We start from the raw sequence: 57,289 nt of genomic DNA, 5'->3' as shown, positions 1-57,289 counted from the left end.
GTACAATGTTGTGATTATGGAGGAATCCCAGACGATTCTCGCCTGCGGCGCGGGCGCCGCGAGCAAAATCAAAGACCCGTACTCGGGCGGACTTACCCGCATTTTTAACTTTAAATATCCCTATGAATATATCAATCGCTTTGAGGAAATGATTATTAGAAAAGATCAGGTGAAAACTGTTTATGAGCAATTTTGTGGAGTATCAGAACGAGCTCAGTAAGATCAACGCCGCGGCGTCCACGCAGCCGGAAGCTTTTGTTATGCGGACGGAAGAGGCCTATCACCAGAGCATCCGAAATATAGCCAGAAGCATTGCCGGGCAAAAACGGAACTGCCGGCTGATTATGCTTTCCGGCCCGTCCAGCAGCGGAAAAACAACCACCTCAAATCTTTTGAAAAACGCGTTTCAGTCGGTCGGAATCGGCTCCACCATCATCTCTCTGGATGATTTCTACCGCGGGGAGCGGCAGGCTCCGGTGCTTGAAAACGGGCAGCACGATTATGAATCCGTGGACGCGCTGGATGTTCCCGACATTGAAAGATGCCTTCTTTCCCTGATCGAGAACCGTCACTGCACGATGCCGGTTTTCAATTTTGAAATCCATATGCCGTATCCGCACAGGCGCCAGGTGTCTCTGCGGGAGCACGACATTGCCATTGTGGAAGGAATCCACGCGCTGAATCCGGTTTTTATCGACAAGCTGCCCCAGGAGGGCGTATGCAAAATCTATATCAGTGTGAAGCAGGGAATTCACGAAGGAAGCAAGCAGTTGTTTGACGCGAATGAAATGAGGCTGGTGCGAAGGATCGTAAGGGATTACAATTTCCGGGGCGCTAAGCCGGTGCGGACGTTGGAAATGTGGCCGACGGTGATGGATGGGGAGAGGAAATACATTAAACCCTACCGCAGCGACGCCGATTATACCATCAATTCGCTGCACACCTATGAAACCTGTGTGCTGGCCAATCAGGCCGTCCCCCTTCTGAAGACCGTTCCCGCCGATTGCGGGCAGTACCCTTTGACGGAAAAACTCGTCGAAAGCCTTGAGAAGTTTACTCCGATCAACAGCGAATTCGTGCCCCGGGATTCCATTATCCGCGAGTTCATCGGCGGCGGGATCTATTGATGAATTTTATTGCATTTCCTCTTCCGTTGGAATATAATTTTAGTAAGAAAATCTAATTAAAGGAGTGTGCTATTATGGGACTGTTTGAAGATGTCGTTGTCAACGCGAAGTCCGCGGTGAATGTTGTCGGGAAAAAAGCGGGTCAGTTTGTCGATATCTCTAAGCTTAGAATAAACGCTGCCGATCTGAACAATGAAATTTCAAAGCACTTTGAATCGCTTGGCAGGACGGTTTATGAAGCCAAAAAGACCGATAACGACTCGTCTGACCTTGTCAGTGAATGCATTACCGCAATAGATGATTTATATGAGCAGCTTGACGCTGTCAATGAGCAGCTGGTCGCCATGCGCGCCAGAATGGTTTGCAAGAACTGCGGTGAGGAAAATCCGCAGAACGCGGATTACTGCAGTAAATGCGGCCATAAGCTTTCGGATGACTGAGATCGTTCGGCATTTATTAAAGAGAGGGGCGTAGTACCCCTCTTTTTCAATGTCTGGAATAATGTTCATAATATTTTAACTTATTTAGTATACTATTTACCATGAGAAGATGTGTGCAATGGTAATTCCTCTTTTCTTCTGCCCTGACCGTGGAAAGAGGCGTTTGCAGTTTATAGATAAAAAATTATGTGATTACTTTGGAATGGATGTGTCGCAATGGAAAACAAAAGGACCGCGGCCGTTGGCAAACAGAGCTTTTTACACGGCGCTTTAATCCTGATGGTAGCGATTGCTCTGGTAAAGATTATCGGAGCACTGTTTAAAATTCCGCTCGCCTGGATACTGACGCCCGTTGGAAACGGCTATTTTGGAAATGCGTATTCTCTGTATTTCCCGATTTTCAGCCTTGCCACGGCGGGTTTCCCAATCGCCATCTCCCGGCTTGTGTCGGAAAACTCCGCCCGAGGCCGGTACCGTGACATCCGACAGATCCATACAGTTTCCATAAAGATTTTCCTGTTTCTCGGCATTGTCGCTTTTTCCATTATGTTTTTCGGGGCAAAGCCCTATGTTTCCTACGCGGTCGGAAACAACCCGCAAAACGCTCTTCCCGCGATTTACGCCCTTGCTCCGGCGATCCTCTTCAACAGCCTGATGGCGATCTACCGGGGATACTATGAGGGCCTTCGCAACATGTATCCCACCGCGATCTCCGAAATCGTGGAAGCGCTTTGCAAGCTGATTTTCGGCCTTGCCATTGCGTCGATGATTATTCAGTCCGGATTGAAGGAATTCGCGGCGAGCGGCACGGTTTACGGCGTGAAAATGGCTTCGGCGGAATACGCGAAGATCGCCACGCTCCCTTACGCGGCCGCGGGGGCGATTTTCGGCGTTACCATCGGTTCCGTTTTCGGTTTTCTCTATCTTTTTCTTTACCATAAAAGGCACGGCGACGGGATCACAAAGGAGATGCTTCGCGCGTCCCCCCGTCCGCTGCCCATGAAACATACGACCGTCCGCCTGATTAAAACGGCCATTCCGATTGCGCTGGGTTCGCTTGCGGTCAATCTTTCCACTTTTATCGACAGCACGTTCCTGCAGAAGCGCATCAACGATATCATGTCGGAGCATTCCCAGGTGCTGATCGGCATGTACGCGAACGTGATGCCCGACTCCGTCGTCAAGCTCAACAATGTACCTACTTTTCTGTTTGGCTGCTTTTCCAACGCATCAACCCTGTTTATGTTGGTGCCCGCTATTACGCAGGCGTTCGGCGTCAGCGCTCTTCCGAACGTCACGGAAGCCTGGACGGGCGGAAATCCTAAAAAAATTAAGCGAAGCATTGAATCGGTTCTTCGAATTGTGGCAATGCTAACCATACCGGCGGGATTGGGGCTTTCCGTACTCTCCACGCCGATCGCGACCTTGCTGTACGGTTCTCAGAACGCACCCACGGTTATCGGCAGAATTCTGGTCCTGCTGGGTCTTGGCGCGATTTTCGCGGCGATGAGCACGCCGATCAACAGCATGCTTCAGGCGGTGGGCCGGGTGGATCTTCCCGTAAAGCTGTTGGCTGTCGGCCTGGCGATTAAGCTTGTTTTAAACTACACGCTGGTCGGAATTCCCGAAATCAACGTGATGGGCGCGGGGACCGGGACTCTGGTGTGCTATATTTTCATTATGGTTTTCGCCCTGTTCTTCCTTTGCCGGGAAGCAAGGATCACGATCAACTTTGTGAGCATATTCCTGAAGCCGCTGCTGGCTTCCGTCATCTGCGTATCGGCCGCGTTTTTTATTCAGAAGGCGGGCGCGATGCTCGGACTGGGAAAGATTGCGACCCTGCTGGCCATCGCCGCCGCGGGCGTGATTTATGTGATCTGCATGCTGTGGTTTAAGGCTCTGAATACGAACGATGTGCTTATGCTTCCAAAAGGACAAAAAATTGTGAAAATACTTGAAAAACATAATTGGATAAGGTAAAATGATAGCAGTTTATCCGATACTTTCTTTCACAGGAGATATTTGTTTTGGATTTTCAGTTCAAGGAAAAATACAGCATGCAGGATTTGCTGGAAATCATGGCGATTCTCCGTTCTCCGGAGGGCTGTCCATGGGACAGGGAACAGACACATCAAAGTATCAGGAATTGTTTTATTGAGGAGACTTATGAAGCTGTTGAGGCAATTGACAATGAGGATACGGAGCTTTTAAAGGAAGAACTGGGCGACGTCCTTCTTCAGGTGCTGTTTCATTCTCAGCTTGAAAAGGAAAGCGGCCGTTTTGACTTTTCTGATGTGGTGGACGGGATTGCCCAAAAGATGATTATTCGCCATCCCCATGTTTTTGGCAGCACGGTCATCAACAGTTCCGACGAGGTTCTTGTCAACTGGGACGCGATCAAAAAGGAAACCAAAAAACAGGCAACCCAGACGGAAGTTCTGCAAAGCGTTTCAAAAGCCTTGCCCGCTTTGATGCGAAGCGCCAAGGTGCAGCATAAGGCCGCAAAGGTCGGGTTTGACTGGCCCGATATTTCCGGCGCGCTTGATAAGGTTGCGGAAGAAACCTGTGAATTAAAGGAAGCGATAGACAATGGAAGCTGGGAAGACCGCATGGAAGAGTTGGGCGACCTTTTATTCTCTGTCGTGAATGTTTCGCGGTTTTTAAAAGTGGAGCCTGAGCAGGCCTTAAGCTTTTCCTGTGATAAATTCATCTCGCGCTTTCAGAAAATGGAACAGCTTGCAAAGGAACGCGGGGCCGATATGGCTTCTTTGTCGCTGGAACAGCTTGATTCTCTTTGGAATGAAGCTAAGACAAATTAATCATTCTCAGCTTTCTGCTGTTGAATAATAAAAAAACGGAGGTCAAATATTATGAACAAAACAGAATTAATTGCTGCTGTTGCTGAAAAGGCAGGTATGTCCAAAAAAGATGCCGATAATGCTGTCAATGCAATGATTGACACAATCGTTAAAGCTGTTTCCGAAGATGAAAAAGTCCAGATTGTTGGTTTTGGTACATTTGAAGTACGCAGCCGCAGTGAGAGACAGGGCCGTGACCCGAGAACAAATTCTCCCATCACCATTCCCGCTTCCAAAGTTCCTGCTTTCAAGGCAGGCAAAGCATTTAAGGACGCTACAGCTAAATAAAATAGAACGGTTCTCATAAAAGGCTGTAACAGACTATGACGTTACAGCCTTTTATTTATTCAGAAGGGGTTTATACTATGCGATTGGATAAATATCTGAAAATATCCCGTATCATTAAGCGCCGCACCATCGCGAACGAAGCCTGCGACGCCGGGCGGGTGCTTGTGAACGGAAAACCGGCCAGAGCCTCCTACGACGTGAAGGTAGACGATATTCTGGAGCTGCAGCTCGGTTCGCGCGGCGTAAAGGCGCAGGTGCTCAGCGTAAACGAATACGCGAAAAAGGAAGAGGCCGCGGAAATGTACCGCGTTCTGTCGGACGGACCCGCGAACCTTTAAGTATATGTCCCTCCGTTTATGCATACAAATTGGTATGAATGAATAGGAGGGTCTTGAAATGGCTGAAGAAAAAAAGTCTGTGAAGGTACCGCACAGCCTGATCCTTGAAAACCGTCGCGCATTGACCGCCACCGGCGTTTCCAATGTTGACAGCTTTGACGAACAGACCATTGTCGCCTACACCGACCTGGGCCAGCTGATTATTAAGGGGACAAAGCTGCAGATTAATAAATTGAATATTGAAACCGGCGAACTGACCTTGACCGGCGATATCAGCGCCATGTCCTATGTTGAAAATCAGCTTTCAGGCGGCTTTTTCTCGAGGCTGTTTAAATAGGGGAGTGAGGTTATTTGAATTTATCTCTCACTGCCCAGCTTCAGGGGTTTGTCATTGCCATTGCTGCCGGTGTATTCCTGGGCGCGTATTATGATATTTTCCGCATCTTTCGCACCGTATTTCAATCGGAACGCCGCGCCGTGTTTTTTCAGGATCTGTTCTATATGGTTACGGCGGCGTTTGTTACCTTCCTGCTTGCCCTGGGTGTCAATTACGGAGAAGTAAGGTTTTATATTCTGGCGGGGGAAGGAATCGGCTGGTGCCTGTATTATTTGACGGTAGGTACGGTAACCTACCGTGTGTTTCGTTTTATAGCGGGAATCGTCCGAAAATTCGTCATTGTTCCTGTTAAGAAATTACTTGCTAAAATATCTCATTTGCTTCTCTCTGTTCTGAAGAAAATTGGTAAGAATACAAAAATAGTCGCATCAAATCTGAAAAAACGCTTGAAACATCACCGTGAAATAGTGTATAATCATTTCAAAGCAAAGCCTGAGGGAAAAAAGAAAAAGAAGCGGAAAAAGACAGCAAAGCTTAGGAGGCGCCGCTGAGTTATGAAGGTTATCAAGAAAAAAAAGCAAAAGGGCAGTTTTTTGCTGCGTACGGCTATCTTTGCTTTTGCAATCTATACGATTGTTGCGCTTGTTAATCAACAGGTTCAGATCAGCCAGAAACGCCAGGAACTTGCGGCCGTTAAGCAGAAGATCGTTATCCAGCAGGTAGAAAACGAGGACATAAAACATGCCCTGGGTACAGGCGCAAACGGGAACAGCGATTATATTGAACGCGTTGCGCGTGAAAGCCTGAACTTTGCCAAGCCGGGAGAACGTGTTTTTGTTAATATTGCGGGGAATTAATCGCTCTATTATTAAGGAGGAAATCACTTACATATGCAGCTTGAGGTAGGAACGATCCTGGAAGGAAAAGTTACGGGCATTACAAAATTCGGCGCTTTTGTAGAATTGCCGGGCGGCAAAACCGGTATGGTGCATATTTCGGAAGTCGCACCCACCTTTGTTAAGGAAATACGCGACTTTGTGACTGAGAACCAAATGGTGAAGGTCAAGGTAATGAGCATCAGCGAGGACGGGAAAGTCAGCCTTTCCATGAAAAAGGCCATTCCGCCCGCACCGCGGAGCAATGCTCCCGCCCCCCGCGTATCCAGACCGGGAAACTACGAGTGGCAGGGCAGAAAAAGCGAAGCGACAAGCTTTGAGGATATGATGTCCAAGTTCAAGCAGACAAGTGATGAAAAGATGTCGGATCTGAAAAGATGTGTAGAGTCAAAGCGCGGTGGCTTTTCCAAACATGGCGGTTCCGGCCAGTCGAAATAATTTCAGCGGAGTGCACGCACTCCGCTTTTTTGTTGGAGGAAAAACAATGCTGATGATTCATGCAAAAATTTATACGATGGCGGGCAAAGTAATAGAGGACGGCTGGGTCCGTACAAAAGGCGATAAAATCGATTCTTTGGGCTCCGGTTCCGTACGGCCCGGACAGGATGAGCAGGTCCTCGACGTTCGGGGAGCCGGGGTTTATCCGGGCTTTGTGGACGCGCACACGCATGTCGGCATGTGGGAGGACGGCCTTACTTTTGAGGGGGACGACGGAAACGAGGAAACAGATCCCGTTACGCCGCAGCTGCGCGCCATTGACGCGGTGAATCCCATCGACCGCTGCTTCAGCGAAGGCCTTGCCGCCGGCGTTACGACGGTTGTGACCGGCCCCGGCAGCGCCAACCCGGTCGGCGGCCAGCTCGCCGCGATCAAGACCTGCGGGGGACGGATCGACGACATGCTTGTAAAAGCTCCTGTCGCCATTAAAATGGCGCTGGGGGAGAATCCGAAATCCGTGTATCACGGCAAAAATCTTGCCCCCTCCACAAGGATGGCGACAGCCGCCCTGATTCGCGAGGAGCTTTTCAAGGCGCAGCGGTATCAGAAGGATCTGGAGCGCTCGGAGACCGACGAGGACTTTGACGCGCCCGAGTTCGATATGAAGTCCGAGGCGCTGCTTCCCGCCCTCAGGGGCGAAATAGAGGTGCATTTCCACGCGCACCGCGCCGACGATATTTTTACCGCCATCCGCATTGCCAAAGAATTTCACCTGAATTACGTGATTGTCCACGGCACGGAGGGGCACCTGATTGCGGACGCGCTGGCAAAGGACGGCGTACGGGTGCTGGCCGGTCCCTTCCTTTGCGACCGCTCCAAGCCGGAGCTGAAAAATTTAACGCCGCAAAACCCGGGAATTCTCGCAAATGCGGGCATCCTTACCGCGATTATCAGCGATCATCCCGTCGTCCCGCTGCAGTATCTTCCGACCTGTGCGGCGCTTGCCGTGCGCGAGGGAATGCGCTATGAGGACGCTTTGAAGGCGATTACCATCAACCCGGCGAAAATCTGCGGAATCGACGGCAGGGTGGGTTCGATTGAACCCGGAAAAGACGCGGATATGGTCGTCTTTGACGGGAATCCGCTCGAAATGACCTCCAAACCGAAATATGTGATTGCCAACGGAAAAATCATTCAATGAGGGAACGCGTATGAGAGAGATTGATGTTTCACAGATCACCGAAGCGATTAAAAAGCTTTTTATTGACGCGAACCGCGTTTTGCCGGAGGACCTTGAAAACTGTATCTCCGCCGCTTCGGAGAAGGAGACGTCCCCGATCGGCAAGGCCGTTCTGTGCGATCTGTGCGAAAATATGAATGCCGCGCGGGAGCTCGAAATCCCCATCTGTCAGGACACGGGCATGGCTGTGGTTTTTGTTGAAATCGGGCAGGAGGTTCACCTGACCGGCGGTTCGTTTGAGGACGCCGTCAACGAAGGGGTGCGCCAGGGATATCTCGAAGGCCGGCTGCGCTGTTCGGTGTCTGCGGACCCTATCCGCAGGGGGAATACGGGGGACAATACGCCCGCCGTCATCCATCTGCGCCTGGTTCCCGGGGACAAGCTTGCGATTACCGCGGCTCCGAAAGGGTTCGGCAGCGAAAATATGAGCCGGATCAAAATGTTTACCCCGTCCGCAAGCACAGACGATATCGTCGGATTTGTCGCGGAAACGGTTCGGATTGCGGGCGGGAACCCGTGCCCGCCGGTTGTTTTGGGAGTGGGCATCGGCGGCGATTTTGAAAAATGCGCGCTGTTGGCAAAACAGGCGCTCTGCCGCCCGGTTTCGCAGCGGAATTCCGACCCGTTTTACGCCGGGCTGGAGCAGCGGATGCTTGAAAGAGTCAATGAGTTGAACGTCGGCCCGCAGGGCTTTGGCGGGCTTACGACGGCTCTTGCGGTGAATATCGAGCAGTTTCCCACTCACATTGCCGGGCTGCCGGTAGCGGTCAACGTAGGCTGCCATGTGACCCGCCACAAGAAAATTACCATTTAAATTTTCTGACGCTTTTATTTGCCGTATGATTATGGTATATTATAGGTAGTCGATATTCTTTTTTAAGAATAGAAAAAGGAGATGTTCCTATGAAAATTGCTGTTACTGGCAGGAAGGTCAATCTGCGGGATAATTTTAAGGAGTTGGCTGCAAAGAAGCTGTCGCGCTTTGACAGAATTTTCGATGAAGACGCGCAGGCCAATGTGATGGTGACGCTGGAGAGGAACCGCCAGACGGTTGAAATTACGATTAAATCGCGGGGAATGATTTATCGCGCGGAAGCAACGGACTTTGAGATGAACGACGCGCTGGATCAGGTGATCAGCGCGCTGGGCAGGCAAATCCGTAAAAATAAGACAAGGCTTGAGAAAGAAATCCATTCTGCCGCCCTCGACCAGTATGTACAGAATTATCTGCATACGGACGAAGAAGACGACAGCGAATATAAGATCGTGCGTACCAAGCATTTCTTTGTAAAACCTCTCAGTACGGAGGAAGCGATTCTTCAGATGAACCTGCTCGGCCATCAGTTTTTTATGTTCCGCGACGAACAGAGCGGAGAAATCAATGTGGTTTATAAGCGCAAGGACGGAAATTACGGATTATTGGAGCCGGATACGGAATAATAAAATATTCGCACCCGCACTGTTTTGGTGATAAAACACGGTGCCTGATAGAGAATAGTTTTCTATAACGATTGGGGCTGCGTACTGTCGCAGCCCCATATTTTAATTTTGGAGTGGAATTATGGATCATTTTAAATTGGTATGCCCCTGCCTTCTTGGGGTGGAAGGCCTTGTGGCGGAGGAACTGCGTGCAATGGACGCGAAAAATGTGGAGCCCCAGAACGGGCGGGTCGTTTTTGACGGCTCCGACGAAATGCTTGTCCGTGCAAATCTCTGGTCGCGTTACGGGGAACGCGTGCTCGTGCAGATGGGGAATTTTCGGGCGCTCAGCTTTGAGGAGCTTTTTCAGGGGGTAAAGGCCATGCCGTGGGAGCGGTGGATCGGGAAAAACGACCGCTTCCCGGTTAAGGGACGCAGCTTGAATTCCAAGCTGTCCAGTGTTCCCGACTGCCAGTCCATCATCAAGAAAGCGATTGTGGAGCGTTTAAAGCAAAAGTACCATGTCGGCTGGTTCGAGGAGACGGGAACGCTTTTTCAGGTCCAGTTCCTGATCATGAAGGATCAGGCCAGCATTATGATCGATACCTCCGGAGAGGGGCTTCACAAGCGGGGATACCGCGCAAGCTCCACGGAAGCGCCGATTAAGGAGACGCTTGCCGCCTGTATGGTACATCTTTCCCGCGTGCGGCACGACGCGAATTTTATCGATCCGTTCTGTGGTTCCGGCACTCTTCTGATCGAGGCCGCCATGTACGCGCTGAATATCGCGCCGGGTTTGCAGCGTCATTTTTCCGCCGAACGCTGGGACTGTATCGATAAGAGCCTTTGGCAGAAGGAAAAGGTACGCGCGCAGAGTGTGGTCCTGCGCGACGCTCCGTTTACCGCTCACGGCTACGATATTGACGGCGCGGCGGTCACGCTCACGCTTGAGAACGCGAAAAAAGCCGGGGTTATCTCCCAGATTCATGCGGAAAAACGGGGGATAGAGGATTTCACGCCGGTGGGCGAATACGGCTGCGTGATCTGTAACCCGCCCTATGGGGAGCGCCTTTTGGACATGCGTCAGGCGGAAGAGCTTTACAGGACCATGGGAAGTGTCTTTGAACGCAGGCATGGATGGAGCTACTCGATTATCAGCCCGGACGAGACCTTTGAAGATTGTTTCGGCCGCAAGGCCGACCGGCGCAGAAAGCTTTACAACGGCATGATTAAATGCCAATACTACATGTATTTTAAATAACATTCCTCAAATCATTTCAGCTGGAGGCTATCATGCGGTATGTATTTATTGTGAATCCCGTCGCCGGTAAAAAGAATGCTTATGATACCGTTTTTCCTGCTATCCGCGAATATCTGGACGCGAGCGGAATCGAATTCTCCTGCTATCTCACCGAGAGGCCGAAGCACGCCACAGAGCTTGCGGAAACAGAGAGCGGGAAAGGGGACCCGGTCCGGATTTACGCCATCGGAGGAGACGGGACGCTGAGCGAGACGGCGGCCGGCGCCATCGGGAGAAAAAATGCCGAGGTGGGAATTTTTCCATGCGGTTCCGGCAATGACTATATCAAAACCTTTGGGAAGCCCGCAGACTTTTTATCCTTGAAAAAGCAGTTGAAAGGGCACTCCCGCCCCGTGGATATGATTCACTCCAACGGGCAGTATTCCATTAACCTTTGCTCCGTGGGACTGGACGCCAGGGTCGCTTTTGAAATGGTGAAATTCAAGGACATTCCCTTTATCAGCGGGCCCATGGCCTATAATCTGGCTCTTGCAAAAGTACTGGTCGGCAGGCTGGGCGAACCGCTGGAGATTCTGATCGACGGCGGCGCAAGGTTTAACGGCACTTACCTGTTTGCTCTGGCCGGCAGCGGAAAGTATTACGGCGGGGGCTTTTGCGGCGCGCCGCAGGCTGTTCCGGACGACGGGCTGCTGGATTTTGTGCTGATCAAAAAGCCGCCCGTGTATCAGATTCCGCCGCTGATTAAAATATACAAGAACGGCGGGCACCTGGAATCCGAGAAATTCAAAAGCCTACTGACCTTTTGCCGGGGAAAGAAAATGGAAATCACAGCGCCGAATCTGGCCGTCGCCAATTTTGACGGCGAATGCGCCACAATCAGAAATCTTCGTTTTGAGGTGGTTCCGAACGCGGTTAATTTTATTGTGCCGGTTTAAAAATCCAAAAAATTCACAATAATTGTAAATAATTTATGAAATTGCATTTTTTTAGAAAAAAGCACTTGATTTTCCGAACATAAGTATATAAAATATATCTTAGCACTCTGGGGATATGAGTGCTAAAACAAATCAATTATTTGAAGGAGGACATATTATGACTATTAAACCATTGGCAGACAGAATTTTAATTAAGATGGAAGAAGCCGAGGAGACCACGAAGAGCGGGATTCTTCTTGCCGGCTCCGCAAAGGAAAAGCCGCAGATTGCGGATGTGATCGAGGCAGGACCCGGTGGCGTCGTGGACGGCAAAGAAATTAAAATGTATGTGAAAAAAGGCGACAGAGTCATAACAAGCAAGTATTCCGGAACCGAAATCAAGATCGACGGTGAGGAATTTACCATCGTACGCCAGAGCGATATTCTTGCAGTCGTAGAGTAATTGACAGACATCATAAATTGATATTGGAGGAAATAAACAATGGCTAAACAGATTATTTACGGCGAGGATGCCAGAAAAGCGCTTTTAAGCGGTATTAATCAGCTTGCTGATACAGTGAAAATCACCCTTGGCCCGAAGGGCAGGAACGTCGTTCTCGACAAAAAATTCGGCGCTCCCCTCATTACCAACGACGGTGTCACCATTGCCAAAGAGATCGAGCTGGAAGACGCTTTTGAAAATATGGGCGCTCAGCTTGTTAAGGAAGTCGCGACAAAGACAAACGACGTTGCCGGCGACGGTACCACCACGGCGACTCTGCTTGCGCAGGCCATTATCCGCGAGGGCATGAAAAACGTAACCGCGGGCGCCAATCCGATGGAGGTCCGCAAAGGCGTACAGAAGGCCGTTGACGCTGCCGTAAAATCTCTGGCGGATCATTCCAAAAAGGTTTCCGGTTCCGAGGATATCGCCCGTGTTGCAACGATTTCCGCTTCCAGTGATTTTATCGGCAAGCTGATTTCCGAAGCAATGGAGAAAGTGACCTCCGACGGGGTCATTACGGTGGAAGAATCCAAAACGGCCGAGACATACTCCGAGGTCGTAGAAGGCATGATGTTCGACCGCGGCTATATTACCCCTTATATGGTAACAGACACGGAAAAAATGGAAGCCGTTATTGATGATGCATATATTTTGATTACGGACAAGAAGATTTCCAATATCCAGGAAATTCTTCCGCTTCTGGAAAAGATCGTACAGTCCGGCAAGAAGCTGGTCATTATTGCAGAGGACATCGAGGGCGAGGCTCTCACCACCCTGATCCTGAATAAACTGCGCGGCACCTTTACCTGTGTCGGTGTAAAGGCTCCGGGCTTTGGCGACAGAAGAAAAGACATGCTTCGCGATATCGCCGTTCTGACAGGCGGTCAGGTTATTTCCGAAGAGCTGGGACTGGAGCTCAAGGAGACCACGATTGAGCAGCTCGGCCGTGCGCGCCAGGTGAAGGTGGACAAAGAGAACACCATTATTGTCGACGGTTCCGGCAATAAGGATGAGATCAAAGCAAGGGTATCCCAGATCCGTTCCCAGATCGGGACCACAACCTCCGACTTCGACCGCGAGAAGCTGCAGGAGCGTCTTGCCAAGCTTTCCGGCGGAGTAGCCGTTATCAAAGTCGGCGCGGCAACCGAAGTGGAAATGAAAGAGCAGAAGCTCCGCATTGAAGACGCTCTTGCCGCAACAAAGGCTGCTGTGGAAGAAGGTATCGTAGCGGGCGGCGGCGTTGCTCTGCTGAACACCTACAAGGCTGTGGAAAAGGTTGTTGTGGACAGCGAAGGCGACGCAAAGACCGGCGCCAAGATCATCCTGAAAGTCCTTGAGGAGCCGATCCGCCAGATCGCCGCGAACGCGGGCCTTGAAGGCTCTGTGATTGTGGAACACATCAAGAATGCCGACAAGGTCGACTACGGCTTCAACGCTCTTACCGAGGAGTACGGCGATATGATTTCCTTCGGTATTGTGGATCCGACCAAGGTAACGCGTTCCGCACTGCAGAACGCGGCTTCCGTAGCGGCCATGGTGCTCACCACGGAATCCCTGGTAACGGATAAGAAGGAACCTGCTCCGGCTCCCGCCATGCCGGCGGACCCGGGCATGGGCGGCATGTATTAATCGTAAATAACAGCATTTCAAAAAGACGGACGCTTTTTTGGCGCCCGTCTTTTCTTTATTAGCCCACGGACCGGCCAGGCGAGAGCCGGCCCGGCTTACTCAGCCCCAACCCGGGCCGGGGGGATGGACTTATCCGCCCGGTAAAAAACGGGCCAAAACCGTCTTTTTTGACGATTTGGCGTTGTTGTTTTCATATTGGAATTGTGGTAAGATAAATGCAACACCGGAAGGAGTGAAAACATGGAGACATATTTGCCTTACTTTTGGCTCGCGGTGATTATTGTCGCGGCAGTCGTCGAAGGCTCTACCGCTCAGCTGGTTTCCATCTGGTTTGTTGCAGGCGGGGTCGGCGCCCTGATTGCAAACCTCTGCGGAGCCGAGCTTTGGACCCAAACGGTGGTGTTTGTGGTGGTAACCGCCGTTACGCTGGTGAGCACCAGACCGTTGGTAAAAAAACTGATGAATTTCAAGAAAGAAGAGACCAATGCGGATCGCTATATTGGAAAGGACGGCATTGTGATTGCCGAAATTAACAATACCCTGGGCGAAGGACAGGTGAATGTTCTGGGCAGCGTCTGGACGGCGCGGAGCGAAGACGGTTCGGTCATAAAAATCGGAGAACATGTACTCATCAAAGCAATCGAAGGGGTTAAACTGATTGTAACGGTACATAATGGAATGAAGGAGGAAGAATAGAATGGGAATCAATCTGGCAGCTATCTTTCTGGTTGCGCTTGCAATTATTGTTCTTATTATCTTAATCAGCAATATCAAGGTCGTGCCTCAGGCGCACGTGTATGTGGTGGAACGTCTCGGCGCTTATAACAGCACCTGGACGACCGGCCTTCACTTTAAAATCCCGTTTATCGACAAAATCTCAAAAAGGGTTTCTTTAAAGGAACAGGTCATTGATTTCCCGCCGCAGCCCGTTATCACAAAGGATAACGTCACCATGCAGATCGACACCGTCGTGTATTTTCAGGTTTCCGACGCGAAGCTCTATGCCTACGGTGTGGAGCGGCCGATTTCCGCGATCGAAAACCTGTCCGCCACCACGCTGAGAAACATTATCGGCGATCTGGAGCTGGACCATACGTTGACCTCCCGCGACGTCATCAATACGAAAATCCGCACGATCCTTGACGAGGCAACCGATGCGTGGGGCATCAAAGTCAACCGCGTGGAACTGAAAAACATCATTCCGCCGAGGGAGATTCAGGAGTCCATGGAGAAGCAGATGAAGGCTGAGCGTGAGCGCCGTGCCCAGATTCTGACCGCGGAAGGTGAAAAGCGCAGCGCCATCCTGATTGCGGAAGGCGAAAAGGAATCCGCGATTCTGCGCGCGGATGCGGAAAAGGAGACAAAAATCCGTGAGGCGCAGGGCGAAGCGCAGGCGATCATGCTGGTACAGCAGGCCTATGCGGACAGTATCAAGCTTCTGAACGAGGCTAATCCGGGCGACAGCGTCATTGCGCTCAAGAGTCTGGAAGCGTTTGAAAAGGCCGCGGACGGAAAAGCCATGAAGATTATTATTCCGTCCAACATCCAGTCTTTTGCGGGCCTTGCCACATCTCTGAAGGAACTGGTGGCGAGTGATGCCGGCGCCGCTGCAGAATAAGCCGGGTCATACTATACAAATTACAATACGGTAAGCCGCCCTGCGCGTGATAACTGTACAAAAAAAATTTTTGGCTGATTCAGCTATTGAATTTATTGTCGGAATCACCTACAATAGATACATTATGTGTTGTCGGAGGGAAATGCAATGACAGTATCTTCCGTTCGTAGGTTAATGGGAACTGGAATTGTTTACTGTCAAGCTGCGCCAATATTCCGGATGTTATAATGGCTTCAGGCTGTGCCATCTCATGGTGCAGCCTGTTTTTTATTGCTCCGGACCGACGGAAACAGGAGAGTGTAATGATGGCAGATAAAAAAGTAGCGATCATCATGGGAAGCGACAGTGATTTCCCGGTCGTCTCGGCTGCTGTGAAGCGGCTGAAAGCGTTTGGAATCCCGATGGAAGTTCATGTGATGTCCGCGCACAGAACGCCGCAGGCGGCTGCGGGATTTTCCCGTTCCGCCGCTGAGAACGGATTCGGGGTAATCATTGCGGCGGCGGGGAAAGCGGCGCATCTGGCGGGCGTGCTTGCCGCGCACACCACCCTGCCGGTCATCGGCATTCCGGTCAAGTCCTCCACTCTTGACGGGCTTGACGCCCTCTTGGCGACGGTGCAGATGCCGAGCGGGATTCCGGTTGCCACCGTGGCGATTGACGGCGCGGATAACGCCGCGATTCTTGCGGCGCAGATGCTGGCCCTTTCGGACGAAACGCTGGCCGCAAAGCTGCGGGAAATGAAACAGGCAATGGCGGAGGGTGTTGCGAAGAAAGATGAGGCGCTGCAGGCGAAGGTTCAGGAACTGTGAGAAAATATTGGGAGGATCGGACATGAAAAGTTTCAGCGAAAGTTATAAAGCGGCCGGAGTCGACGTTACCGCCGGATATAAAGCGGTCGAATTGATGAAGAACCATGTGGCCCGCACCAAAATACCGGGCGTGGTTTCGGGAATCGGCGGCTTCGGCGGGTTGTTCCAGCCGGATTTTTCCGGGATGAAGACGCCGGTTTTTGTAAGCGGCACGGACGGCGTGGGCACAAAGCTGAAAATCGCTTTTTTAATGGACAAGCATGACACGATCGGGATCGACTGTGTGGCAATGTGCGTCAACGACGTCGTTTGCTGCGGGGCAACGCCGCTCTTTTTCCTGGATTATCTCGCGGTAGGGAAAAACTATCCGGAAAAGATTGCGCAGATCGTATCGGGCGTCGCGGACGGCTGCGTGCAGTCCGGCTGCGCGCTGGTCGGCGGGGAAACGGCGGAAATGCCCGGCTTTTATCCTATGGATGAATACGACCTGGCGGGTTTCTCCGTCGGGATGGTCGACAGGGACCGCATCATCGACGGGTCCAAAATTAAGATTGGCGACGCAATCGTCGGGCTGCAGTCATCCGGCGTTCATTCCAACGGCTTTTCTCTGGTGCGTAAAATCTTCAATATCAGCGAGAAAAATATCAATATGCAGATCAATGAATTTGGCCATACCCTTGGGGAAGAGCTTCTGACCCCGACTAAAATTTATGTGAAGCCGGTTCTGGCGCTGATGGAAAAGGTCGGCATCAAAGCGGTTTCCCACATTACGGGCGGCGGATTCTTTGAAAATATCCCGCGTATGCTCAAGCCCGGCACGACGGCTGAAATCGAGCTGGCCTCCCTGCCGAAGCTGCCGGTTTTTTCCATGATGCAGAGGCAGGGAAATATCCCGGAGCGCGAAATGTACAACACCTTCAACATGGGGATCGGCATGTGCATGGTTGTTTCCAAAGAGCATGCCAATACCGCGGTCGCCGAACTGAATTCCATGGGCGAGCACGCCTATGTGATCGGAAGCGTGGTTTCCGGCGGGGAAGGTGTCATCCTATGCTGAACATCGCTGTTCTGGTTTCCGGCGGCGGAACAAATCTGCAGGCGCTGATTGACGCCCGGAACCGGTCCGAGCTCAGCGGCGGAAAGCTTGCGCTTGTCATCTCCGGCAGGGCGGATGCTTTTGCCTTGCAGCGCGCGGAAAAGGCGGGCATTCCTACGGAAATCCTGCTCCGAAAGAGCTTTGCGGCGCAGGAGGACTACGACCGTTCCCTTCTGGAAATCCTGAGCCGGTACGAAATCGATCTGGTCGTCCTTGCGGGCTTTATGACCATTATCAGTGAAAAGGTTGTCCGGCACTATGAAAACAGAATTATCAATGTCCATCCGGCTTTGATTCCTTCCTTCTGCGGAGAAGGCTTCTATGGGCTGAAGGTCCATGAGGCTGCGCTTGCGAAGGGAGTCAGGGTAACGGGGGCGACCGTGCATTTTGTCAACGAGGTCTGCGACGGCGGGCCGATTATTCTGCAAAAGGCGGTGGAGGTTCTGCCGGGCGATACGCCGGAAATCCTCCAGCGCAGGGTGATGGAGCAGGCGGAATGGAAGCTGCTGCCCAAAGCGGTTTCGCTGTTCTGCGAAGGCAGGATTGAAGTGGCTGACGGAAGAACCGTCATTAAGGAGGACTGAGCATGGAAATACAGAATATCGAAAGCAATCTGGCATCCAACAGGTACCCGGGGCGCGGAATCATTCTCGGCAGGAGCGAGGACGGTCAAAACGCCGTGATCGCCTATTTTATCATGGGGCGCAGTGAAAACAGCCGCAACCGCGTTTTTGTGGAGGACGGCGAAGGAATCCGCACACAGGCGTTCGACCCGGAAAAGCTGAGCGACCCTTCGCTGATTATCTATTCGCCGGTCAGGGTTTTCGGCGGGACCACCATTGTGACAAACGGGGACCAGACCGATACGGTCTATGAATTTTTAGAGGCGGGAAAAACCTTTGAGTCCGCTCTGCGCACGCGTACCTTTGAACCGGACGGGCCGAATTTTACGCCCCGTGTTTCCGGTATCGTGGAAGCGGACGGAAGCTACCGGCTGTCCATTCTGAAAAGCGCAAACGGAAATCCGGTCTCTGCACAGCGCTTTTTCTATGAATATTCCTCGCCGGTCAGCGGGGAAGGGCATTTTATCCATACTTACCGGGGGGACGGCAATCCGCTTCCTTCCTTTGAGGGCGAGCCGACGCCGGTCGAAATTTCCGGTGAGATTGACCGCTTTACGCAGAAGCTCTGGAAAAGCCTGTTTGAGGAGAACAAAGTCTCCCTGTTTACCCGTTTCGTCAACTTGAAAACCGGGCTGACGGAAACCAGAATCATCAATAAAAATCACGATTAACAGGAGGGCGCTGAAATGTCAAATGAACTACCTTTAAAATACGGCTGCAATCCGAATCAGAAGCCGTCGCGCATTTTCATGCAGGATGGCGGCGAACTGCCGATCGAGGTGCTGAACGGAAAGCCGGGCTATATCAATTTTCTGGACGCCTTCAACAGCTGGCAGCTGGTCAAAGAGCTGAAGGCCGCCGTGGGGCTTCCCGCCGCCGCCTCTTTTAAGCATGTCAGCCCCGCGGGCGCCGCGGTCGCGTGCGAGCTTTCCGACACGCTGAAAAAGATTTATTTTGTTGACGATCTTGCGCTTTCTCCGCTGGCCAGCGCATATGCCATGGCCAGGGGGGCGGACAGAATGTCTTCCTACGGCGACTGGATCGCCCTGTCCGACATCTGCGACAGGGAAACGGCGACCTTGATCGCGCGCGAGGTTTCGGACGGGATCATTGCTCCGGGCTATACGGAAGAAGCGCTTGCCATTTTGAAATCCAAGCGCAAGGGCGGCTACAACATTGTCTCGATTCAGCCGGACTACAGGCCCGCTCCTGTCGAGCATAAGGACGTTTTCGGCATTACGTTTGAGCAGGGCAGAAATGAAATCCTGATCGACAATGACATGCTTTCCAATGTCATAACGGAAAATCGGGAAATTCCCGAAAGTGCGAAGCGCGATCTGCTGATTTCCCTGATCACCCTGAAATACACGCAGTCCAACTCCGTCTGCTACGCCAAAGGCGGGCAGGTGATCGGTGTAGGCGCGGGGCAGCAGTCCCGCATTCACTGCACCCGGCTGGCGGGAAATAAGGCGGACACCTGGTATTTACGCCAGCACCCAAAGGTGCTTGGGTTAAAATTTAAGGAAGGAATCCGCCGCCCCGACCGCGACAATACCATTGATGTGTATCTTTCCGACGATTACATGGACGTTCTGGCGGACGGAATTTGGGAGAACTTCTTTGCACAGAAGCCAGAAGCGCTTACCCGTGAGGAAAAACGTGCCTGGCTGGATACGTTGACGGATGTCGCGCTGGGTTCGGACGCCTTTTTCCCGTTCGGGGACAATATTGAGCGCGCTCACAAAAGCGGCGTAAAATATATCGCGCAGCCGGGCGGTTCCATCCGCGACGACAATGTCATTGATACCTGCAACAAATATGGAATCGCCATGGCCTTTACCGGCATCAGGCTGTTCCACCATTAATAAGACGTAGGAGCGGATAATATGAAGATACTGGTCATCGGCGGGGGAGGCCGCGAGCATACCATTGTGCGCAAAATCAAGGAAAGCCCAAAGGTGGAGAAGGTTTATTGCGCTCCCGGCAACGGCGGAATTTCACGGGACGCCGAGTGTGTGGATATCCCGGTAACGGATATCGACGGAGTGGTCCGGTTTGCAAAGGAGAACCGGATCGGTCTGGTCTTTGTCGCTCCCGACGATCCGCTTGCCGCCGGGATGGTGGACGCGCTGGAATCGGCGGGAATCCGTGCGTTCGGCCCTCGCGCCAACGCGGCTGTGATTGAAAGCAGCAAGGTGTTCTCCAAGGATTTAATGAAAAAATACCATATTCCCACCGCGGAATATGAGGTCTTTGACGACCCGCATGCCGCGATAGAATATATCCGGGCAAATAACCAATATCCCATCGTTATCAAAGCGGACGGCCTTGCGCTGGGAAAGGGCGTGATCATAGCCGCCGATGACCACGAGGCGCACGCCGCGGTAAAAACCATCATGGAGGATAAGGTGTTCGGCGCCTCCGGCAACCGGGTGGTGGTGGAGGAATTTATCACCGGGCCGGAAGTTTCGGTTCTGGCGTTCACGGACGGAAAATGCCTGAAACCGATGGTTTCCTCCAAAGACCACAAGCGCGCGCTGGACGGGGACAAGGGCCTGAATACCGGCGGAATGGGCACGATCAGCCCGAACCCGTATTACTCCGAAGAAATGGCGGAGCTGTGCATGAAAACCATCTTCCTGCCGACCGTAGAGGCGATGAACCGGGAAGGCAGGACGTTCAAGGGATGCCTGTATTTCGGTCTGATGCTGACGAAGGACGGGCCGAAGGTGATCGAATACAATTCCCGTTTCGGCGATCCGGAAACACAGGTGGTCCTGCCACGGCTGAAAACCGATTTCGTAGAGATTCTGGAGGCTGTCGTCGACGATCGGCTGGACTCCCAGCCGATCGAATGGAGCCAGGAAGCCTGTGCCTGTGTCGTGATGGCTTCCGGCGGATATCCCGGAAGCTATGCCAAAGGGCTCGAAATTTCCGGCCTTGACGATTACGGCCAGGTGGAGGGCGCCACCGTCTACCACGCGGGAACGCTGTACCGGGACCGTCGGTTCTACACCAACGGCGGCCGCGTGCTGGGGGTCACCGCGCTGGGCGGCACTTTGGACGAGGCACTTGAAAAGGCTTATGCCTGCGTCGGCAAAATCCGGTTTGAGGGCGCTCATTACCGGCGGGATATCGGAAAATAGGCACAAAAAAGACGATACGGAATTTTCCGTATCGTCTTTTATTATATGATCTATTCTGCAAGCGCCCTGGTCAGCCAGGCGTCCGCAATATCCATTGCAAGGTAAAGCCCGGGCTTTTCACTGGATTTTACAATCTGTTTGCGTGAGCGGATGTTCTGATCCGTATACATCAGCTGTATGGTGACCCGGTCCGCAACGTCAAGATCCTGAACCTTTTTTTTGCTCTTTATTTCAAGCTTTACAACGTATTTATCCTGCATGCTTCCGTAATAAATCACATCACCACAGCGCACCAACGGCTTGCCCTTGTAGGTAGGGAACTGAGGTGTGCTTTCGTCTGCATCATTCATTCGTGTGTCGTCCTCCTTCTGTTCAATTCATAAGTGCTTCTGTAACAGTGCGTGATTTACTCACCCAAATAGGATTTCAACAATACCTGCAGCAATTCATCGCGGTCGATTCTGCGAATCAGGCTGCGGGCGTTATTGTGTGTCGTGATATAAGTCGGATCCTCGGAAAGAATGTAGCCGACAATCTGGCTGATGGGATTGTATCCCTTTTCTTTCAAAGCATCATACACCAGGGTGAGTGTTTTTTTAATATCCTCTTCACGGTCGGTGCCGAGCGAAAAGGTCATCGTTTTATCAAGCATGGAAACACCTCCGATACTGACATCATACAACATACATACAATAATTTCAAGAACTAATTTGCGAACAGAAGCCTATGAACGTAAAATAGCACCGGCCTTTTCAAGTTCCTTCATGACTTTTTTCATCGTTCCGGCAATGCGCTCATCCGTCAGCGTGCTGTCTGCAGAACGCAGGGTAATGCTGAACGCAACGCTCTTCTTGCTGGAATCGATTTGCTCTCCTTTATAAACGTCAAAGAGCTTGATTTTTTCCAGCAGATTTCCAGCGCCGCGGATAATTGCCTTTTCAAGCGTCAGCACGGGAGTGCCGTCGTCGCAGAGAAGAGCGAGGTCGCGGGTCACGGCGGGGAATTTCGGAAGGGGAGTATACGTTTTTTCGGATTTCGCGTACTCATACATCTTGTCCGCATCCAGCGAAAAGCAGTAAACCCTGTCGCTGATGCCGTAATTTTCAGCGACCTTCGGATGGATTTCCCCGATCACGCCCAGGCGTTTTCCGTCAATGCTCAGCACGGCGCAGCGCCCAGGGTGATAGCTGGGCTCTTCGGAAGAAGCCTCGATTTCCCAGCCGTATACGCAAAGTTTTTCCAAAATCTGCTCAGCCATTCCTTTCGCCGTAAAGTAATCGGCGTGATTGCCGTACATCCCGACGACCAGATTGGTTTTTTCAATCGGCAGTTTGTCCTCCGAAGTCGGGATATACTCGCTGGCAAGCTCGAACAGGCACGCGTCCGCATTCCTGTTGTTATAGTTGCGCGAAAGGACTTCCAGCATGGAGGGAAGGGCCGTGGTACGCATGATGCTGGTATCCTCGCCAAGCGGATTGGAAATAGTGATGGATTTGCGCAGCGGGGAGCTGGCCGGCATTAAGATTTTATCGTAGTATTTCGGGCTGATGAACGAATACGTCATGATCTCGCTGGCGCCCAGCGCGAGCATGGTGTCGTTGATAGTGCGCTCGAATTTTTGCCTTGCGGAATATTTCCCCTGTGCGCCGCCGCCCAGCGCAGTGCCCGGAATCTTATTGTAACCGTAAAATCTTGCGATTTCTTCGGCAATGTCGGCTTTGTGCTGCAAATCGGGGCGGAAGGTCGGCGCCAGAATATCGTCGCCGTCGAATTCGCAATCCAGCTTGCTCAGGATCGCTTTCATCTCATCCTCGGTCAGCTGAATATCCAGGAAGCGGTTGATCCAGTCCGCGTCCAGATGGATTCTGGTGCGTTCGCCGGAGGAGTGGTCGTCAACAATCCTGTCGTCAAGCACGTCGCCGGCGTCCAGCAGCTCCACCAGTTCACAGGCGCGCTCCAGCGCGGGAAGGCAGTTGTTGGGGTCCAAGCCCTTTTCATAGCGGGAGGACGCGTCGGTTCTCATGCCCTGATCCCTGGCGGTCGTGCGCACGGAAACGCCGTTGAAGCATGCCGACTCAAACACAATCGTGGTGGTGTCGTCGACGATTCCGCTGTATTCGCCGCCCATCACTCCGGCGATGGCAATCGGCTTATGGGCGTCCGCGATCACCAGATTCTTCGCGGTCAGCTTATGGTCGACGCCGTCCAGCGTGGTGATGGTTTCCCCGTCCTGCGCGCGGCGCACTCGAATTTTGCCCTCGTCAATAAAACGCAGGTCAAAGGAGTGCATCGGCTGGCCGTATTCAAGCATGACATAGTTTGTGATATCGACGATGTTGTTGATCGGGCGCACGCCCATGGCGCGCAGCCTTTCGCGCATCCAGCGCGGGGAGGGCTTCACGCGGACGTTCTTGACCACGCGGGCCGAGTAAATGGAGCATAAATCCGGAGCCTCTACCTTTACGTCGAGCATCCCCTTACAGGAGCCGTGCCCCGCCTTTACGGCCGGCGTGTGTATGCTGAAGGGCTTGTGGAAGGTCGCCGCCGCTTCCCGGGCAAGGCCGATCACGGAAAAGCAGTCCGGTCTGTTGGATGTAATTTCAAATTCGACTTTTGTGTCGTCGAACCCAATCGCCTTGCACACAGGTTCGCCAAGCGCGCAGTCCTCCTGTATCACGAAAATGCCGTCTTCAATCGCGTAGGGAAAGTCGTGCTTTGTCAGCCCCAGCTCGCTGAGGGAACAGAGCATTCCGTTGCTTTCCACGCCGCGAAGCTTGCCCTTTTTGATTTTTTTGCTGCCGGGCAGAAGAGAATTGTCCATTGCGACCGGCACCAGGTCGCCGACCTTTAAATTCTGCGCACCGGTAACGATTTGAATCGGTTCCCCGGAACCGGTGTCGATCTTGGTAATCCATAAATGGTCGGAGTCCGGATGCTTTTCCAGAGAAAGCACCTTCCCGATGATTACGTTTTCAATTTCACTGCCTTCGGTCTCCCAGCCTTCGACCTTGGAGCCGCTCATGGTCATCGCTTCTGTAAAATCGCGGATCGGCATATCGTCAAGCGTTACGAATTCTTTTAACCATCTCATTGAAAGATTCATTGTTCTGCATCCCCCTTAAAATTGCTTCAGGAATCTGACGTCGTTTTCATAAAACAGGCGCAGATCGTCAATGCTGTATTTCCTCATGACTACGCGTTCCAGGCCCATGCCCAGCGCAAAGCCGCTGTAGACTTCCGGGTCGATCCCGCAGTTGGAAAGCACCTTCGGGTGTACCATGCCGCAGCCGAGGATTTCAATCCAGCCTTCGCCCTTGCAGAGGCGGCAGCCTTCGCCGTGACAGTTGAAGCACTGTACATCCACTTCGGCGGAAGGTTCGGTAAAGGGGAAGTGGTGCGGCCGGAACCGTACTACGGAGTCCTCGCCGTACATACGCTTTACAAAGGTTTCAAGAGTTCCCTTCAAATCTGCAAAGGTAATTCCCTTGTCAACCACCAGGCCCTCAATCTGATGGAACAGAGGGGAGTGCGTGGCGTCAACCGCGTCTGAACGGTAAACCCTGCCGGGGGAAATGATGCGGATCGGCGGCTTCTGCTTTTCCATGACCCTTACCTGCACCGGCGAGGTCTGTGTACGCAGCAGAATGTTGTCGTTGATATAGAAAGTATCCTGGGTATCCCTTGCGGGGTGATCCTTCGGAATGTTCAGCGCCTCAAAGTTATAATAGTCGTATTCGACCTCCGGCCCCTCAACAATCTCAAAGCCCATACCGACAAAAATTTCCTTGATCGCGTCCAGCTCAATGCTCAGGGGATGCTTTGCGCCAAGCTCCCGGCGGACGCCCGGCAGCGTAACGTCGATTTTCTCTTTTTCAAGTCTTTTTTGGGTTTCTTCTTCTTTCAGTTCCGCGGCGCGCCTGACCAGATCGGCTTCAATAAAAGCGCGGACCTCATTGGCCAGCTGGCCGATTTTGGGGCGCTCTTCCGCGGAGAGGCCGCCCATCTGTTTTAAAATGGAGGTCAGTTCTCCCTTTTTTCCCAAATATTTAATACGCAGATTTTCGAGTATCTGCTGTCCTTTCGCCTCATCCAATTCGCGCATTGCTTTTTCGCGGATTGCTTCCAGCTCCTGCTTCATAGCGTTATCATCCTTTCCATTCTTTCAGACATGAATCAGCAATAAAAAACGCCTCCGCCCCGGCAAGGGACGAAGACGAAAGCTCCGTGGTACCACCCTAATTGATTACTCGCCGGCCTTTAACGGTGCCTGCCGTCGCAGCCTACTGAAAAGGTTCAGCCGCGCCACTCCAAAGGGAACTTCGCCTTTTAAGGCTTACAGGCATGCTTTCAGCCGCTGACATGCCCTCTCTGAATAAGCGGAGAAAAAGGTTACTTCCTTTATCCTTGTGTTAATACTACATAATATAACACCTTAACACGTCAATTGCAAGCGGGATCTTTCTTTTACGGGCAGGTTCCCGTGGAATTCCGTATAATCAGCTCCGGTTTCAGCAGAACTTTGCTGATGCTTACGCCGCCGATCAGTTCCTCCAGCATCATGAAGGCGCTTTTGCCGATCGCGACCCTGTCCTGCCGGACTGTGGTCAGGGTGGGGGTCAGGTGCTGTGCGATCGGCAGATCGTCAAAGCCGATCACGCTCATATCCAAGGGCACACATTTTCCCAGACGGTTCAGTTCGGCAATCACGCCCGCCGCAATCAGGTCGCTTGCGCAGACAATGGCGGTCGCCCCGTTTTTCATAAAGGAACCGACATAATCTTTGGCGCATTCCGGAACATAGTAGCCGTTGGCAATTAAATTAGGATTGACTTTCAGTGAATAATGTTCCATGCTTTGAATAAAGGCCTGATGGCGTTCATTGGTCACCAGACTGTTTTTGGAACCGTTCAGCAAGGCAATGTTTTTATGGCCGTATTCGTAAAGATGCCTGACCGCGAGGTCGATGCCGTTATACCCGTCGGTGCCGACGTAGCCCACGTGCTTATTGGGGATGCAATTGTCCAGTAAAACCGTTGGAACCGACGTTTTGTACAGTTGGTTGATGTAGTCGTCATGCAGCGCGAATCCCAGCAAAAACGAACCGCTGTATCCGTGTTTCAGCATATAGGAATCATACTTTTCCTGAGTCTGCATGTTCAGGTTTGTGGGAATGACCGTTACGTCGCAATGATGTCTGGCAGCACTTAGTTTAAACCCTACGACAATTTCATAGCCAAACTGGTCAATGTTTTCATATTCCATGTTTTCGACCAGGATGCAGACCTTGCGTTTGCCGAGCTTTTGCACTTTTTTGGAAGCGTATCCCATTTCTACAGCGGTGTCCAGCACCAGCTGGCGCATCTCCTCGCTGATATCGTTTGCTCCATTCAAGCCTTTTGATACGGTGCTGACAGCAATTCCAAGCTTTTCTGCAATGTCTTTAATCGTAGCCATAGAAATCCCTCTTTTCCTGTTCAACCACAGTATATACTGTGGCCGCGCATTATTTCAAGAGTTATATTTTCAAATTGGAAAATATATGAAACAAATTTTTTATAAAATAAGATAAAAATTTGAGACTTTGAGATAATTTTACGAAAAATTACGAAAAATATTTTTGTTTATAGGTTTATTTATCATTTTTGATTGAACAAATGTCCCGAAATATTGTGCTTAAAAATAGAAAATACTTACAGAAGAGTTCCTTTTTTCATATTGACATTCCGAAAATCCTTTGATATTATATTGTCATATTTTCGTGATTTTTCGTAGCGGGGTGGATGAAATTGCCAGTTAGAAATCAACTTGTCCGCGGTTCAGGTATTTTACTCCCAATCAGCAGCCTGCCTTCCGATTACGGAATCGGGACGTTTGGCAGTCAGGCATTTCGGTTTATCGACTTTTTGAAGGATGCCGGACAGAAATACTGGCAGGTGCTTCCCATCGGCCCTACCAGCTATGGAGACAGCCCTTATCAGTCCTTTTCCGCTTTTGCGGGAAACCCGTATTTTATCGATCTGGACATCCTGATGGAAGAAGGGCTTTTGAAGCACGGTGAAGCGTGCTCTTTTTTCTGGGGCGGCAAGGAGGAGAGCGTGGATTATGCCGCGCTTTTTCAGTCCAGGTTTGCGGTGCTTCGCACGGCTTTCTCCAGAAGCAGGCACGCAGACACTGCGGAGTATGGGCAGTTCTGTGAAGAAAATGCATACTGGCTGGAAGATTATTGCCTGTATATGGCTTTGAAGTTTGAATTTGAAAATAAAGAGTGGCTGCTCTGGCCCGAGGACATCCGCTTCCGCCGTCCGGCGGCCGTACAGCGGTATTCGGAAAAGCTGAGGGCGGAAATGGATTTCTGGAAATTCTGCCAGTTTGCATTTTACAGGCAGTGGAACCGGGTAAAAGCCTATGCGAATCAGCGCGGAATCCGGGTGATCGGGGACATTCCGATTTATGCCGCCCTTGACAGCGCGGATGTCTGGGCAAACAGTGAGCTTTTTCAGCTGGATTCCCGCCGCATGCCGACGAAGGTCGCCGGGGTTCCGCCCGATCTTTTTTCGAAAGAAGGACAGCTCTGGGGGAATCCCTTATATGACTGGGATGCCATGGAACATGATCATTTTGACTGGTGGAAAAAACGGATGAAATTTTCCGCAAAGAGATATGACGTCATCCGGATTGACCATTTTATCGGTATTGTCCGGTATTATGCCATTCCCGCGGGAGAAACGACGGCGGTCAGCGGCAGCTGGCAGCCCGGTCCGGGGCGCAAACTGACGGACGCGATAAACGGTTCCATCGGAAAAGCGCAGGTGATTGCGGAGGATCTGGGTGTTGTTGTTCCCCAGGTGAAAAAGCTTCTGAAAATCAACGGATATCCCGGGATGAAAGTCCTGCAGTTCGCGTTTGACGGGAATCCGAAAAATCAGCATCTCCCAATGTACTATACAAGCAATACGGTGGTTTACGGGGGAACGCACGATAACGACACGCTGGTTGAATTTTTCAGCACGATGCCGGCAAAAAATGTCAGGTATGCAAAAGAATACCTCAATGTCAAAAGAAGAAAAGACCTGCCGGGGGCTGTTCTTCGCGCCGCCTATGCCAGCGTGGCCGATACGGTGATTTTTCAGGCGCAGGATATCCTGTTTCTGCCTGGCTGGGCCAGGATGAATTATCCCTCCACGGTAGGGTCCAACTGGCGGTGGAGGCTGAAAAAGGGTCAGCTTACCGACGGAATTTCAAAAGAACTCTGCAGCTTGGCGAGGATTTACGGCAGATAGGTCTCTGTACTTTAAGGAGTGGATTTTATGAACACATTTAAGAACGATGTGATAACCCTTTTGGAATTGGAAAGCGGTAAAACGATCCATCAGGCGGATGTTCTGGAACTGTATCATGCGGTTTCGAAGGCGGCGATGAAGCAGGTGAAGTCCAAATGGGAAGCGCCGGACGCAGGTAAAAAGGCCTGCTATTTTTCAGCCGAATTTTTAACAGGACGGCTCATTTACAGCAATTTACAGAATTTAGGGCTTCTGAACCAGCTTTCCGAGCTGTTTCATGAAAATAATATAGACGTAGCTGTTTTTGAAGAGATCGAAGACGCGGCGCTCGGAAACGGAGGGCTTGGCAGGCTCGCCGCCTGCTTTTTAGATTCGGCCGCCACACAGGGGATTGCCCTGAACGGTTACGGAATCCGGTACAGGTACGGCCTTTTCAGGCAGAATTTTGAAAACGGATTCCAGAAAGAAACCGTGGACGACTGGCAGCAGTTCGGCGACCCGTGGTCCCAGCGCAGAGAAGAGGACAAAGTAGAGGTCAGGTTCAAAAACCAGACGGTCTATGCGGTTCCCTACGACACGCCCGTCATCGGGTACGGAGCGAACACAGTGAACACCCTGCGTCTTTGGCAGGCGGAGCCGGTAGTTCCGTTTCATTTTCAGCTGTTTAACGACCAGAAATTTGAACTTGCCGTCCGGGAGAAGGATGATGCGGAAGCGATTTCCAGCGTACTGTACCCGAATGACACGACGGACAAGGGGAAAAAGCTCAGGCTGAAGCAGCAGTATTTTTTCACAAGCGCGTCTTTACAGGATCTTATCAGAACCTATAAGAAAAGATACGGAAACGATTTCACGCATTTTTCAGGGGAGTACGCGATTCAGCTGAATGATACGCATCCCGTGGTGTCCATCCCCGAATTTATCCGGCTTCTGGTCTCCGGGGAGGGGGTGTCCTTCGGAAAGGCGCTGAAAATCGCAAGACAGACGTTTGCCTATACCAATCATACCATTATGGCTGAAGCGCTGGAAAAATGGGATGCGAAGCTGTTCAGGAGCGTGCTCCCCAATGTGTACCGGTATGTGGTCATGATTAATAAAGCCCTGCTCAAGGAGCTGTCCGGCATGGGAATTACGACAGAGAAAGCGCAAAAGCCGTATCTGATTATTGACGAAAACCCGGTGATTCATATGGCGCGGCTCGCGGTTTTCGCTACCCATTCCGTGAACGGTGTGGCGGAAATCCATACGGAAATACTGAAAAACTCCGTATTGAAAGAATGGTATCAGATTTACCCCAAGCGGTTCAACAATAAAACCAATGGAGTCACCCAGCGGCGCTGGATGGCACTTTCCAACATGGAGCTTTCCGGATTTCTCACCGACAGGATCGGCAGTGGCTGGGTTACGGATTTGGAGAAGCTGAAGAATCTGGAACGATATAAGGACGACGATAACGTTATCCGCCAGTTTGCGCAAATCAAACAGATAAAGAAGCAGCAGCTTTCCGACTATATTGAAAAGCATGACGGAATCAGGCTGAACCCCGAATTTATTTTTGACGTTCAGGTGAAACGGCTGCACGAATATAAACGTCAGCTCCTAAACGCTTTTTCCATTCTTGATCTGTATTTCGGCTTAAAGGACGGAAGAATCCAGCATTTTAACCCGACAGCCTTCCTGTTCGGCGGCAAGGCGGCCCCGGGGTATCTCAGGGCAAAAGGCATTATTAAATTCATCCATGAAATTGCCAATAAAATAAACAATGACCCGGACGTCAGTCATTTGATGAAAGTTGTTTTCGTCTCCAATTACAACGTGTCCTATGCGGAAAAAATCATGCCGGCCGCCGATATTTCCGAACAGATTTCGACAGCGGGGACGGAGGCCTCCGGTACGAGTAACATGAAGCTGATGCTCAACGGCGCGGTAACGCTCGGAACACTGGACGGAGCGAACGTGGAGATCATCCGGCAGGCGGGGGAAGAAAACAATTATATTTTCGGAGCGCGTGTGGAGGAGCTTGAAAAAATCGCGGACTCCTACAACCCGAGAACGATCTACGAGCAGAACGAAAGGGTACGGGCGGCGGTGGATACTCTTGTCAACGGCATGTTTGACGACGGGGGTACCGGAATGTTCCGGGAACTGTATCATTCCCTGCTTGACGGGGCCAGCTGGCATAAGCCGGATCATTACTTTGTCCTGTACGATTTTCTCTCTTACTGCGACACAAGGCTGCGTGCAATTTCCGATTACAGCGACCGGCTGGCGTTTTCCCGCAAAGGCTTTCTGAACACAGCCGGTGCCGGAAAATTTTCGAGCGACAGGGCGGTCAGGGAATATGCCATACAAATCTGGGGAATGTGATAAGGAACCTGTCGGCAATTCCGCTGCCGGGGGCGCAATCCCTTGTAATGCGGAAACCGATATGTTACAATATCCAATAAATCAGCATTCGGTTGGAGAGATTGAAAATGGATATTTTTGTTGAACAAATGATCAAGAAAAGAATCGGTAGAAGCGATTGGTTTGTATTTGCCGGGGCCCTCGCGGCAAGCTGCCTGATCCTTACGCTTTTGGCGGTGTACATACCCATGCTTTTGCTGCCGGCTATGGTCGGTATTTTTGTTCTGGACTACTATCTGATTTCTTCGCGCAGCCTGGAATACGAATACAGTGTGACCAACAGCGATCTTACGATCGATAAAATCATCAGCCGACGGAGCAGAAAAAAAGTGATCTCCGTTGATGCGCACGACATTGAAGCTCTGGGCAGGTACCGGAAGGAAGATCATCAAAAACAGTCCTATTCGGCCAGATTCAACGCTTCGGAATATGAAAACGGCCGGGACGCCTGGTACCTTGCGGCGCGCCACCCCCAAAAGGGCAGGGTTCTGGTGCTGTTCAGCCCGAGCGAAAAGGTCCTGACCGCGATCAAACCATTTCTTTCAAGGCAGGTAGCAGTCAATGCTTTTGGCAGGAATTGATTTAGTAGAAATAAAAAGAATCAGGAAATCCATGGAGAATCCGCGCTTTTTACTGAGGATACTCGGCCCCGCCGAGTACGCTCAGCTTGAATTGCGCGGATTTCCCGTTCAGAGCGTCGCCGCCAGCTTCAGCGCAAAAGAAGCCTTTTCCAAAGCGCTGGGCACGGGGATGCGCGGATTTTCGTTCGGCGAGGTGGAGCTGTTGAGAGAGGAAAACGGCAGGCCATATTTTCAATTGCGCGGCAGCGCGCTGAAAATCGTGCAGAAAAGAAAAATTGTTCTCCAGGTCAGCGTGACCCATACAAAAGAATACGCTTCGGCAGTTGTGATCGGGGAGGAGCCTGAAAATGAAGGTATTAAACTGTGAACAGAGCAAGGAGCTTGAAAAAAGCGCCGTCGACTCCGGAATCAGCTATTTGGAGCTGATGGAAAACGCCGGTGCCGCGGCCGTCCGCTTCCTGCGGAAAAAGTTCAGCCTGTCCGGACGGAAAGTCGTGATTCTCTGCGGGAAAGGGAATAACGGAGGAGACGGCTATGTGATGGCGCGCAGGCTGTTTGAGCTCGGCGTGCCGGTTACCGCGGTGATGACCGACGGCCTTCCCCGCACAGACCTTGCAAAGACCGTATTTTCGCGTCTGAAAGATACAGCGGTAAAAATTCTGGACGGTGGGGAAGGCGGGAAGTCAGAAGCCGCCATCGCCTCCGCCGACTTTATCATCGACGCTATTTACGGGACCGGGTTCCACGGCCGTGTTCCGGATGAAATTCTTCCGGTCTTTCACGCGGTGCGAAATTCCGCAGCGGTGGTTGTTTCCCTGGATATCCCCAGCGGTGCCAGCTGCGATTCCGGGGCGGTGGATGGGGAATGCATCCAGGCGGACGATACGATTTCCTTTTCCACCCTGAAAAACGGACATCTGATTCAGCCCGCACAGGATTACTGCGGGCAGGTAACCGTGGCGCCGATCGGTATCGGCGCAGATCTCATCGCCAGCCAGAAGTCGACGTTTGAGGTAACGGAGCTTTCGGCGGCACAATCTCTGCTGAGGCCGCGGAATGCGCTCAGCAATAAAGGAAATTACGGCAGGCTGCTGTGCCTCTGCGGCAGCGACGGGATGGCCGGAGCGGCGGTGATGAGCGTCAAGGCAGCCGTTCGCTGCGGAGCCGGTATTGTGGATGCGGCGCTTCCCCGTACCATTTACCCGATCGTTGCTTCCCAGATTGCGGAGCCGGTTTTCACCCTGCTTGACTATGCGCCGGACGGAACGATGCTTCCCGCCGGCAGGAAGGCGCTGAAGGATGCTCTGTCCAAAGCGAGCGCGTGCCTGATCGGCTGCGGGCTGGGGCGCGGGGAAGAGATGACGCGGATCGTATGCGGTCTCGTTTCCGATTCACAGGTTCCCCTCATTATTGACGCAGATGGCATAAACATCCTTGCGGAGAATATAAATGTATTGGAAACAGCCCGCGTTCCTGTTGTACTGACTCCCCATCCCGGGGAGATGGCCCGTCTGATGAAGACCGCCGTAAAGGATGTGCAGGCCCACCGGTTGGAGTATGCCCGGAGCTTTGCGGAAAAGCACAATGTCATCCTCGTGCTCAAGGGCGCCGGCACATTGATTGCGGAGCCGAACGGAATGGTACATCTCAATCCAACGGGAAATCCCGGAATGGCAAAGGGAGGCAGCGGGGATGTTCTGGCGGGAATGGCGGCTTCCTTTATTGCGCAGGGGATTGACCCTGCGGCGGCGGCGGTCGGCGCGGTGTATCTTCACGGTGAGGCGGGGGATCGCTGTGCGAAAGCGTTTTCCCAGTACGCCATGCTGCCGACGGACATGATCGGTATGCTTCCGGGGCTGTTTCTGGAGCTTGAGCGGTAAAACCGTATTTTTTGTGCGGAGAGTGGAAAGCTATGCGCCGGACAGCGATATGCCTGTTTTCTTTTTTTCTGGTTTTCTCTTTTTCTGCCTGTGCGGCGCAGGAAATGAAGGCCGAAGACATCGTTTTCTGTTTTCACTGCACGGCCGATATTGATTACAACGGCGAAAAAATACAATGCGCATTGAGTCGCGACGCGCCCGGAAGGGCGAACGTGCAGTTTCTTTCCGGGGATATGAACGGTCTGACCTACGATTGGAGCGGCGAAGGATTTTCTGTTTCCTACAGTGGAATTTCCGCCAAAAGCGACGAGTGCGTTTTGCCGGACACCTCTTTTGCCGTCATTTTGCTGCAGGTTCTGGACTATGCGGAGAAAGGCGGCTCCCTTACCAGAACGCATGGGAATGAATTTTCCGGCACCGTGGAGGGCATTGATTTCACAATGACCGCCGACAGAAATACGGGGCAGATTCAAACCATTTCCATTCCTCAAAAAAAACTGAAAGCGCAGATGCGCGACGATACGCAATAAGGGTGTGACGGCGGTTGCACCCTTTTTTTCTATTTAATTTTATGTCAACCTCCGCGCCTAAATAATATTATGTGTTAGGGACTGCAAGCGAATAAATCGTCTGGAGAATGTCAACAATAACCGCAGACCCTATATCATAAATTATTCGGAGCGTGAAAAATGTGAACATTAGAAGAGGCGATATTTATTATGCCGACCTGAGCCCGGTTGTTGGTTCTGAGCAGGGCGGCGTCCGACCTGTGCTGATTGTTCAGAATGATGTTGGAAACCGGTTCAGTCCGACCGTGATTGCCGCGGCAATCACCAGCCAGCGAGCAAAGGCAAACCTTCCAACGCATATTATGCTCAATGCCCAGACCACCGGACTCGCAAAGGATTCCGTTGTCCTGCTTGAACAGGTTCGTACAATCGACAAACACAGATTGAAAGAGCGCATGGGGCGCCTTGATAATACGGCAATGACACAGGTCAATCAGGCTCTATCTATCAGCTTTGGCCTTGATCTTGACGAAGAGGAACGCGAGGCTACATAGAGTTGCCTGAAATCAATAAAAATATGTACATTTCTATTGGCCGTAAAAACCATAAAAATAAAATAAAAAAGAGGAATGGCCTCCCCGCAAAGGAGCAGCAGAAAACCCAGCGGGGAAAACAGGAGCATTAAAATGTGAATCAAATAAAACGCAACGCCGGTTCTTGTGATATGCTACCCCCAGATAGGACAGTGAAATAAAAAAGCACTGTTCTTCAGTCTGGGGGTAAAATTATGCCGAATAGGAAGAAGACAACAGCCGAAGAAAAGATCCGTATTGTAGAATTGTATTTGTCAGGCAAAATTGGATACAGCGAAGCAGGAAAACAGGCGGGAGTAGATTGCAAGACGATTGCGCGTTGGGTCAGTCGGTACAAGACGGAAGGGCCTGCGGGGTTTCTGACCCACGGACACGACCGGGCATACGGCAAGGAAACGAAACTATCGGCAGTTTTGGATTATCTTGCTGGGAAAGGTTCTCTTCAGGAAATCTGCGAAAAGTACGGAATCCGTGATACCCGGCAGCTCAGGGATTGGCTGAGGGTATATAATTGTCATGAAGACTTCAGGATACATACGGGAGGGAGTCGCATGACGAAGGGCCGGGATACAACCGCGAAAGAACGGATGGAGATCGTAAAAGCGTGTATCGTCAACGGGAATGATTACGGCGGTACAGCGCTTAAGTATCGAGTTTCTTACCAGCAGGTTTACACCTGGACGAGGAAATACCGAAATATGGGCAGGGCGGGGCTGGAGGACCGGCGGGGACACCGGGCCGGGACGCTTCCGAGCCGGACGCCGGAAGAAGAACTCAGAGACAAGGTTGCTCAGCTTGAACGGAAAAACTATGATCTGGAAATGGAGAACGCTCTGTTAAAAAAAGTGAAGGAATTGGAGAGGAGGCGACGTTGAGCTTCATCAGGCATCCGGCGGCTTACGGCGCGGTAAGCACGCTGTCTGCGGAACGGGTATTCCCTGTTTGGAAACTCTGCGGCTTTCTGCACATCACGCGCTCGGCGTATTACAGATGGCTGAAGCACCCGAAAAGCAGCCGCGAGTTGGAAAACGAACTCATCGCAGGCGAGGTCGAGAAAATCCATAGCCTGCATACGGATATGGGATACCGCAGAATACGGGATGAGTTGGACAGGCATCATGGCATTCATGTCAACGACAAGCGAGTACTCCGCATCGACCGTGCACTTCATATTCAGTCCAGCGTCAAATACCGTCGGCACGGGTGCACAAAAAGTGCGGCATCGCCGGAATACATTGCCAAAAACTATTTGAACCGCAAATTTTATGCGGACGCTCCGAACCGAAAATGGTTGACCGATGTAACGGAATTCAAGTATTTCATCGGCCCGGAAATCCGCAAGGTTTATCTGAGCGCTATTCTGGACTTGTACGACCGGCGCATCGTTGCCTATGCCGTAGGCGATCATAATGACAACAGGTTGGTATTCAATACGCTGGATGCTGCCGTGGCCGCTAATCCGGACGCACACCCGCTATTTCACAGTGACCGGGGGTACCAGTATACCAGCCGTTCTTTTCACTCGAAATTGCATGCCGCCAAGATGAAGCAAAGCATGTCCAGAGTGGCGCACTGTATTGACAATGGGCCGATGGAAGGCTTTTGGGGTATCCTCAAACGGGAAATGTACTATGGACGCAAATTCACCGACCGGAAACAGATCACGCAAGCCATTTCAGAGTATATTTACTTTTACAACTACCGGCGACTGCAGCGCCGATTGTCTGTTATGACACCCATGGAGTTCCATGCACAGTACGCAAAAGCTGCGTAAAAATTGCTGCCCGCCGGTTCCGGCGGACAGCAGTCCTAAAAATCTTTTTATTTTTTCATTGTCCTCTTGACGGGGTGCACACCATTGTGAGGACCGGCGTTTTTTATCGTAAACATACAATTTTAATTCTGAATCGGATACAATTTATGACACAATGTTTGACCCTGCACCAGTATAATTATTTTTAGCGCAGGGAGGGATCTCTTTGAAGCAGACGATTTACATAGACGTACTGGTCGGTATCAACTTATTTATCAATTATTTTTTGCTGCTTGCCGTTTCAAAATTTCTTTCGCTGCCGGTGAAACGTTCCAGAATGGTTGCAGCCGCGGCCCTGGGTGCGGCCGCTTCTCTTTCTATTCTGCTGCCCGAAACCAATCTTTTTTTATCCTTGGCTTTTAAGCTGGCCGTGTCGGGACTGATTGTTTTATTTGCGTATCCCTATTACGGAATCAAGCAGTTTCTGAGAGAACTGGCCGCCTTTTATATCATGAGCTTTGCCTTTGCGGGTTTCATGCTTGCGCTGTGGTATTTTATCGCCCCGCAGGGGCTCATTATCAAAAATTCGGTGGTTTATTTCAATGTTTCACCGCTTCTTCTGATCATTCTGACAGTTATATGCTATTTTATCATACGCCTGATTCACCGCATTACGGGCCGTCAGGCCCCGGAAAACCTTTTCTGCCGGATTCAGATCGATTTTAACGGAAAGTCGGTTTCCTGTGCCGCAAAGGTGGATACCGGCAACACGCTGACCGAACCGTTTTCAAACGCGCCGGTCGCCGTTGTCTGTGAGGATTGTCTTGACGGAATCGCCCCGCGGCACGAAAGCGGGAAAATCCGGCTGGTGCCGTTTCAGGCGGTTTCGGGGGAGGGGCTTCTTCCGGCGTTTAAACCGGATAAACTGACAGTCATGACAGGAAGAGAGAAGATTGAAGTACACGAGGTGTACATAGCGGTAACCAAATCGAAGCTTGGAGCGTTCAGCGCGCTCTTAAATCCGGATTTACTGCAAAAAACGTCAGCCTAAATTTGGCCGTAGGCAGGCGCGTTTCTCAGCCGCGGCGGCAGCGGCAAAAGGGAAAGAGTGAAAATGGGAATGAATAAGCTGATAAGGGAAATGGGAAATAAGCTGTCATTATTATGGCTGCGATTAGGTCTAAACGGGCATGTACACTATATTAACGGGCCAGAGACTCTTCCTCCGCCGCTGACGAAGAAGGAAGAGGAAAAGGTGATGATGAACATTCTGAACAATGTTCCAAACGCGCGGGAACCGCTGATCACCCACAACCTCAGGCTTGTTGTGTACATCGCCAAAAAGTTTGAATCGAGCAGCGCCGGGGTGGAGGATCTGATCTCGATCGGAACGATTGGGCTGATTAAAGCAGTAAACACTTTTTGCCCCGAGCGCAACATCAAGCTGGCAACCTATGCGTCCCGCTGTATTGAAAACGAAATTCTGATGTACCTCCGTAAAAGCTCCCAGTTAAAAAACGAAGTCTCCATCGACGATCCGTTAAATGTGGACTGGGACGGAAATGAGCTTCTGCTTTCCGATATTCTGGGCAGCGACCAGGATACCGTCAACCGCAACATTGAACAGGAGGTAGAGCGGAATCTTTTGCTGACTGCCGTGTCGCATCTCGCTCCGCGGGAGCGGGAAATCATGCAGCTCCGTTTTGGCCTGAACAATACGAAAGAGCATACGCAGAAGGAAGTAGCCGACACCCTTGGTATTTCACAGTCATACATATCGCGCCTGGAAAAACGGATTATTGAAAGGCTGAAAAAGGACCTGGAGCGCGTAAGCTGAAAAAAGGCGGGCATCACGATGCCCGCCTTTTTCGACGCTTTCTTTATTCCAGTGTGTATTTCAGAATCACCCGGTAGGCTTCTCTCAGGCTTTCATAGTTATAGTGCCGGCAGTTGGCCGGGCTTGTCGAAGGCAGCGCAATGGCCGGACATCCCGCGCTTTTTTCACAAAACCTGCGGTAGAGAGCGGCAGCCTTTGTTCCCGTGGTAAATACCGCGCGGATATCGGTTCCTTTTAAGAGGCCTCCGATATCGTTTGCGACCGGGTCGCGGATACTGCCGTCGTCCGCCCCGGAGATTTTGCAGCTTTTGAGGACATCCCAGAGCGCAATGCGGTTTCTCAGCAGAAATTCCGTTTTTTCCGCGTTGCTTTCTGGAAGCTTCTGACCGTATAAATCCGATACGATTCGCCAGAACCGGTTCTGCGGATGGGAGTAGTAAAACCCGTATTCGCGGGATTTCGGCGAAGGGATCGTCCCTAAAATCAATATTCTTGAGTTTTCATCATAAACAGGTCCAAAGGTATGCTCAACTGTTTCCACCATGGTATTCATCCTTTAACTGCAATGCGTATTTCAGAAGCGCTTCCCGCCGGTTTAAGCATTTGCCGTCCATCACCGCGTTTAAAAGCTGGGAAAGCATCCTGCCGATTTCGGTCCCTTCAGAAATGCCGATCGATAATAAATCCGAGCCTTTGATCTGTAAACCCTTCAGAGAGTAGCATAATCCCCGTGTGAAAATGCTTCGGAATATCGCTTCCGCTTTTTTCAGTCCTTCCAGTCCACGGGTGTCGGGCGGGTTTTGCGCCCGCAGATCCGCGTCCCGCACTTTGAAAAGCAAACTCAGCGTTTTTTTGCCGTACTGATGGAGAAGCTTCAGCAGGCTTCTTTCGTCCGCGGGAAGAGGAAACCGTTGAAGCGCCGTTAGTTCGGAAACAGTTTTCACCGTATCTCTGTCATACCGGAGCCGTAAAAGAATTGCCTTGACAGCTTCGGCGTTTTGGCTGCAGGAACCGTCAAAGGATTCTTTTTCGTTTCGGCTTTGTTCAGACGGGGCAGATTGTCGGATATGATATAAAAGCATAGTCAGCCGTAAAACGGGTGTTGCTTCTACCTTTGAAACGGCTTTCAGCGTGTGTTCCCATTCGTCCAATTGAGTCATGAAGCAAAATTCCGGAAGGATCTGCTCCAGCACGGTGCGGTATTTTCGAAGTACCTCGGACGGGTTTCCGCAAAGGAGCCTGGTCAGCTCCGACTGAATGCGCTCCCGGGCGATTTGTTGGAGCAGCCCGCAATTGGACAGAATGGCGGCCGAGGTGTTTGGCTCCGGGGAAAATCCCAGCACGGAAGAAAAGCGAAGCGCCCGCAAAATTCTGAGCCCGTCCTCCTGAAAACGCAGGCCGGGGGTTCCGACGCATCGGATGATTCGGTTTTTCAGGTCATCCATCCCGCCAAAGCAGTCGATTACGCCGTCGGCGTGCGAATAGGCCAGGGCGTTGACGGTAAAATCCCTGCGCGATAAATCATCTTTTAAGCTGCGGGTAAAGCGGACGCTGTCCGGATGCCGGTTGTCGGAATACTGTCCGTCCACCCGGAAGGTGGTCACTTCCACGGGCCGATGATCGATCAGCACCGAAAGGGTTCCGTGCTGAATTCCGGTTTTTGCGCACGGATAGCTGCTGAAAATGCGTTCCGTTTCCTCGGGCGGGGCGGAGGTGGTCACATCCCAGTCGTTTGGCTCCAGCCCGAGGATGGAATCCCGCACACAGCCGCCGACAACATAGGCCTCAAAGCCGGAAGCCGTCAGTTTTTGAAGAACCGTTTCAACCTGCGGCGATATCTGAATTTGCATGGCTCCGCCTCGCTTGCTCTTATTTCCTGTTTTTACAGGATACGGATTGATTATAGTATATACGACTTTATAACGGAAAAGCAATTCCCTTTCCCCATAATATTTTTACTGCCGGCTCCGCATGAATCACTCCGCCCATGGTAATAATGGTAGTAAGTTATTCCATGGAAATGAGGGAACGGCATGCAGTACAATAAAGTCGAAATCTGCGGAGTCAATACTTCGAAATTAAAAGTACTTACCGAAAAGGAAAAAATGCAGCTGTTGCGCCGGGTGAAAGAAGGGGATATGAAAGCCCGCGACGAACTCATTAACGGGAACCTGCGTCTTGTTTTAAGCGTCATTCAGCGCTTTACAAACCGCGGGGAAAATCTTGACGATCTTTTTCAGGTGGGCTGCATCGGCCTGATCAAGGCGATCGACCACTTTGACATCAATCAGGGCGTCCGTTTCAGCACCTATGGGGTGCCCATGATCATTGGAGAAATCCGGCGTTATCTGAGGGATAACAATTCCATACGTGTCAGCCGGTCGCTGCGTGACACCGCGTATAAGGCCATGCAGGCGAAAGAAAGAATGACGGCTGAAAACAACCGCGAGCCCAGCATTGATGAAATAGCAAAAGAATTGAACCTGCCGAGGGAGGATGTGGTGCTTGCGCTGGAATCCATTGTGGAACCGGTTTCGCTTTTTGAGCCGGTTTTTTCAGACGGCGGCGACACCATTTATGTGATGGATCAGGTGGGCGACAACAACGACGATTCCAACTGGCTGGACGAAATCGCGCTGAAGGAAGCGATCCGCGATTTGAACAGCAGGGAAAAGCGGATTCTTTCCATGCGCTTTTTCCAGGGAAAAACACAGATGGAGGTTGCTTCGGAGATCGGAATCAGTCAGGCGCAGGTTTCCAGGCTGGAAAAGGCCGCGCTGGATAAGATCAAGAAAGACATTTAGCTGTTGTTTCCTTTCCCGTCACGTCAACTTCACAATCAGCAATTATACTGGGCGCTGTAATAGATTGTAAGGAATCGGAGGACCTTCTATGCAGCCCATCATTGTGAAGTTCAGAAAAAAACCTTATATCCCCGCGCTGATATTGATTGCGGCGCTGTCGTTTACCTTAAACTTCTACGCGATTTCCAACTACGGAACCGGAAACGAATATTACGCGGCGTGTGTAAAAAGCATGACGCTGAGCTTTAAAAATTTCTTCTTTGTTTCATTTGATCCCGCCGGAATGGTTTCTGTGGATAAGCCCCCGCTCGGCTTGTGGACGCAGGCGATTTCCGTACTTATTTTCGGCTATCACGGCTGGGCCATGCTGCTCCCGCAGGCTTTGGCGGGCGCGGCCTCCACCGTGATGATTTACATTTTGACCGCCCGGTATTTCGGGCGGCCCGCCGGGCTTGTTTCGGCCCTGCTTTTTGCCATAACCCCGGTCGTCGTTGTCGCATCGCGCAACAATACGATGGATATGCAGCTGATTTTTGTATTGCTGGCAGCGGCGTGGTTTCTTTTTCGCTCGATCGACAGCGGAAGATGGAAATATCTGTTTCTCGCGGCGCTGTTTGTCGGATTGGGCTTTAATATTAAAATGCTGCAGGCATACATGATTTTGCCCGCCGTTGCCCTGACTTATCTGTTTTTTGCAAAAGAAAAAATTGGAAAACGGATTCTTGCCGGGATTTTGAGTATGGTCATTGTTCTGGGAGTCTCTTTCGCATGGGTGCTTGCCGTGGAATTTTACCCCGCTGGAAACCGGCCTTACGTGGACAGCACCAGCAGCAATTCCATGATCGAACTGATTTTCGGCCATAACGGCACGGAAAGGCTGTTTGGACAAAGCATGGGCGGCGGAATGGGAGGCGGCTTTGGCCGTTCATCCGACAGGGATGCTTCCGGTTCGGCACCACAAACGAATGATGACGGAAACGGGACGCCTCCCGACGGTTACGGGCAGGGCGTGCCGGACGGTAACGCGAATGGAAGCGGACAGGGAATGCCCGGCGGCAATGCAGATGGGAACGGGCAGGGCACGTCCGACGGTGCCGATGAAAGCGGGCGGAACATGCCTGACGGCGGTGCGGACGGCCGCGGAGACCGCCAGGACGGCGGCCGAAATATGGGTGCGAATGGGATGGGCGGTTCTGAAATCGGGAATGCGTCCCCTCTGCGGCTGTGGACGTCAAATTTATACGGGCAGGGTTCCTGGTTCCTGCTGTTCGCCCTTTGCAGCATGCTGCTCTGCGTGAACAAATGGAACTTCAGAAGAAAAAATGAGCGTCAGGGTGCTTTTGTATTCTGGTCTTTGTGGCTGATTACCATGGCGGTTTTCTTCAGCTTTGCCGGATTCTATCACCGGTATTATCTCTGCATGATGGCGCCCGCCATTGCCGTCCTGAGCGGCATCGGAATTGTTACCATCTACAACGGGCTGAAGCACAGACGGGAGAAAAAAATGGAGTATCTTCGTCCCGTGCTTCTGCTGGCTGCGTTCCTTCTCAATCTTGCTCTGCAGATTGTCTGTGTTTTGCGGTATTCCGAACTGAAGACATGGCTGTTTCCCGTTATGCTTGCCGCGGCGGGCATTGGAATCCTCCTGTTCGCTGTTTATTGTGTCAGACATAAGCGCGGCGTTCTCGCGGTTTCTCTGACGGTGCTTGTCCTGTCCTCAGTGGCGGCTCCTTTTTACTGGGCGCTTACGCCGGTCATGGGCGTAACGAATTCCACAATGCCGTACGCCGGTCCGGAGCTGGTGCAAAGCGGACAGGGGAATGGAACCGGTATGCCGTCGGACAACGGCAGCGCGCAGAGCGCCTCTTTGGAAGCTTATCTGGTGAAAAATTATAAAGAGGGCAGCTTTCTTGTTACCGCACAGCGTTCCAGCAGCGTAGCGCAGTTCATCATTGACACCGGCCTGCCCTGCTATGCTTACGGAGGGTTCCTGGGTTCGGACAATTCCCTTACGGTCGATCAGCTGAAAACGTTTGTCGCTCAGGGAAAAATCACTTATTTCCTGTTGAATGGAAGCTTCGGCGGTTCCGGTTCCGATATTGAGTCTTATGTAAAAGAAAACGCGGTGTTGGTGGATTCCGGCGAATACAGCTCCAATACAAGCAATGTCGGCCAAATGGGCGGCCAGGGCGGCACTTTATATCTGTTTCAGTCGTAACGGTTTTCTTTGATCGATTGCGGCGCAAAAAATCCCCTGTGAATTTCACAGGGGATTTTGGATCAGCGGGAATTATTTGCAGAATTTTTCGATGTAGCTGTCAATGGAGCTCTGAATGATTTCCTTGGCATCTTCGGGCCCTTTGACTTCGTCGATTGCCGTCACTTTTCCCTCCAGCTGTTTGTAAACGGAAAAGAAATGGGACATTTCGTCAAAAATATGTTTCGGCAGCTCCTTAATGTCACGGTAGCCGTTATAGGTGGGGTCGTTAAACGGAATCGCGATGATTTTCTCGTCTTTCATCCCGTTGTCCACCATAATAATTACGCCGATGGCATAACACCGCACCAGGGAAAGCGGACGGATATCCTCGGAACAGAGGACAAGTACGTCAAGAGGGTCATTATCGCTGGCGTAAGTACGGGGAATAAAGCCGTAGTTCGCGGGATAATGAGTGGAAGTGTAAAGAATCCGGTCCATCAGCAGCAAACCGGTTTCCTTGTCGAGCTCATATTTGATTTTACAGCCCTTTGGAATTTCTATGACGGCACAAAAGTCTTCTGTCTTAATTCTTTTTGGTGAGATATCATGCCAAATATTCATAATAGCCTCCTGATTTTTTCTCGGATAATTATACCATTTTCTTTTTAATTAATCAATTAATTAATTATATAACAAAGTTCGGCATATATCTGTAGGGGAGGTGGAAGCGTGAATTGCCGGATCATTGATATGCGCCATAAAGAAGTCATCAATGTAAAGGACGGGACCCGGATAGGATGTGTCTGTGATGTGGAAATAGACACCGCGGACGCCAGAGTGATTGCCATTGTAATTTACGGCCGCCTGCGCTGCTTCGGACTGCTGGGCAGGGAGGACGATATTATTATTAAATGGCAGGATATTCAGGTAATAGGGGACGATACTATTTTGGTGACGTATAATAACTATTGCCGAACGAAAAAAAGAGGGCGCGGGTTTGGCGGATTCTTTGGCAACTGAAAAACTCTTGAATTTTATTCTTTTATATGCTATAATTAGCCGCGCAATAAAAAAACACACGTCTCTGCTATGACGATTTGGTGCCCGGCTTCCGGGTGTTGCGTCTGTTAAAGCGGGACGGAGGAAAAACCAAGGAGGATTATTATGTCAGTAGTATCAATGAAACAACTTTTGGAGGCCGGTGTTCACTTCGGTCACCAGACCAGAAGATGGAACCCGAAAATGGCTCCGTATATCTTTACGGAACGCAACGGCATCTACATCATCGACCTGCAGAAAACCGTCAAGAAGCTGGAGGACGCTTACAGCTTTGTCCGCAGCCTTTCCGCTGAAGGCAAATCCGTACTGTTTGTCGGCACCAAAAAGCAGGCTCAGGATTCCGTGAAGGACGAAGCGGAACGCGCAGGCGCTTATTTTGTCAACGCGCGCTGGTTGGGCGGCATGCTGACCAACTTCCGTACGATCCGCCGCAGAATCGACCGCTTGAACCAGCTCAAGACCATGGAAGAAGACGGCACCTTTGATCTTCTGCCGAAAAAAGAAGTCATTAAGCTTCGCCTTGAGATTGAAAAGCTCGAGAAATTCCTGGGCGGCATCAAGGATATGAAACAAATTCCCGGCGCACTGTTTATCGTTGACCCGCGCAAAGAGAGAATCGCCGTAGCGGAAGCCAAAAAGCTCGGCATCCCGATTGTCGCGATTGTCGACACCAACTGTGATCCGGATGAAATCGATTATGTTATTCCCGGCAACGACGATGCGATCCGTGCCGTCAAGCTGATTTCCGCAACCGTCGCAAACGCAATCGTCGAAGGCAAGGAAGGCCAGATGGGCGCCGCTGCCGCCGAAGCGGAAGAAGAAAAAGTGAATGAAGCAGAAGCCGCGGAATAATCGGTAATATGCGCAGATAATAAATAAAACGAATATTAAGAGCGGAGGAAACAGAATGGCTTTTACAGCTAAAGATGTTGCAGCGCTTCGTGAGAAGACCGGCTGCGGGATGATGGACTGCAAAAAAGCGCTGGAAGCATCCAATGGAGACATGGATGCCGCGATCGACTTTTTAAGAGAGAAAGGCCTTGCGGCCGCTACGAAAAAGGCGGGTCGTATTGCAGCCGAAGGCGTTGCTTTTGCATGCCTGAATGAGGAAGGAACCGTCGGTGTGGACATCGAGGTCAACGCCGAAACCGACTTTGTTGCGAAGAATGCGGATTTCCAGCACTTCGTAAAGGTCTGTGCGGATACGGTCATCGAGTCCAATCCTGCCGATGTGGAGGCTTTGCTTCAGTGCAAAGCAAGCGGTTCGGATCAGACGGTCGACGCGATGCTCAAGGATAAGATCCTGACCATCGGTGAGAACATTAAGATTCGTCGTTTCAAGCGTTTTGAAGGCGTGGTTGCAGCCTATATCCATGCAGCCGGAAAAATCGGCGTTCTTGTTAAATTCGATACTTCCGCGGAAATTGCGGCCAAGGAAGAGTTTAAGGAGTACGCGAAGAATATCGCCATGCAGATTGCGGCCATCAGCCCGCAGTACCTCGATCAGAAATCGGTTCCCGCCGATGTTGTTGAACATGAGAAGACCATTCTGAAAGAGCAGATTATCAACGATGGCAAACCTGCTGCAATTGCTGATAAGATTGTTACCGGAAGACTTGGAAAGTTCTTTAAGGAAATCTGCCTTTTGGATCAGGCCTATGTCAAAGACGGCGATCTTTCCGTGCAGCAGTACACGGAGGCTACCGCAAAAGAGCTTGGCGGCTCCATTTCGATTGTAGATTATGTCCGCTTTGAAAAGGGCGAAGGCCTTGAGAAGCGCGAGGATAATTTTGCAGAAGAAATCGCCAGCATGGTTAAGTAAGAATTCACTGAGGAATAGCGCAGGAAAACAATCCTGCGCTATTTTTATGCCTTCCTCCTGTTACCGCTTTCGGAGAAATGTTTCTAAATTATAAAACTTGACAATAATAACTATATTTAGTTATGAAAGCCTTTACTTTACACAATGCTTATTGTAGAATAATATAAAATGAAAACAGGGGTGTTTTATTTGCAACCTAAATATAACAGAATTCTTCTCAAGCTGAGCGGCGAATCTCTCGCGGGCAGCGAGACCCACGGAATTGATTTTGACACGGTGCTGAAAATCTGCGGACCGATCAAAAAATGTGCGGATATGGGGGTTCAGATCGGAATCGTTGTTGGCGGCGGCAATTTCTGGCGCGGCCGCAGCAGCGGAAAAATGGACAGGACCCGCGCGGATCATATGGGAATGCTCGCCACCACCATCAACGCGCTTGGCGTGGCCGACGCGTTGGAACAGCTCGGCGTTCAGGTCCGTGTGCAGACCGCGATTGCGATGCAGCAAATTGCCGAACCCTACATCCGCAACCGCGCCGTACGGCATCTGGAAAAGGGAAGAGTCGTCGTATTTGGCTGCGGTACCGGAAACCCGTTCTTCTCAACCGATACGGCGGCGGCGCTGCGGGCAGCCGAAATTGACGCAGACATTATTTTAAAAGCCACCATGGTTGACGGCGTTTATGACAGCGACCCCAAAAAGAATCCGGACGCCGTAAAATTTGACACCCTGTCCTTTATGGACGTACTCAACCGAAACCTGCAGGTGATGGACAGCACGGCTGCTTCACTATGCAAAGATAATAAAATTCCGATTCTTGTTTTCAGCATCGGCGAGCCGGATAATATTATCAAAGCCGTTTGCGGGGAATCGATCGGAACACTTGTGAAGGAGGACTAATGATGAAAGAAGTATTGGAACGCGCAGAGGACCATATGAAGAAATGTGTCAGTGCTCTGTCTGATGATTTTGCATCCATCAGAGCGGGCAGGGCGAACCCGGCGGTGCTGGATAAAGTAAAAGTCGATTATTACGGCACGCCGACCGCTATTAACCAGCTTGCGGCGGTGGCGGTAAGCGAAGCGCGGATTCTGACCATTCAACCCTGGGATATTTCCGTATGCCGCGCCATTGAAAAGGCCATTCAGACCTCGGACATCGGCATCAATCCTCAGAGCGACGGCAAGGTCATCCGGATTACATTTCCTCCGCTTACGGAGGAAAGACGCCGCGACCTGGTGAAGGAAATCAGCAAGATGGCCGAGGAGCGCAAGATCGCGATCCGCAATATGCGCCGTGACGCGATGGAAAAGCTCAAAGGCATGAAGAAAAATTCGGAGCTCACGGAAGACGAGCTGAAGCAGGCGGAAAAGAAAACGCAGGATTTAACCGATAAATATTGCAAACAGGTAGACGGCGCATTTGAAAAAAAGCAAAAGGAAATTATGGAAATATAGGTAAGAAAATGGAACAACAGTATCTTCCAAAGCATCTGGGGATCATTATGGACGGAAATGGCCGGTGGGCTAAAAAACGCGGACTCCCGCGTTCCGCCGGCCATACCGTAGGAGCGGCTGTCTTCAAGACAATCACGCGCTACTGCAGTTCGATTGGAATTGAGTATCTTACGGTATATGCTTTTTCAACGGAGAACTGGCGGCGTCCAAAAGAGGAAATCGGGGCTTTAATGAAGCTGTTCAAGCAGTATCTTGAAGATGCTCTGCGTGACTTTTTAAATGAGAACATAAAAGTACGTTTTATCGGGGATGTGTCGGCTTTTCCGCCGGAGCTGCAGAAACTGATTCGTGAAACGGAGAAGGTTTCGGAAAAGCGCACCGGTATGGTCCTGAACATTGCCATGAATTACGGCGGGCGTGCGGAAATCGTACACGCGGCCAGAATGCTTGCCGAGGATGTGCAAAAGGGAAGGCTGTCCCCTGAACAGATCAGTGAAGCTGCCGTTGCCGAGCGGCTCTATACCGGCGGACAACCCGACCCGGATCTGATTATCCGGCCGAGCGGGGAAAGCCGTATCTCGAATTTTTTACTGTGGCAGTCGGCTTACGCCGAATACGTTGTAATGGATATTTTGTGGCCTGACTTTAAGCCAAGGGATTTAGATCGCGCATTAAACGAATACGCGAGCCGCAACAGGCGCTTTGGAGGGGTTTAATTGAGAGAAAGGGTTGCTTCAGGAGTATCTCTTGTCCTTTTTTTGGCCGCGATTGTAGTATTTAACAGCACCGTTCCGGCAGCTTTGAACATTGCGATTGCTTTGATTTCAGTTTTGGCTGTTTTTGAAATTATTTCCGCTTTGGGATTGTCCAAAAATTTTGTCCTGCTTATCCCAAGCCTGATCTTTTCCGCGGTAATTCCGCTGATACAGGTTGATATGCTGCAGCAGGCCGCCTATTTTCTTTACACGGTCGTCATATTCGGGGCATTGATTCTGTACCATAAGGTGATCACCTTCCGCGAGGTGGGCGTCATCTACAGTATGTCGCTGATGATTCCGACGGCCCTTGAAACCTTGATCAGCTTGCGCAATCTTGGCGGGAGGCACGGCATGTTTTATGTGATTATTGCGATTTTTTCTGCCTGGATAGCGGATACCGGGGCGTTTTTTGCCGGCAGCCTTTGGGGAAAACATAAATTGTGTCCGGATATCAGCCCGAAAAAGACGGTGGAGGGCGTTATCGGCGGCTTTGTTCTGAATATTGTCGCCATGATCGTTTTCGGATATATTTTCCACGCGGTTTACTATGCTTACAGCGTCGAAATATCGTACCTGACGCTGGTGGTCATCGGATTTTTCGGAACGATTATGTCCATTCTGGGCGACCTCAGCTTTTCGCTCATCAAGCGCAGCTGCCATATCAAGGACTTTGGGGAAATCATTCCGGGGCACGGCGGGATTCTGGACCGCTTTGACAGCGTGATTTTTGAAGCGCCGTTTGTGTATTTGCTTGTCCAGTTTATGCCGCTTGTCTTTCAATAAATATGTGCTCAGATGCAATAAAACTGCAAAATGGTGAATAATAATGAGAAGATGTCTTTCAATTCTTGGTTCGACCGGCTCCATCGGTACGCAAGCGCTTGATGTTGTACGCGGTTTGAACGTAAAGGTATGCGCTTTGGCAGCCAATGCCAATACGGCGCTTTTAGAGGAACAGATCAGGGAATTTAAACCCGAGTTGGCTGCGGTGTTTGATGAGTCCGCGGCGAAAAAACTGAAAATTGCCGTGGCGGACACTCCCGTACGGGTTGTGACCGGCATGGACGGTCTGTGCGAGGCCGCGGCGATGGAAAACGCCGATTTGGTCCTGAATTCCGTCGTGGGCATGGTTGGGCTGGTGCCCACCCTGACCGCGATCAAAGCGGGAAAGGACGTGGCGCTCGCCAACAAGGAAACGCTGGTCGCCGGGGGCTCCCTTGTGATGGAGGCGGCCAAAAAGAATTCGGTAAAAATCCTTCCGGTGGACAGCGAGCATTCGGCCGTATTTCAATGTTTGCAGGGCTGCCCGGAGAAAAAAGCGCTCAAGTGCATCATCCTTACGGCTTCCGGCGGGCCGTTTTTCGGGAAAAACAGGGATCAGCTGATTCATGTAACGCCGCAGCAGGCGCTCAGGCATCCGAACTGGAATATGGGCGCCAAGGTTACGATCGACTCCGCTACCATGATGAATAAAGGGTTGGAAATTATAGAAGCGTCCTGGCTGTTCGATATGCCGGCCTCCAAAATTTCCGTGGTCGTCCATCGGGAAAGCGTCGTTCATTCCATGATTGAATATGAAGATAATTCCGTCATTGCGCAGCTGGGACTGCCGGATATGAGAATTCCCATTCAGTATGCAATTACCTGGCCGCAGAGGCTTCCTTCGCCGGTTGGGCAGCTGAGTTTGACGGATTACGGTAAATTGACCTTTTTTGAGCCCGATTTCCAGACTTTCTCCTGTCTTGACGCGTGCAAGAAAGCAATTGAGCGCGGCGGGCTTGCCCCCGCGGCGGCAAACGGGGCAAATGAGGTCGCGGTAAAGCTGTTTTTAGACGGCAGGATTTCTTTTCTCCGGATCGGGGAACTGGTCCGCCGTGCGATGGAAAATCAGCCGGATGTTCAAACGGTTTCGTCTGTTGACGATATTTTGAATGCCGACCGCAATGCGCGGGATTATGTTTTCGGCGCGGTCGGCTGACGATGAGGTGATCATGATTACAAAAGCAATATTGGTAATTATAGCGATTCTTCTTTTCAGCTTTATTATTTTTATCCACGAATTCGGACATTTTTTCACGGCGAAGCTTTCCGGAGTTCGTGTCAATGAATTTGCCATCGGCATGGGGCCGAAGCTGTTTCATTTTACAAGGGGGGAAACGGAGTATTCCCTGCGCGCGTTTCCGGTCGGCGGCTTCTGCGCGATGGAAGGCGAAGATGAGGACAGCCCGGACGACCGTGCCTTTAACAACAGGCCGATTTGGAAACGGATGCTGGTGGTTGTGATGGGCGCCGTGATGAATATTATCCTGGGTCTCGTCATTATGATGATTCTTTTAGGCCAGCAGCCTGCGTTTTCTTCGACGACCATCTCGAAATTTACCGATCAGTCGGCCCTGCAGGCGGCCGGGTTTCAGGTTGGCGATGTTTTTAAAAGCATCAACGGCTATAAAATAAACGGGGACCGCGATTTGAGCTTTGCTCTCGCCATGGCGGACCCGATGAAAACGGATATTCAGGTTTCCCGCGGCGGAAAGCTGCTGAACTTTGATGATATACGGTTTAACACAAAGGAATCGGACGGGAAGCAAATCCTTGCCCTTGACTTTTATGTGCAGCCGATTGAAAAAAATCCCGGTACTCTGATTGTCAAATCCGCACAGGACACGGTTTCCACCGTGCGAATGGTCTGGTACAGTCTGGTCGGGCTTGTCACGGGAAAATTCGGGTTCAATGATGTCGCGGGCCCCGTCGGCGCGGCGAACGCCATCGGGCAGGCGGCCTCGATCGGTCTGCAGCAGAATTTTATCGCCGCCCTGAACAATATTTTGATGATGATGATGGTCATTACCGTCAACCTTGGCGTCGTGAATCTGCTTCCGCTGCCGGCGCTGGACGGTGGCAGGCTGCTGTTCCTGATCGTGGAAGCGATTTTCCGCAAGCCAATCAACCCGAAATACGAGGGCTGGGTAAACACGGCCGGCTTCTGCCTGCTGATGGGTCTGATGGTGATTATTACTTTCAACGATATTATCAGGCTGATTACTGGCAAGGGGTTGGGTTGATCATGCGAAAATCAAGGACGGTTCATGCCGGGAAGGTGACGATTGGCGGCGGTTCCAAAATATCCGTGCAATCCATGCTCAACATTCCTTCCACGGATATCGACGGCAGTGTCCGTCAGGCGGTGGAACTGGAGCAGGCCGGGTGCGATATCATCCGTGCCGCGATTCCGAGCAGGGACGCCATTCCGCTGATTCCGGCGATCAAAAACGCCGTACAGGTTCCGCTCGTCGCGGATATTCATTTTGACTATCACCTGGCGCTGGAAGCGGTGGAGGCGGGAGTTGACAAAATCAGGATCAATCCCGGCAATATCGGCTCCGACGACCATGTCAAGGCGGTGGCGGACGCATGCCGCCGAAAAAATATCCCCATCCGGATCGGAGTGAATTCCGGTTCGCTGGAAAAGGAAATCCTGGAAAAATACGGCGGTCCAACGCCGCAGGCGCTTGTGGAAAGCGCGCTGTATCACGCTTCGCTGCTGGAAAAATATGATTTTCACGATATTGTCCTATCGATTAAATCCTCCGATGTGAACAAAATGATTCAGGCCTATGAGCTGGCGGCGCAAAGCTGCGACTATCCGCTGCATCTGGGTGTAACGGAGGCCGGGACCGAGCGGATGGGCCTGATCAAATCCGCGATCGGAATCGGTTCTCTTCTGCAGCGCGGGATAGGGGATACCATCCGTGTTTCCCTGACGGCCGACCCGGTAAAGGAGGTCGCCGCCGGTTTTGATATTTTGCGGGCGCTTGATCTGAACACGGAGGGAATCCAATTCGTTTCCTGCCCGACCTGCGGCAGAACGCGGATCGACCTGATCCGCCTTGCGAACGAGGCTGAACAGCGCCTTGCGGGATGCAAAAAAAATCTGAAGGTCGCCGTTATGGGCTGTGCGGTGAACGGCCCCGGAGAAGCCCGCGAGGCCGATATCGGCATTGCCGGAGGAGACGGGGTGGGCCTTCTGTTCAAGAAGGGCCGGATTATCCGCAAGGTTCCGGAGGATCAGCTTTTGGACTGCTTAATGCAGGAGATAGATCAGATGTAAAGGACGGAATTCCATTGAAAACTTTTGGTGAATTTTTTGGTGCATACATAGAAGCTTCACGATTGCCGTCTCCCGTGTGCAACGGAAGCATTTCTTCATTACAAATCGATACAAATAACAGAATCATTACTGCTGACGTGGCGTTTCCATCTTTGGTGGAGCGCCGCGTGCTTTATGATGTGGAAAAGCAAATTTCCGCCTGTAAAGAACTGAACCTTGCCAAAGCCTGCATCTTTCCATCCTTCCCGTCAGAGACCTTCAGCGTTGACTATTACCCCAGTCTGGTGATGGAACTGAAGCGCCGGGAAGCCAGTATCAACGGGACCCTGACGGATTCCTCCGCAAGGGTCGAAAACGGAAAGCTGATCATCTCTCTGACGCACGGCGGAAGGGATTTGCTGGTTTCGCGTCATATTGACCGCCTGATTTCCAGGCTGATTCACGAGGAATTCGGCATCAGCCTGACGGTGGAATTCGACGGACTTCTGACGGTAGACAGCGAGAATCCGGTCTATATTGAAAAGAAAAAGAAGCGGCAGGAAACGCTGAAACGCGAAGCGGTTGTGGAGCAGGTGGAAGCCTACGAAACAAATCTCAATCATGTAAAAGCGCCCAGGACAATTCAGGTGCGCTCGGGCGAAACGCTGCTCCCCTGCATGATACCGGAAACTGCCCGCGAACTGTACGGGCACGCGACGAAAGCAAAGCCGGTTCCGATTAATAAGGTAACTCCGGATATTGGGAGCGTAACGATTTGGGGCGAGATTTTTCAGATTGAAGAAAAGATTACAAGGGATCAGCAGAGAAAAATCATCACGATCAATATCACGGACTATACCAGTTCCATGACGCTGAAAATTATTGAGATGGTTTCCCAGTGCAAGGCGTTGGACACGCTGTCGAAGGGCATGTCGGTCATCGCCCGCGGCGATGTGGAATACGATAAATACGACCATGAAATCGTCCTGCGCGCCAAAAGCATCAGCACGGTCCAACAGCTGAAAGTGACGGATAAAGCCGATGTCAAGCGGGTGGAACTGCATTTACATACCAATATGTCCAGCATGGACGGCGTGAATTCCGCCGGAGACCTGATCAAGCGCGCCGCTCAGTGGGGGCAGAGCGCCATTGCCATTACTGACCACGGTGTGGCTCAGGCTTTTCCGGACGCTATGAACGCGGTGAACGACCTGAAAAAGAAAGATATCCATATCAAGGTCATTTATGGGGTGGAAGCCTATTTTGTCAATGATCTTGTACAGGCTGTCAAAGGGGAATCCTCTAAAACGCTGGATGACGAATTTATCTCATTCGATATCGAAACTACGGGCCTGAGCCCGAACAAGGACAAAATTACCGAAATCGGTGCGGTCAGGATCAAAAACGGCGAGATTATAGAAAGCTTCGATACCTTCGTCAATCCGCAAATCCCGATTCCGGCGAAAATAACAGAGCTGACCGGGATTACGGACTCCATGGTAAAAGACGCGCCGCTGGAAAAGGAAGCCATTCAGGCGTTTTATGATTTCTGCGGCAAAGACGCCGTTCTGATCGCCCACAACGCCGAGTTCGACACCTCGTTTATCCGGATTGCGGCGCAGCGCAGCGGAATGGATTTTTCCTACCCGTACATCGATACCGTTCCTATGTGCCGCTCCATGCTGAAGGATATCAAGAACTGCAAGCTGGACACGGTCGCCAAATACTTAAAGCTCGACCCGTTCAACCATCACCGCGCAAGCGACGACGCAACGGTACTGGGCAAGATCTTTATGGCGCTGTTAACGCGTCTGAAGGAAGACACCGGCGCGCAGTCGGTGATGGATATCAACTCCTCGCTGGCCGGCGGAGACCCTAAAAAAATGAAATCCTACCATCAGATCATTCTGGTCAAAAATAAAACGGGCCTGAAAAATCTGTACAAGCTGATTTCCAAATCCCATCTGGACTACTTTTACAGAAACCCGCGTATCCCCAAAAGCGAACTGATCAAACACAGGGAAGGTCTGATTGTCGGCAGTGCATGTGAAGCTGGAGAACTTTACAGAGCGGTTTTCAACGCGCAGCCGTGGGAAACTCTGTGTGAAATTGCGGGTTTCTACGATTATCTTGAAATTCAGCCGATTGGGAACAATCTTTTTATGGTCCGCGAGGGCCTTGTCCCCGACAAGGAAAAGCTGAGGGAATTCAACCGGACGATCGTGAAGCTCGGAGAGCATCTCCATAAGCCGGTGGTCGCGACGTGCGACGTTCACTTTATGGACCCGAAGGACGGCGATTACCGCAGAATCCTGATGGCCGGTCAGGGATACAAGGATACCGACGAGCAGGCTCCGCTCTACATGCGCACCACCGCGGAAATGCTGGCGGAATTCGCCTATCTTGGGAAGGAAAAAGCGTATGAAGTCGTGGTGAAAAACACAAACCTGATTGCGGAGATGACGGAGGAAATCCGCCCGATTCCCGAGGGAACCTATCCGCCCTTTATCGAGGGTGCCGAGGAACAGCTGACCAGTATCACATGGACAAGGGCGAAAGAGGTCTACGGTGACCCGCTGCCGGATATCGTGAAAAAGCGTCTCGACCGTGAGCTGGGTTCCATCACGAAGCACGGCTTCTCCATCCTTTATATGACCGCGCAGAAGTTGGTCGCGGACTCGGAAGCACACGGTTATCTGGTTGGCTCCCGTGGTTCCGTCGGGTCCTCGTTTGTGGCGAATATGTCCGGTATTTCCGAGGTAAACCCGCTGGAGCCGCATTATGTCTGCCCCAACTGCAAGCACAGCGAATTCATCACCGACGGCAGCTATGGCAGCGGATTCGACCTGCCGCCGAAAAATTGCCCTGTCTGCGGAACGGAGTATAACCGCGACGGGCATACGATTCCGTTTGAGACCTTCCTGGGCTTCGACGGCGACAAGACGCCGGATATCGACCTGAACTTTTCCGGCGAGTACCAGACCAGCGCACACCGCTACACAGAAACGCTGTTCGGCAAGGACAACGTCTTTAAGGCCGGAACCATCGCAACCGTAGCGGATAAAACCGCAATCGGCTTCGTGAAGAAATATGCGGAGGAAAAGGGAATGGTGATGCACCGTGCGGAGGAACAGCGTCTGGCGATCGGCTGCACGGGGATCAAGCGCACGACCGGCCAGCATCCGGGCGGCATGGTCGTCGTGCCGAAGGGCATGGAGATTTACGATTTCTGCCCGGTGCAGCATCCGGCGAACGATCAGAAATCGGATAATATCACCACCCATTTCGACTTCCATTCCATCCATGACACCATCTGCAAGCTGGACGAGCTCGGGCATGATGTTCCTTCCATTTACCGGTATCTGGAAGATTACACCGGCATTCCGGTTATGAAGGTTTCCATGAGCGACCCGGAGGTCATGTCGCTGTTTACCTCCACGGAGGCGCTTCACGTCAAGCCGGAGGATATCGATTCCCAGACCGGCACGTTTTCCCTGCCGGAAGTCGGCACCAGCTTTGTACGGCAAATGCTGATCGATTCCCAGCCCAAAACCTTTTCCGATCTTTTGCAGGTTTCCGGCCTTTCACACGGTACGGATGTCTGGCTCGGCAACGCGCAGGACCTGATTAAAAACAAGACCTGCACCATCGCGGAGGTAATCGGAACCAGAGACAGCATTATGACTTACCTGCTGCACAAAGGGCTGGAGCCGAAAATGGCGTTTAAAATTATGGAGATCACCCGTAAGGGCAAGGCCTCCAAGCTTTTGACGGAAGAGCATATTCAGGCCATGAAGGAGCATAATGTACCGCAGTGGTATATTGATTCCTGTATGAAGATCAAGTACATGTTCCCGAAAGCGCACGCGGCGGCATATATGATTTCAACCCTGCGTCTCGGGTGGTACAAGGTACATAGGCCGGTCGAGTACTACGCCGCTTATTTTACCGTACGCGGAGAGGACTTTGACGGCGCCACTGTCATGAAGGGCAGGGAAGCCGTCCGGAGACGCATGAATGAAATCAGCATGAAGGGCAAGGAAGCAAGCGCGAAGGAAGAGGCCGCCTATGCTACTTTCCAGATCATCAACGAAATGCTTGCCCGGGGAATCGAGGTTCTTCCGGTCGACCTTTATCAATCCGACGCGAAAAAATATCTGGTCGAAAATGGAAAAATCAGGCTGCCGTTTTCCTCTCTGTCGGGTGTGGGGGAAGCCGCGGCAAACAGTCTGGCGGCCGCAAAGGAAAAGGGGCCTTATATTTCTGTCGACGATCTTCAGACCCGCTCCAAGGTTTCCAAATCCGTTATTGAAACGCTTGCGGAGGCCGGTGCCCTTGCCGGACTGCCGCAAAGCAGCCAGATGACATTATTTGGTTGACAAAGAACGGTTTAGTATGCTATTATATTACCATACTAAAGCATTCAACTGAAAGTCTACAGGTGTATTGGATGAAAAAATATAACAAAGTCACTCCGGAGGGGACGAAAGACCTTCTTTTTGAAGAATGCCTGGTGCGCAGGGATGTGGAGAAAACCCTGAGGGATGTCTTTTCTTCCAGGGGCTTCAATGAAGTGGTTACTCCCGGTTTGGAGTTCTATGATGTGTTTGACCCGAATTTTTCCGGAATCGGGCAGGAGGTCATGTATAAAATGTCCGACCGCCGCGGAAGACTGACTGTTATGCGGCCGGATTCCACCATGCCGATCGCGCGTCTGGCCGCGACCAGACTGCAGGCCTTACCGAAGCCGATCAGGCTTTTTTACACACAGCCCATCTACCGCAACAATCCGGCCCTGACGGGCCGCAGCGACGAAACGGCCCAGACCGGGATTGAGCTTCTCGGCGCGGACGGAATGCGCGCGGACCTTGAAGTGATCATGACGGCAATCGAGGCGCTGGGAAAGTGTGTCCCTGATTTTCGGTTTGAACTGGGTCACGCCGGACTTTTCCGCGCATTGGCCGAGCAGCTGCCTATTTCCGACGACCTGCGCGAGGATATCCGCAGCGCCATTGAATCGAAAAATTACGCGTCGCTGAACAGAATCCTTGACGGTCTGGAGCAATCCCGGCCGGTAACGGCGATGCGCACGCTTCCGCGCCTTTTCGGCGGGGAAGAGGTGTTTGCGCATGCGGAGCCGTTTTGTTCCGACGAAAAGTCCGGAGGAATGCTAAAATATCTGCACGAGCTTTACCGCTCCTTGAGCCGCCGCGGCCTTGGCGATAAGATGATTGTCGATTTGGGTCTGGTACAGCGCAACGATTATTACACCAATATCGTT

General features: G+C 51.5%; 59 protein-coding genes and 1 other annotated feature (2 of these 60 only partly in view). Of the genes, 51 read left to right on the top strand and 8 right to left on the bottom strand.

Going from position 1 to position 57,289, the window contains the following annotated elements; genetic code table 11:
- The 26 genes from hemZ to purD all read left to right on the top strand — a co-directional run.
- Positions 1–220, top strand: the end of a protein-coding gene (gene hemZ / locus VXK30_RS09450) for a coproporphyrinogen dehydrogenase HemZ (RefSeq protein WP_275717222.1). Its footprint begins 1,277 nt before the window's first position; 220 of the gene's 1,497 nt are visible here — the last part of the coding sequence; its start codon lies off the left edge, out of view; the stop codon is at positions 218–220.
- Positions 183–1,127 carry a uridine kinase family protein gene (locus tag VXK30_RS09445; RefSeq protein WP_275717224.1) on the top strand — a complete coding sequence of 315 codons (945 nt, stop codon included), beginning with the start codon at positions 183–185 and terminating at the stop codon, positions 1,125–1,127. Before hemZ ends, VXK30_RS09445 begins: the two co-directional genes overlap by 38 nt.
- Positions 1,128–1,201: 74 nt before the next feature.
- Positions 1,202–1,567, top strand: coding sequence for a zinc ribbon domain-containing protein (locus VXK30_RS09440; protein WP_275717225.1), 366 nt, complete (start codon positions 1,202–1,204; stop codon positions 1,565–1,567).
- 216 nt (positions 1,568–1,783) lie between these two features.
- Entirely contained in the window at positions 1,784–3,547 is a 1,764-nt protein-coding gene (locus VXK30_RS09435; RefSeq protein WP_275717227.1) for a putative polysaccharide biosynthesis protein, read from the top strand.
- A gap of 47 nt (positions 3,548–3,594) precedes the next feature.
- Positions 3,595–4,386, top strand: coding sequence for a nucleoside triphosphate pyrophosphohydrolase (gene mazG, locus VXK30_RS09430; protein ID WP_275717229.1), 792 nt, complete (start codon positions 3,595–3,597; stop codon positions 4,384–4,386).
- A 51-nt stretch (positions 4,387–4,437) separates the two neighbouring features.
- Complete coding sequence (locus tag VXK30_RS09425) at positions 4,438–4,713, top strand: HU family DNA-binding protein (RefSeq protein WP_038324296.1); 276 nt, start codon at positions 4,438–4,440, stop codon at positions 4,711–4,713.
- A gap of 77 nt (positions 4,714–4,790) precedes the next feature.
- On the top strand, positions 4,791–5,051 hold the full coding sequence (locus tag VXK30_RS09420) for an RNA-binding S4 domain-containing protein (RefSeq protein WP_275717232.1): 261 nt from the start codon (positions 4,791–4,793) through the stop codon (positions 5,049–5,051).
- Between the two features lie 58 nt (positions 5,052–5,109).
- Positions 5,110–5,388: a sporulation protein YabP gene (gene yabP / locus VXK30_RS09415; protein WP_038324293.1), complete on the top strand. Its 279-nt coding sequence runs from the start codon at positions 5,110–5,112 to the stop codon at positions 5,386–5,388.
- A 14-nt stretch (positions 5,389–5,402) separates the two neighbouring features.
- Entirely contained in the window at positions 5,403–5,939 is a 537-nt protein-coding gene (gene yabQ / locus VXK30_RS09410) for a spore cortex biosynthesis protein YabQ (protein ID WP_275717234.1), read from the top strand.
- Positions 5,940–5,942: 3 nt separating this feature from the next.
- Positions 5,943–6,245, top strand: coding sequence for an FtsB family cell division protein (locus tag VXK30_RS09405; RefSeq protein WP_275717236.1), 303 nt, complete (start codon positions 5,943–5,945; stop codon positions 6,243–6,245).
- Positions 6,246–6,278: 33 nt separating this feature from the next.
- Positions 6,279–6,722, top strand: coding sequence for a S1 RNA-binding domain-containing protein (locus VXK30_RS09400; protein WP_275717238.1), 444 nt, complete (start codon positions 6,279–6,281; stop codon positions 6,720–6,722).
- A gap of 46 nt (positions 6,723–6,768) precedes the next feature.
- A complete protein-coding gene (locus tag VXK30_RS09395) occupies positions 6,769–7,923 on the top strand; it encodes an amidohydrolase (RefSeq protein WP_275717240.1) in 1,155 nt (384 codons plus the stop codon).
- A 10-nt stretch (positions 7,924–7,933) separates the two neighbouring features.
- The gene (locus VXK30_RS09390) at positions 7,934–8,776 is read left to right on the top strand and encodes a fumarate hydratase (protein WP_275717242.1); all 843 of its coding nucleotides are present in this window, start codon (positions 7,934–7,936) and stop codon (positions 8,774–8,776) included.
- A gap of 89 nt (positions 8,777–8,865) precedes the next feature.
- Positions 8,866–9,402, top strand: a complete 537-nt coding sequence (hpf, locus tag VXK30_RS09385) for a ribosome hibernation-promoting factor, HPF/YfiA family (protein ID WP_275717244.1) — start codon at positions 8,866–8,868, stop codon at positions 9,400–9,402.
- Between the two features lie 121 nt (positions 9,403–9,523).
- Positions 9,524–10,642 (top strand): THUMP domain-containing class I SAM-dependent RNA methyltransferase, encoded by a 1,119-nt coding sequence (locus VXK30_RS09380; protein ID WP_275717246.1) that lies wholly within the window; start codon positions 9,524–9,526, stop codon positions 10,640–10,642.
- 32 nt (positions 10,643–10,674) lie between these two features.
- Positions 10,675–11,577, top strand: coding sequence for a diacylglycerol/lipid kinase family protein (locus tag VXK30_RS09375; protein ID WP_275717248.1), 903 nt, complete (start codon positions 10,675–10,677; stop codon positions 11,575–11,577).
- Positions 11,578–11,734: 157 nt separating this feature from the next.
- Positions 11,735–12,019, top strand: a complete 285-nt coding sequence (locus VXK30_RS09370; protein WP_275717250.1) for a co-chaperone GroES — start codon at positions 11,735–11,737, stop codon at positions 12,017–12,019.
- 39 nt (positions 12,020–12,058) lie between these two features.
- Entirely contained in the window at positions 12,059–13,690 is a 1,632-nt protein-coding gene (gene groL, locus VXK30_RS09365; RefSeq protein WP_275717252.1) for a chaperonin GroEL, read from the top strand.
- 240 nt (positions 13,691–13,930) lie between these two features.
- Positions 13,931–14,386: an NfeD family protein gene (locus VXK30_RS09360; RefSeq protein WP_275717254.1), complete on the top strand. Its 456-nt coding sequence runs from the start codon at positions 13,931–13,933 to the stop codon at positions 14,384–14,386.
- Between the two features lies 1 nt (position 14,387).
- Positions 14,388–15,308 carry an SPFH domain-containing protein gene (locus tag VXK30_RS09355; protein ID WP_275717256.1) on the top strand — a complete coding sequence of 307 codons (921 nt, stop codon included), beginning with the start codon at positions 14,388–14,390 and terminating at the stop codon, positions 15,306–15,308.
- A 302-nt stretch (positions 15,309–15,610) separates the two neighbouring features.
- On the top strand, positions 15,611–16,117 hold the full coding sequence (purE, locus tag VXK30_RS09350; RefSeq protein ID WP_275717258.1) for a 5-(carboxyamino)imidazole ribonucleotide mutase: 507 nt from the start codon (positions 15,611–15,613) through the stop codon (positions 16,115–16,117).
- Positions 16,118–16,139: 22 nt separating this feature from the next.
- Entirely contained in the window at positions 16,140–17,174 is a 1,035-nt protein-coding gene (purM, locus tag VXK30_RS09345) for a phosphoribosylformylglycinamidine cyclo-ligase (RefSeq protein ID WP_275717260.1), read from the top strand.
- Complete coding sequence (gene purN, locus VXK30_RS09340) at positions 17,168–17,797, top strand: phosphoribosylglycinamide formyltransferase (RefSeq protein ID WP_275717263.1); 630 nt, start codon at positions 17,168–17,170, stop codon at positions 17,795–17,797. The genes purM and purN overlap by 7 nt, the downstream gene beginning before the upstream one ends.
- 2 nt (positions 17,798–17,799) lie before the next feature.
- Positions 17,800–18,507, top strand: a complete 708-nt coding sequence (locus VXK30_RS09335) for an IMP cyclohydrolase (protein ID WP_275717265.1) — start codon at positions 17,800–17,802, stop codon at positions 18,505–18,507.
- A 15-nt stretch (positions 18,508–18,522) separates the two neighbouring features.
- The gene (locus VXK30_RS09330; RefSeq protein WP_275717267.1) at positions 18,523–19,701 is read left to right on the top strand and encodes a phosphoribosylaminoimidazolecarboxamide formyltransferase; all 1,179 of its coding nucleotides are present in this window, start codon (positions 18,523–18,525) and stop codon (positions 19,699–19,701) included.
- Between the two features lie 21 nt (positions 19,702–19,722).
- The gene (gene purD / locus VXK30_RS09325) at positions 19,723–20,982 is read left to right on the top strand and encodes a phosphoribosylamine--glycine ligase (RefSeq protein WP_275717269.1); all 1,260 of its coding nucleotides are present in this window, start codon (positions 19,723–19,725) and stop codon (positions 20,980–20,982) included.
- 50 nt (positions 20,983–21,032) lie between these two features.
- Here the strand turns inward: purD and VXK30_RS09320 are convergent, their stop codons facing one another.
- From VXK30_RS09320 to VXK30_RS09300, 5 genes are all read right to left on the bottom strand, one after another.
- Positions 21,033–21,332: a hypothetical protein gene (locus VXK30_RS09320; RefSeq protein ID WP_275717271.1), complete on the bottom strand. Its 300-nt coding sequence runs from the start codon at positions 21,330–21,332 to the stop codon at positions 21,033–21,035.
- A gap of 56 nt (positions 21,333–21,388) precedes the next feature.
- The gene (locus VXK30_RS09315) at positions 21,389–21,634 is read right to left on the bottom strand and encodes an IreB family regulatory phosphoprotein (protein ID WP_038324264.1); all 246 of its coding nucleotides are present in this window, start codon (positions 21,632–21,634) and stop codon (positions 21,389–21,391) included.
- A gap of 72 nt (positions 21,635–21,706) precedes the next feature.
- Positions 21,707–24,085, bottom strand: coding sequence for a phenylalanine--tRNA ligase subunit beta (pheT, locus tag VXK30_RS09310; protein WP_275717273.1), 2,379 nt, complete (start codon positions 24,083–24,085; stop codon positions 21,707–21,709).
- Between the two features lie 15 nt (positions 24,086–24,100).
- Positions 24,101–25,120, bottom strand: a complete 1,020-nt coding sequence (pheS, locus tag VXK30_RS09305) for a phenylalanine--tRNA ligase subunit alpha (RefSeq protein WP_275717275.1) — start codon at positions 25,118–25,120, stop codon at positions 24,101–24,103.
- A gap of 62 nt (positions 25,121–25,182) precedes the next feature.
- Positions 25,183–25,396, bottom strand: a binding site (T-box leader).
- Between the two features lie 50 nt (positions 25,397–25,446).
- The gene (locus tag VXK30_RS09300) at positions 25,447–26,436 is read right to left on the bottom strand and encodes a LacI family DNA-binding transcriptional regulator (protein WP_275717277.1); all 990 of its coding nucleotides are present in this window, start codon (positions 26,434–26,436) and stop codon (positions 25,447–25,449) included.
- Between the two features lie 326 nt (positions 26,437–26,762).
- Between VXK30_RS09300 and malQ the strand changes: the two genes are divergently transcribed.
- The 11 genes from malQ to sigE all read left to right on the top strand — a co-directional run bounded on the left by malQ (position 26,763) and on the right by sigE (position 37,821).
- Positions 26,763–28,262 (top strand): 4-alpha-glucanotransferase, encoded by a 1,500-nt coding sequence (malQ, locus tag VXK30_RS09295; RefSeq protein ID WP_275717279.1) that lies wholly within the window; start codon positions 26,763–26,765, stop codon positions 28,260–28,262.
- A 27-nt stretch (positions 28,263–28,289) separates the two neighbouring features.
- Entirely contained in the window at positions 28,290–30,629 is a 2,340-nt protein-coding gene (locus tag VXK30_RS09290; RefSeq protein WP_275717281.1) for a glycogen/starch/alpha-glucan phosphorylase, read from the top strand.
- A 107-nt stretch (positions 30,630–30,736) separates the two neighbouring features.
- Positions 30,737–31,249, top strand: a complete 513-nt coding sequence (locus VXK30_RS09285; protein ID WP_275717283.1) for a DUF6106 family protein — start codon at positions 30,737–30,739, stop codon at positions 31,247–31,249.
- Positions 31,230–31,616, top strand: a complete 387-nt coding sequence (gene acpS, locus VXK30_RS09280; RefSeq protein WP_275717285.1) for a holo-ACP synthase — start codon at positions 31,230–31,232, stop codon at positions 31,614–31,616. The genes VXK30_RS09285 and acpS overlap by 20 nt, the downstream gene beginning before the upstream one ends.
- Entirely contained in the window at positions 31,597–33,129 is a 1,533-nt protein-coding gene (locus VXK30_RS09275; RefSeq protein ID WP_275717287.1) for an NAD(P)H-hydrate dehydratase, read from the top strand. Before acpS ends, VXK30_RS09275 begins: the two co-directional genes overlap by 20 nt.
- Positions 33,130–33,161: 32 nt before the next feature.
- Positions 33,162–33,659, top strand: coding sequence for a hypothetical protein (locus tag VXK30_RS09270; RefSeq protein WP_275717289.1), 498 nt, complete (start codon positions 33,162–33,164; stop codon positions 33,657–33,659).
- A 161-nt stretch (positions 33,660–33,820) separates the two neighbouring features.
- Positions 33,821–34,192 carry a type II toxin-antitoxin system PemK/MazF family toxin gene (locus tag VXK30_RS09265; RefSeq protein ID WP_038324246.1) on the top strand — a complete coding sequence of 124 codons (372 nt, stop codon included), beginning with the start codon at positions 33,821–33,823 and terminating at the stop codon, positions 34,190–34,192.
- Positions 34,193–34,425: 233 nt separating this feature from the next.
- Complete coding sequence (locus VXK30_RS09260; protein WP_329493119.1) at positions 34,426–35,106, top strand: helix-turn-helix domain-containing protein; 681 nt, start codon at positions 34,426–34,428, stop codon at positions 35,104–35,106.
- Positions 35,103–36,005, top strand: coding sequence for an IS3 family transposase (locus tag VXK30_RS09255; RefSeq protein ID WP_329493117.1), 903 nt, complete (start codon positions 35,103–35,105; stop codon positions 36,003–36,005). The genes VXK30_RS09260 and VXK30_RS09255 overlap by 4 nt, the downstream gene beginning before the upstream one ends.
- A 205-nt stretch (positions 36,006–36,210) precedes the next feature.
- Positions 36,211–37,035 (top strand): sigma-E processing peptidase SpoIIGA, encoded by an 825-nt coding sequence (locus VXK30_RS09250; protein ID WP_275715954.1) that lies wholly within the window; start codon positions 36,211–36,213, stop codon positions 37,033–37,035.
- A 90-nt stretch (positions 37,036–37,125) separates the two neighbouring features.
- A complete protein-coding gene (gene sigE / locus VXK30_RS09245; RefSeq protein WP_275715977.1) occupies positions 37,126–37,821 on the top strand; it encodes an RNA polymerase sporulation sigma factor SigE in 696 nt (231 codons plus the stop codon).
- Between the two features lie 43 nt (positions 37,822–37,864).
- Here the strand turns inward: sigE and VXK30_RS09240 are convergent, their stop codons facing one another.
- Both VXK30_RS09240 and VXK30_RS09235 read right to left on the bottom strand, forming a co-directional pair.
- A complete protein-coding gene (locus tag VXK30_RS09240) occupies positions 37,865–38,365 on the bottom strand; it encodes a DNA-deoxyinosine glycosylase (RefSeq protein WP_275715952.1) in 501 nt (166 codons plus the stop codon).
- Positions 38,349–39,671 carry a CCA tRNA nucleotidyltransferase gene (locus VXK30_RS09235; RefSeq protein WP_275715950.1) on the bottom strand — a complete coding sequence of 441 codons (1,323 nt, stop codon included), beginning with the start codon at positions 39,669–39,671 and terminating at the stop codon, positions 38,349–38,351. The genes VXK30_RS09240 and VXK30_RS09235 overlap by 17 nt, the downstream gene beginning before the upstream one ends.
- Before the next feature lie 183 nt (positions 39,672–39,854).
- Between VXK30_RS09235 and sigG the strand changes: the two genes are divergently transcribed.
- Together sigG and VXK30_RS09225 are read left to right on the top strand one after the other, a co-directional pair.
- The gene (gene sigG / locus VXK30_RS09230) at positions 39,855–40,625 is read left to right on the top strand and encodes an RNA polymerase sporulation sigma factor SigG (RefSeq protein ID WP_038324238.1); all 771 of its coding nucleotides are present in this window, start codon (positions 39,855–39,857) and stop codon (positions 40,623–40,625) included.
- 88 nt (positions 40,626–40,713) lie between these two features.
- Positions 40,714–42,843, top strand: coding sequence for an ArnT family glycosyltransferase (locus tag VXK30_RS09225; RefSeq protein ID WP_275715947.1), 2,130 nt, complete (start codon positions 40,714–40,716; stop codon positions 42,841–42,843).
- Positions 42,844–42,915: 72 nt separating this feature from the next.
- Here VXK30_RS09225 and VXK30_RS09220 read toward each other — a convergent pair whose 3' ends face one another.
- On the bottom strand, positions 42,916–43,446 hold the full coding sequence (locus tag VXK30_RS09220) for an inorganic diphosphatase (protein ID WP_038324237.1): 531 nt from the start codon (positions 43,444–43,446) through the stop codon (positions 42,916–42,918).
- 108 nt (positions 43,447–43,554) lie between these two features.
- Here VXK30_RS09220 and VXK30_RS09215 point away from each other — a divergent pair, with 108 nt between their 5' ends.
- The 12 genes from VXK30_RS09215 to hisZ form a co-directional block, all read left to right on the top strand.
- A complete protein-coding gene (locus VXK30_RS09215; protein ID WP_243122456.1) occupies positions 43,555–43,845 on the top strand; it encodes a YlmC/YmxH family sporulation protein in 291 nt (96 codons plus the stop codon).
- A gap of 144 nt (positions 43,846–43,989) precedes the next feature.
- Positions 43,990–44,736 (top strand): 30S ribosomal protein S2, encoded by a 747-nt coding sequence (rpsB, locus tag VXK30_RS09210; protein WP_275715942.1) that lies wholly within the window; start codon positions 43,990–43,992, stop codon positions 44,734–44,736.
- Positions 44,737–44,791: 55 nt separating this feature from the next.
- Positions 44,792–45,706: a translation elongation factor Ts gene (tsf, locus tag VXK30_RS09205; RefSeq protein WP_275715940.1), complete on the top strand. Its 915-nt coding sequence runs from the start codon at positions 44,792–44,794 to the stop codon at positions 45,704–45,706.
- Positions 45,707–45,895: 189 nt separating this feature from the next.
- A complete protein-coding gene (gene pyrH / locus VXK30_RS09200; protein WP_275715938.1) occupies positions 45,896–46,606 on the top strand; it encodes a UMP kinase in 711 nt (236 codons plus the stop codon).
- A 2-nt stretch (positions 46,607–46,608) separates the two neighbouring features.
- On the top strand, positions 46,609–47,163 hold the full coding sequence (frr, locus tag VXK30_RS09195; protein ID WP_275715936.1) for a ribosome recycling factor: 555 nt from the start codon (positions 46,609–46,611) through the stop codon (positions 47,161–47,163).
- A gap of 8 nt (positions 47,164–47,171) precedes the next feature.
- The gene (locus VXK30_RS09190) at positions 47,172–47,879 is read left to right on the top strand and encodes an isoprenyl transferase (protein WP_275715934.1); all 708 of its coding nucleotides are present in this window, start codon (positions 47,172–47,174) and stop codon (positions 47,877–47,879) included.
- Positions 47,880–48,704, top strand: coding sequence for a phosphatidate cytidylyltransferase (locus tag VXK30_RS09185; protein WP_275715932.1), 825 nt, complete (start codon positions 47,880–47,882; stop codon positions 48,702–48,704).
- Positions 48,705–48,747: 43 nt separating this feature from the next.
- Positions 48,748–49,899: a 1-deoxy-D-xylulose-5-phosphate reductoisomerase gene (locus VXK30_RS09180; RefSeq protein WP_275715930.1), complete on the top strand. Its 1,152-nt coding sequence runs from the start codon at positions 48,748–48,750 to the stop codon at positions 49,897–49,899.
- 13 nt (positions 49,900–49,912) lie between these two features.
- Complete coding sequence (locus VXK30_RS09175; protein ID WP_275715928.1) at positions 49,913–50,983, top strand: M50 family metallopeptidase; 1,071 nt, start codon at positions 49,913–49,915, stop codon at positions 50,981–50,983.
- Between the two features lie 2 nt (positions 50,984–50,985).
- Positions 50,986–52,029 carry a flavodoxin-dependent (E)-4-hydroxy-3-methylbut-2-enyl-diphosphate synthase gene (ispG, locus tag VXK30_RS09170; RefSeq protein ID WP_442868003.1) on the top strand — a complete coding sequence of 348 codons (1,044 nt, stop codon included), beginning with the start codon at positions 50,986–50,988 and terminating at the stop codon, positions 52,027–52,029.
- Positions 52,030–52,091: 62 nt separating this feature from the next.
- Complete coding sequence (locus VXK30_RS09165; protein WP_275715924.1) at positions 52,092–56,387, top strand: PolC-type DNA polymerase III; 4,296 nt, start codon at positions 52,092–52,094, stop codon at positions 56,385–56,387.
- Positions 56,388–56,458: 71 nt separating this feature from the next.
- A protein-coding gene (gene hisZ / locus VXK30_RS09160; RefSeq protein WP_275715922.1) for an ATP phosphoribosyltransferase regulatory subunit crosses the window boundary here: on the top strand, positions 56,459–57,289 show its 5' portion. Its footprint extends 366 nt past the window's final position; 831 of the gene's 1,197 nt are visible here — the first part of the coding sequence; it begins with the start codon at positions 56,459–56,461; the stop codon falls past the right edge of the window.

The sequence above is a fragment of the Caproiciproducens sp. CPB-2 genome (assembly GCF_036287215.1).
GTDB lineage: Bacteria > Bacillota > Clostridia > Oscillospirales > Acutalibacteraceae > Caproiciproducens.
Note: the sequence above shows the minus strand (reverse complement) of the source record. Positions and strands in the feature narration are given on the sequence as shown.

What these genes read in the sequence shown, in the direction of transcription:
- VXK30_RS09445 (WP_275717224.1), top strand. Translation starts at nt 183, where the DNA reads ATGAGCAATTTTGTGGAGTATCAGAACGAGCTCAGTAAGATCAACGCC.
- VXK30_RS09440 (WP_275717225.1), top strand. Translation starts at nt 1,202, where the DNA reads ATGGGACTGTTTGAAGATGTCGTTGTCAACGCGAAGTCCGCGGTGAAT.
- VXK30_RS09435 (WP_275717227.1), top strand. Translation starts at nt 1,784, where the DNA reads ATGGAAAACAAAAGGACCGCGGCCGTTGGCAAACAGAGCTTTTTACAC.
- VXK30_RS09425 (WP_038324296.1), top strand. Translation starts at nt 4,438, where the DNA reads ATGAACAAAACAGAATTAATTGCTGCTGTTGCTGAAAAGGCAGGTATG.
- VXK30_RS09420 (WP_275717232.1), top strand. Translation starts at nt 4,791, where the DNA reads ATGCGATTGGATAAATATCTGAAAATATCCCGTATCATTAAGCGCCGC.
- yabP (WP_038324293.1), top strand. Translation starts at nt 5,110, where the DNA reads ATGGCTGAAGAAAAAAAGTCTGTGAAGGTACCGCACAGCCTGATCCTT.
- VXK30_RS09405 (WP_275717236.1), top strand. Translation starts at nt 5,943, where the DNA reads ATGAAGGTTATCAAGAAAAAAAAGCAAAAGGGCAGTTTTTTGCTGCGT.
- VXK30_RS09400 (WP_275717238.1), top strand. Translation starts at nt 6,279, where the DNA reads ATGCAGCTTGAGGTAGGAACGATCCTGGAAGGAAAAGTTACGGGCATT.
- VXK30_RS09395 (WP_275717240.1), top strand. Translation starts at nt 6,769, where the DNA reads ATGCTGATGATTCATGCAAAAATTTATACGATGGCGGGCAAAGTAATA.
- VXK30_RS09390 (WP_275717242.1), top strand. Translation starts at nt 7,934, where the DNA reads ATGAGAGAGATTGATGTTTCACAGATCACCGAAGCGATTAAAAAGCTT.
- hpf (WP_275717244.1), top strand. Translation starts at nt 8,866, where the DNA reads ATGAAAATTGCTGTTACTGGCAGGAAGGTCAATCTGCGGGATAATTTT.
- VXK30_RS09380 (WP_275717246.1), top strand. Translation starts at nt 9,524, where the DNA reads ATGGATCATTTTAAATTGGTATGCCCCTGCCTTCTTGGGGTGGAAGGC.
- VXK30_RS09375 (WP_275717248.1), top strand. Translation starts at nt 10,675, where the DNA reads ATGCGGTATGTATTTATTGTGAATCCCGTCGCCGGTAAAAAGAATGCT.
- VXK30_RS09370 (WP_275717250.1), top strand. Translation starts at nt 11,735, where the DNA reads ATGACTATTAAACCATTGGCAGACAGAATTTTAATTAAGATGGAAGAA.
- groL (WP_275717252.1), top strand. Translation starts at nt 12,059, where the DNA reads ATGGCTAAACAGATTATTTACGGCGAGGATGCCAGAAAAGCGCTTTTA.
- VXK30_RS09360 (WP_275717254.1), top strand. Translation starts at nt 13,931, where the DNA reads ATGGAGACATATTTGCCTTACTTTTGGCTCGCGGTGATTATTGTCGCG.
- VXK30_RS09355 (WP_275717256.1), top strand. Translation starts at nt 14,388, where the DNA reads ATGGGAATCAATCTGGCAGCTATCTTTCTGGTTGCGCTTGCAATTATT.
- purE (WP_275717258.1), top strand. Translation starts at nt 15,611, where the DNA reads ATGATGGCAGATAAAAAAGTAGCGATCATCATGGGAAGCGACAGTGAT.
- purM (WP_275717260.1), top strand. Translation starts at nt 16,140, where the DNA reads ATGAAAAGTTTCAGCGAAAGTTATAAAGCGGCCGGAGTCGACGTTACC.
- purN (WP_275717263.1), top strand. Translation starts at nt 17,168, where the DNA reads ATGCTGAACATCGCTGTTCTGGTTTCCGGCGGCGGAACAAATCTGCAG.
- VXK30_RS09335 (WP_275717265.1), top strand. Translation starts at nt 17,800, where the DNA reads ATGGAAATACAGAATATCGAAAGCAATCTGGCATCCAACAGGTACCCG.
- VXK30_RS09330 (WP_275717267.1), top strand. Translation starts at nt 18,523, where the DNA reads ATGTCAAATGAACTACCTTTAAAATACGGCTGCAATCCGAATCAGAAG.
- purD (WP_275717269.1), top strand. Translation starts at nt 19,723, where the DNA reads ATGAAGATACTGGTCATCGGCGGGGGAGGCCGCGAGCATACCATTGTG.
- VXK30_RS09320 (WP_275717271.1), bottom strand. Translation starts at nt 21,332, where the DNA reads ATGAATGATGCAGACGAAAGCACACCTCAGTTCCCTACCTACAAGGGC.
- VXK30_RS09315 (WP_038324264.1), bottom strand. Translation starts at nt 21,634, where the DNA reads ATGCTTGATAAAACGATGACCTTTTCGCTCGGCACCGACCGTGAAGAG.
- pheT (WP_275717273.1), bottom strand. Translation starts at nt 24,085, where the DNA reads ATGAATCTTTCAATGAGATGGTTAAAAGAATTCGTAACGCTTGACGAT.
- pheS (WP_275717275.1), bottom strand. Translation starts at nt 25,120, where the DNA reads ATGAAGCAGGAGCTGGAAGCAATCCGCGAAAAAGCAATGCGCGAATTG.
- VXK30_RS09300 (WP_275717277.1), bottom strand. Translation starts at nt 26,436, where the DNA reads ATGGCTACGATTAAAGACATTGCAGAAAAGCTTGGAATTGCTGTCAGC.
- malQ (WP_275717279.1), top strand. Translation starts at nt 26,763, where the DNA reads ATGAAATTGCCAGTTAGAAATCAACTTGTCCGCGGTTCAGGTATTTTA.
- VXK30_RS09290 (WP_275717281.1), top strand. Translation starts at nt 28,290, where the DNA reads ATGAACACATTTAAGAACGATGTGATAACCCTTTTGGAATTGGAAAGC.
- VXK30_RS09285 (WP_275717283.1), top strand. Translation starts at nt 30,737, where the DNA reads ATGGATATTTTTGTTGAACAAATGATCAAGAAAAGAATCGGTAGAAGC.
- acpS (WP_275717285.1), top strand. Translation starts at nt 31,230, where the DNA reads ATGCTTTTGGCAGGAATTGATTTAGTAGAAATAAAAAGAATCAGGAAA.
- VXK30_RS09275 (WP_275717287.1), top strand. Translation starts at nt 31,597, where the DNA reads ATGAAGGTATTAAACTGTGAACAGAGCAAGGAGCTTGAAAAAAGCGCC.
- VXK30_RS09270 (WP_275717289.1), top strand. Translation starts at nt 33,162, where the DNA reads ATGCGCCGGACAGCGATATGCCTGTTTTCTTTTTTTCTGGTTTTCTCT.
- VXK30_RS09260 (WP_329493119.1), top strand. Translation starts at nt 34,426, where the DNA reads ATGCCGAATAGGAAGAAGACAACAGCCGAAGAAAAGATCCGTATTGTA.
- sigE (WP_275715977.1), top strand. Translation starts at nt 37,126, where the DNA reads ATGGGAAATAAGCTGTCATTATTATGGCTGCGATTAGGTCTAAACGGG.
- VXK30_RS09240 (WP_275715952.1), bottom strand. Translation starts at nt 38,365, where the DNA reads ATGGTGGAAACAGTTGAGCATACCTTTGGACCTGTTTATGATGAAAAC.
- VXK30_RS09235 (WP_275715950.1), bottom strand. Translation starts at nt 39,671, where the DNA reads ATGCAAATTCAGATATCGCCGCAGGTTGAAACGGTTCTTCAAAAACTG.
- sigG (WP_038324238.1), top strand. Translation starts at nt 39,855, where the DNA reads ATGCAGTACAATAAAGTCGAAATCTGCGGAGTCAATACTTCGAAATTA.
- VXK30_RS09225 (WP_275715947.1), top strand. Translation starts at nt 40,714, where the DNA reads ATGCAGCCCATCATTGTGAAGTTCAGAAAAAAACCTTATATCCCCGCG.
- VXK30_RS09220 (WP_038324237.1), bottom strand. Translation starts at nt 43,446, where the DNA reads ATGAATATTTGGCATGATATCTCACCAAAAAGAATTAAGACAGAAGAC.
- rpsB (WP_275715942.1), top strand. Translation starts at nt 43,990, where the DNA reads ATGTCAGTAGTATCAATGAAACAACTTTTGGAGGCCGGTGTTCACTTC.
- tsf (WP_275715940.1), top strand. Translation starts at nt 44,792, where the DNA reads ATGGCTTTTACAGCTAAAGATGTTGCAGCGCTTCGTGAGAAGACCGGC.
- frr (WP_275715936.1), top strand. Translation starts at nt 46,609, where the DNA reads ATGAAAGAAGTATTGGAACGCGCAGAGGACCATATGAAGAAATGTGTC.
- VXK30_RS09190 (WP_275715934.1), top strand. Translation starts at nt 47,172, where the DNA reads ATGGAACAACAGTATCTTCCAAAGCATCTGGGGATCATTATGGACGGA.
- VXK30_RS09180 (WP_275715930.1), top strand. Translation starts at nt 48,748, where the DNA reads ATGAGAAGATGTCTTTCAATTCTTGGTTCGACCGGCTCCATCGGTACG.
- VXK30_RS09175 (WP_275715928.1), top strand. Translation starts at nt 49,913, where the DNA reads ATGATTACAAAAGCAATATTGGTAATTATAGCGATTCTTCTTTTCAGC.
- ispG (WP_442868003.1), top strand. Translation starts at nt 50,986, where the DNA reads ATGCGAAAATCAAGGACGGTTCATGCCGGGAAGGTGACGATTGGCGGC.